The sequence below is a fragment of the Roseixanthobacter liquoris genome, assembly GCF_043195135.2.
Lineage (GTDB): Bacteria > Pseudomonadota > Alphaproteobacteria > Rhizobiales > Xanthobacteraceae > NCEH01.
Genome location: NZ_CM195537.1, coordinates 2,927,025 through 2,982,355 on the forward strand (window position 1 = coordinate 2,927,025; position 55,331 = coordinate 2,982,355).

The following is a 55,331-nucleotide window of genomic DNA, read 5'->3' on the forward strand; positions in this document are numbered from 1 at the left end:
AGCCTCGCCATCGCGGGCCGACTGGATATCGACCTCGACCGAGAACCCGCCGGCGATCGCGGCTTCAATCGCGCTCGGCGAATTCTCGATCACCCCGCGGGACGCATCGTGCAGCCCGCGATGGGCGACGGGTCGTTGGATCAGCCAGGACAGATCACCCATCTTGATCGGATCAGGCCACTTCGACCACGGCCTCGACCTCGACCGCCGCATCGAACGGCAGCGCGGCGATGCCGACCGCGGAGCGGGCATGGCGACCCTTGTCGCCCAGCACGTCCACCAGAAGATCGGAACAGCCGTTCATCACTTTGGGTTGATCCACGAAATCGGGCGTGGAGTTCACGAAGCCCACCAGCTTCACGACGCGCACGACCTTTTCCAGATCGCCGACGGCGGCCTTGACCTGGGCGAGGATGTTGATGGCGCACTGGCGCGCAGCCGCGCGTCCGGTCTCGATCTCAACGCCGCCGCCGAGCTTTCCGGTGGTGATCTTGCCGGCGCCGTCGATGGAGACCTGGCCGGAGACGAACAGGAGGTTGCCGGTGCGCACGACCGGCACATAATTGGCGAGCGGGGCGGTGGGGGTGGGAAGCGTGATTCCCAGATCCGCCAGTTTCTGCTCGATGGTTTGCGACATTCTCGTCTCCTGCCACACCTTACGCGTAAATGTGCGCCTTCTTCGCCGAAGCCGGGGCGGGGCGCAAGCCGTCCGGACGACTATGAGGAGACAGGAATGGTGGATCGCTCGCGGATGCTCGCAAAGCTCGCCCTGACCGTGGGGCTGGCGGCCGCGCCTCTCGGCCTTGCGCATGCCGATCCGCTGCTCGCGCACCGCACGAGCTACGCCCTCTCGCTCGACGGCGCCCGCGCCTCGCAGAAGCTGGAGGGGGCCGACGGGCGGATCGACTACGAGATGCGCGGCGATGCCTGCGAGGGCTATACGGTGAAATTGCGCCAGACCAACCGGCTCGATACCGGCGAGGGGGCGCCCGTCAACAGCGAGATGCTCTCCACCAGCTGGGAGGACGGCACGGCCGCCGCCTATCGCTTCAAGACCTTGAGCCGCCAGCAGGACGAGGTGAAATCGGATGTCGACGCCAGCGTCACCCGCACCGATACCGGGCTCAGCGTGAAGATCACCAAGCCCCGCAGCGCGACGGTCGAGCTGACCGGCAAGATTCTTTTGCCCACCGAGCATGTGCAGAAGCTGATCGCCGCCGCGAAAGCCGGGGAGACGGTGCTGGAGGCGCGGGTGTTCGACGGCTCCGACGACGGGGTGAAGGTGTTCGACACGCTCGCCGTGATCGGCCGTCCCTCCAAGGACGAGCCGGACCTTCCCGAAGCCGCCAAGGCGGCGCTCGCCGGCCACACCTATCATCAGACCAGCGTCAGCTATTTCGAGCCGGGCGGATCGGACCAGACCCCGGACTATGTCATGAGCTTCTCGCTCTACGACAATGGCGTCATCGGCGCGCTGAAGATCGATTATAACGACTTCGTCCTGCGCGGGCGCATGGAGCAGTTCGAGCCGCTGAAGGCCAGCGCGGCCTGCGACAAGTGATCCGCGGCCGCGCGCGCATCGCGGGGAGGGTACCGTGACAGTGGTGCATCTCATTGTGGAGGGGCGGGTTCAGGGCGTGGGATATCGCGCCTGGTGCGCCCATCACGCCGAGGCGCGCGGCCTTTCGGGATGGGTCCGCAATCGCGCCAATGGCAGCGTGGAAGCCGTGCTGGCGGGCGAGGACGAGGCCGCCGTGGAGCAGATGGTGCAAGCCTGCGGCACCGGTCCCGCGGGGGCGCGGGTCGATGCCCTGCGGCGCTACGAGGCCGCCGACACGGCGCTCGCCGCCAGCGGGGGCTGGGGCCGGTTCGCGGTGCTGCCCACCCTGTAACATTCCCGCTACAGCGGCGCGCGCAAATGCGCCGGGGTGGGTCGGCGCGATGGTCATGGGCGGGATCGACGCGTATAGAAAAGGTCCTGATCCGACTGCGGAGTGCCCCTGTGTCCGCGACAGTTTCGGCGGACCCGAGTGCCGGCCGCCCCGCCAACACGCCGTCCCGAATCGGCCCGTACGACCCGGTTGAGTCCGCGCCCTGGTGGGCCAAGCCCGGCGGCATCGCGCTGATCGTCGGCCTCTGGGCCATTCTGCATGCCCTGATCGCCGTGGTGTTCGAGAGCGCCATCAATGTGGATGACGCGATCGAGAGCTATCTCGTCCAGTCGTTCGAGATCAGCTATGTGGCGCGCAATCCGCCGGTGTTCGACTGGATTCTCTATGCCATCCAGAAGGTCACCGGGCCCGGCGCGATCAGCTTCGCGATCCTGCGCTATTCGCTTCTGTTCGCCTGCGCCATGCTGGTCTATCGCGTGGCGGTGAGGGCGATCGCCGACCCCCGCCTCCAGGCGCTCTCGGTGTTCTCGCTCTCGGCGCTGTGGGTGATCGGCTATCACAGCCACCGCATCCTGACCCATTCCAACGCCATGATCGTCGCCATCGCCGGCACGGTGGTGACGCTCATCGCCCTGCGCGCCGCGCCGTCGCGCTGGCTGTATGCGGGGCTCGGCGGCTGGATCGCACTCGGCGTGCTCAGCAAGTTCGGCTATGTCGCCTTCTTCGGCGCCATCCTCATCTCCTGCCTGCTGGAACCGAGCTTCCGCCGGGTGTGGCTGGACCGGCGCATCGCCATCACGCTCGGCGTCGCGGCGGTGCCGATCATCCTGTTTTCCATCGTCCTCGTGGTGATGAAGCAGGATGTGTTCTTCGCCACCGCCGACGTGGTCGCCGCGAACTCCGCATCCAAATGGACGGATGTCCTCGACGTTTTCGCCGGGGCCTGGATCGGCTATCTGCTGCCGCTGATCGGCATTGTCGCCCTGGTCTTCCTGCCGCTCAACCGGGGCGAGGGCGGACGGGCGAGCACGCAGGAACGCGCGGCCATTCGCCATCTGCTGCGCTCCATGATGATCATCGGCACGGTGGTGACGCTGGTGGGCGTGCTGGCGGCGGGCTCGACCAGCCTGCGCGACCGCTATTTCCATGTCTTCTTCCTGCTGGCGCCGGTCTATGTGTTCGCCGAGCTGGAGCGGCTGGGCGGCTGGCAGCGGCGCGTGAAGCTCTATCTCGGCCTGCTCGCGGCCATCGCCATCGGCGTGATGGCGGTGCGCATCGCGGTCACGGTCTATCCCGACACCCGCCTGTGCGGTCGCTGCGTCTCGGCGGAGCCGCTGGCCAAGCTGCGGCCGGTGGTGCTGGCGCAATTGGGATCCGCGCCGACCCTGATCGCCGCCGACCGCATGTCCGCCGGCCGCATCCGCGCGGCGGTGCCGGAGGCGCGGGTGGTGATCGTGCGGGAATATGGCTATCGCCCGCCGGCGCGGCCGTCCACGGGTTGCGGGCAGGTGACGGGCGTCGCCAACGGCTTCGGCGTCTATGCTCCGGCGCGCATGGAAGGCACGGCCATCGATATTTTTGCCAAATGGTGGTCGCCCTGGCTGAAGCCGCGGCGCGAAAGCTTCTGGCAAATCACGCCGCTTCCGGCGGACAGCGAGATGTGCCGCTGAGCCGTCCAGGCCCTGCGGCACCGAAAATGTTTCACGTGAAACAATAAGTTAGCGCAGACGAACAGCGGTTTCGTGACGCTTCTCCGCGTTTCTCCGCGCTTCTGCTGTGGACCAATCCGCGATTTCGGCCGGACGTTCGCCGCGCATGAATCCGGACGCCTTCCGCGCGTCTCGGTCGAGGGGAAGCGCCGCCCTAAAGCGCCAGCGGCTCGCCCCTCTGAAGCCGGGCGAGCCGGTCGCCGAGGCCGAGCGCCGTGAAGGCGTGGGCCAGCTCGTCCTCCGCCTCGCTGAAATGCCCCCACCCCTCATTATGCACGGCGACGATGCGCGCGCCGGAGAAGGCATGCGCCGCTTCCAGCGCGTCATTGGCGTCCATGGTCAGATGGAACGCGCCGCGCGGCTTGGCGGCGCCGGTGAACAGTACGGCGATGCGCGGGGAGAAGCGCTTCGCGATTTCCGCGACGCCCTCGTACCAGACCGTATCGCCGGAAATATAGAGCGCATCCCCCGGCGCCTCGATGCCCAGGGCAAAGCCGATCACCTCGCCGGCGATGGGCTCGATGCCGGGAGGGCCGTGGCGTGCGGGGACCGCGGTCACGAACAGGCGCCCGCCGTCCGGCGTCTTCAATTCGCGCGTGTCCCAGGGCGCCAGCCCCTCGCCGAGGCCGAGCCGCTCGGCGCCGATGCGGGTGGTGAAGGTGGTGCCCGCCTTGGGCAGGAAGGCGCGGCCCGCGCGGTCTAGATTGTCCGCATGCTGGTCGTGGCTCAGCAGCACCGCGTCGATGGCGCCGATCTCCTCCACCGCGATGGCCGGTCCGGTAAGCTTGTGCAGCGTGATGGTGCCCGAGGCATAATCGCCGGGCACGTCGAAAGTGGGATCGGTGAGCAGGCGCAGGCCGGCGATCTCGATCAGCAGGGTCGGGCCGCCGATGAGCGTGAGGCGGATGGGTGCGGGTGACGGCATGGGATCGGCTCTCCGATGGGGCGCCGCCGGGCGCCGGGTTCACCGCCAGCATTAGGCGCTGGCCATCTGCGCGAAAATTCCCGAAAACTGCGCAATGGCCGCTCATTCTCGCACAGATCTCGATTGGGACCAGCTTCGGGTCTTCGCAGCGCTCGCGCGGCACGGCAGCCTTTCCGCGGCAGCGCGCGCGCTGGGCGTCAATCACAGCACCGTGTCGCGCAATGTGGCGGCGCTGGAGGCGGCCATCGGCGCGCCGCTCCTGGCGCGCAATGCCGCCGGCTATGATTTGACCGAGGCGGGCCGGCGCGCGCTCGACATCGCAATGGCGATGGAGCGCGCCGCCAAGGCCCTGCTGGAGGAGACCCCGCGCGACGCCTATGCCGGGCGGGTGCGCGTGACTGCGACCGCGAGCCTCGCGGAGGTGTTCCTGCTGCCGCACCTGGCGGCGCTCCAGGCGCGGCATCCCGCGCTTGATCTCGAACTGATCGCCGACCGGCGCGCGGTGAGCCTGCAACGCCACGAGGCGGACATTGCGCTTCGCCTCGCCCGGCCGCAGGACGGCGACCTGCTGGCACGGCGGGCTTGCGGCGTGGGGCTCGCCTTCTATGCGACGCCGGACTGGCATGCCCGCATGAGCCAAGGGGAGGCGCCCCATTTCGTCGGCTTCGACGAGGCGGCGGCCCATCTGCCGGAAGCGCTCTGGCTGGCGCGCCAGTTTCCCCGCGCGCGATTTTCCTTCCGCACCAACAGCCAGGCCGGGCAGGCGCAGGCGGCGGCCGCGGGCTGCGGCATCGCCTTGCTGCCGCATTTCCTCGCCGCCGGCCATCCGGCCCTGTCCGTCCTGGAGATGCCGCATCGCCCGCCGGCCCGCGAATTGTGGCTGCTGACGCGCCCCGATGCCCGCGCGGATGCCCGCTTCCGCCTGGTGGCCGACGCGCTGCTCGATCTGTTCCGGCGCGAGCGGGCCCTGTTCGAGGGGCAGGGTTAGGGCGCAGCTTCGCCAACACGCGGACGCCCGATCCACGTGGCGGCTCGACGTGGCGGCTCGACGCGGCGGCGCCGAATGCCTATGTGAGGGGCCTGTTCTGAAGGCCCTCATTCATGCTCGTCGATAGCCACTGCCACCTTGATTTCCCCGATTTCGCCGAGGAGCTGCCCGCAATCGTCGCGCGGGCCCGGGACGTCGGCGTCTCCCATCTCGTGACCATCTCCACCCGCGTGAAGCGCTTCGACCAGATCCGCGCCATCGCCGAGCGGTTCGAGAATGTGTTCTGCTCGGTGGGCACCCATCCGCACCAGGCGGCGGAAGAGCCGGACGTGACGACGGCGGACCTCGTGGCGCTCTCGGCCCATCCCAAGGTGGTGGCGATCGGCGAAGTGGGGCTCGATTACCATTATGACAAGAGCCCCCGCGACGCGCAGGCCCACGGCTTCCACACCCATATCGCCGCCGCCCGCGAAACCGGCCTGCCGCTGGTGATCCATGCGCGCGAGGCGGACGACGATGTGGCCGCCATCCTGGAGGCGGAGAGCGCGAAGGGCGCGTTTCCCTTCCTGCTGCATTGCTACACCGGCGGGGCGGACCTCGCGCACCGGGCGGTGGCGCTCGGCGGATATGTCTCCTTCTCCGGTGTCATCACGTTCAAGAACAGCGCCGCGCTGCGCGAGCTGGCCGCCGCGCTCCCGGCCGAGCGGCTGCTGGTGGAGACCGACGCGCCGTTCCTCGCGCCCACGCCCCATCGCGGCAAGCGCAACGAACCCTCTTTCGTGCGCGAAACCGCTACCGTGCTCGCCGCCGCGCGCGGCACCACGCTGGAGGAGATCGCCGACCGCACCACGCAGAATTTCTTCACCTTGTTCTCGAAGGCGCGGCGCGCCTGAGCCATTCTGCCGTTAAGCAGGGCGCGCGGGACGCAGGGACTTTCCTCATGAATCACGATCGCTATGACGACGCCTATATCCGCGACATCCTGAGCCGCTGCCGCACCATCGCCGTCGTCGGCGCGAGCCCCAATCCGGCGCGCCCGTCCTTCTTCGTGACGAAATATCTCTCCGAACGCGGCTTCGAGGTCTATCCCATCAATCCCGGCCAGGTCGGGAAGGAGCTCGCGGGCCGTGCTTTCTATGGCCGGCTCGCCGACGTGCCGGTGCCCATCGACATGGTGGACGTGTTCCGCGCCCCGGCCTTCGTGCCCTCGGTTCTGGACGAGGCGCTCGCGCTGTCTCCGCTGCCCAAGGTGCTCTGGCTCCAGCTCGGCGTGCGCCATGACGAAGCGGCGGCGCGCGCCGAGGCGGCCGGCCTCCAGGTGGTGATGGACCGCTGTCCGAAGATCGAATACGGCCGGCTGTCCGGCGAGATCGGCTGGACCGGCGTCAACAGCCGCACCATTTCCTCCAAGCGCCCGCAGCGCCTGGGCAGCGGGGTGCAGCGCCTGTCGCTCTCCCGTACGCCGAAGCCGCCGGGCGATGCGCAATAGCTTATTGCCGCGAACTCCACGTGCGACGTTCTAAACAACATTTTTTCAGTGGATGAACTAGAATATAACATGAAGGCCACGGCATAATGCCGGGGACTCGGAGGAGACCAGCCATGACCGATCGCGAACCCGGCTTCGCCACCCTCGCCATCCATGCGGGCGCCCAGCCCGACCCGACCACGGGCGCGCGGGCGACGCCGATCTACCAGACCACTTCGTTCGTGTTCGATGACGTGGACCACGCGGCGGCGCTGTTCGGCCTCCAGACCTTCGGCAACATCTATACCCGCATCGGCAATCCCACGAACGCGGTGCTGGAAGAGCGCGTCGCGGCGCTGGAAGGCGGCACGGCCGCGCTCGCGGTGGCGTCCGGCCATGCGGCGCAGTTGCTGGTGTTCCAGACCATGCTGTCGCCGGGGGACGAATTTGTCGCCTCACGTAAGCTGTACGGCGGCTCCATCAACCAATTCACGCATGCCTTCAAGAGCTTCGGCTGGAACGTTGCGTGGGCGGATCCGGACGATATCTCCTCGTTCGAGCGCGCCATTACGCCCAAGACCAAGGCCATCTTTACCGAATCCATCGCCAATCCGGGCGGCGTGGTGACCGACATCGCGGCCATTTCCCAGATCGCCAAGGCCGCCGGCCTGCCGCTGATCGTCGACAACACGCTGGCCACGCCCTATCTGTGGCGCCCGATCGAGCATGGCGCGGACATCGTCATCCATTCCGCCACCAAGTTCCTGGGCGGACACGGCAATTCCATCGGCGGCGTGATCGTGGACGCGGGCACTTTCAACTGGTCCGCGACCGATCGCTATCCCTTCCTCTCGCAGCCGCGGCCGGAATATCAGGGCATCGTGCTGCACGAGACCTTCGGCAATTTCGCCTTCGCCATCGCCGCGCGCGTGCTCGGGCTGCGCGATCTCGGCCCGGCGCTCTCGCCGTTCAACGCCTTCCTCATCCTCACCGGCATCGAGACGCTCACCCTGCGCATGAAGCAGCACAGCGAGAACGCTCTTGCCGTGGCGAAATTCCTGGCCGCTCATCCGGCGGTGGAATGGGTGAGCTATCCCGGCCTGCCGGACGACAAATATCACGCGCTCGCCCGCAAATATTTGCCCAAGGGCGCCGGCGCCGTGTTCACCTTCGGCCTCAAGGGTGGCTATGAGGCCGGCGTGAAGCTCGTCTCCCACGTCGAGCTGTTCTCGCACCTCGCGAACATCGGCGACACGCGCTCGCTGATCATCCATCCCGCGTCCACCACCCATCGCCAGCTGTCCGACGAGGCCAAGGTCGCGGCCGGGGCCGGGCCCGAGGTGGTGCGGCTTTCCGTGGGCATCGAGGACGTGGCCGACATCATCGCCGATCTTCAGCAGGCGCTGGCGATCGCGTGACGCCCGTCTCGTCACCCGCGCCATAATATTCCCGCGCCAGGGCAAGCCAGGCGCGGGCGGCGTGGGAAAGATAGGCCCGGCGGCGCCAGATCAGCGCCATGTGCCAGTCGGTGCTGGGCTCGTCCAGGGGCACCAGCGCCACCGAGGGATGGTGGCGCTGCTCGGCGATGGCGCGGGGCAGGAAGCCGATGCCGAGCCCCGCGCCCACCAGCGCCACGATGAAGTCGATCTGCCCCGAGCGGGCGATGATGGTGGGCGAGACGCCCGCCCGCTCGCACGCATCGAGAATCACCTGGTTGAGCGCGAACCCGCTCTCGAACAGGATGAAGGGCAGGGCCGAAAGCTCCGGAAACGTGAGGCGCGGCGCTTGCGCCAGGGGATGGCTCTCGGGCATCAGCACCACCAGCGGCTCCAGATGTACCGGCTGGGCCGCGAATGCCTCCGCCACCGGCAGCAGCGAGCCCGCCAGCTCGACTTCGCCCGCCAGCAGAATCTCTTCCAGCCGTTTGCTGCCCTGTTCCACGAGGCGGATCTCGATGCCCGGGTAGCGGCTGCGATATTGCGCGAACAAAGGCGCGAACAGCGTTGAACTGCCGAGCGGCGGCAGGCCGAGCCGCAGGATGCCGATCTTCAGCCCGCGCAATTCGTCGAGTTCAGTGGTGAGGTCCTCGCGCTCCGCCAGCATGGTGAGCGCCCGGCGATAGACGATCTCGCCGGCGGCGGTCAGCTCGCTGCGATGGCCGAGGCGATCCAGCAGAACCACGCCCAGCTCGTCCTCCAGATGCTTCACCGCCTTGCTGACGGTGGACTGGGTCGCGAACACGGTCTTGGCGGCCTGGGAGAAGCCGCCCTGGCGGACCACTTCGACGAAGGCGCGCAGGGTGCGCAGCTCCATGGTGTGTCATTCCAATTTGGACTGAACAGAATTCATTCAATTCATTTTACGAATATCGCACCGCACCCTAAGCTTCAAATCACTTCCTGCCGCTTCTGTTCGTGGACCGCTCCCATGTCCGGGATTCTCACCCGCCTCCGTCTTATGCTGCGCCGCACGCGCGTGCTCCAGATCCTGGTTCTGCTCGGCTTCTGGCTGGCGGGCGATACGCTGGTGCGCTGGCTGCATCTGCCGCTGCCGGGCGGGGTGGTGGGCATGGGCCTGCTGCTGGTGCTGCTCGCCACCGGCGTGCTGCGGGCGGCGAGCGTGCGGCTCGGCGCCTATTGGCTGCTCGCGGAAATGCTGCTGTTCTTCGTGCCGGCGGTCATGGCGGTGATGGAGCATGGCGAATTCGTCGGCACACTCGGGCTCAAGATCGGAGCCGTCATCCTCATCGGCACCGTGGCCGTCATGGGCACCACGGCGCTGATCGTGGATTTCGCCTATCGCTTCAGCCTGCGTCATAGCCTGCGCCACGCCGGGGAGGCGGGCAATGCCTGAGCCCGGGCCCTTGTTCTGGCTGATCTTCTGGCCGGTGGCGACCATCGGCCTCTATGCCCTGGCGCGGGTGCTGAACCGCAGGTTCGCCCGCTGGTTCACCGCGCCTCTGCTGCTGACGCCGGTGCTGATCCTCGGCCTCACAGCGCTGCTGCATACGGATTATGCCGATTATCTGCGCGGCACCCATTGGCTGGTGCTGATGCTCGGGCCGGCGACGGTGGCGTTCGCGATCCCCATCCACGAGCAGCGCGCCACCATCCGCCGGCACTGGCCGGTGCTGCTGGTGGGCGTGCTCGCGGGCAGCACGATCGCCTTGGGCACGGCCTGGGGCCTCGCCCATCTGCTCGGATTGCCGGACGTGCTCGGCCGCAGCCTGATGCCGCGCTCCACCACGACCCCGTTCGCCATGAGCATGTCGGGGGAGATCGGCGGCATTCCCGATCTCACCGCCATGTTCGTGGTGGTCACGGGCATCTGCGGGGCGACGCTGGGCGAGGTCATGCTGAAATGGCTGCCGCTGCGCTCCACATTGGCGCGCGGCGCGCTGTTCGGCATGGGCGCCCATGGGGCGGGCGTCGCCAAGGCGCACCAGATCGGCCGCGAGGAAGGCTCCATCGCCGGCCTGGTGATGATCCTTGCCGGCTTTGTGAACCTGCTGCTCGGGCCGCTGGTGGCGATCGCCCTGCGCTGAGCCTCAGGCCCGGGCCGGGCGCGCGGGCAATGCGGCGGGCGCGATGACACGGCCGCTGCGTGCCACGTCGCTGGCGTGCAGGCTCACGGCGATCAACACCACGGCCGCGCCGAACTGATGGGTGAGCGCGAGATCCATCGGCACCAAGAACACCAGGGTGAGGATGCCCAGGAGCGCCTGGCAGCACACGAGCGCGAACACGCCCCAGGCCTCGCGCGCCACCCAGCCGCCGAACCGCCGGGCGTTGAGCGCGTGCAGCAGCGCCGCCGCAAGCAGCGTATAGGCGATCATGCGGTGGACGAACTGCACCGTCAGCACATTCTCGAACAGGTTGCGCCACGCGGGATCGAGCGCGCCGAGCTGCGCGGCGGCGGGAATGAAATGCCCGTCGATCAGCGGCCAGGTGTTGAAGGTGAAGCCCGCGTCCAGTCCCGCCACCAGTCCGCCGGCGAAGATCTGCAGCAGCACCAGGCCCACCAGAAGGAGCGATCCGGCCCGCAGGGGCGCCGGCACCTTGTCCTTGCCCGCGGCGGTCAGGCTGCGCGCCACCGCGACGATGGCGGCAAGGATGAAGCAGGCGAGCGTCAGATGCACCGCCAGCCGGTACTGGCTCACCGAGGTGCGGGCGGAAAGGCCGGAGGCCACCATCCACCAGCCCACCGCGCCCTGGAGCCCGCCGAGCACGAACAGGCCGAGGCATTTGACCAGCAGCGGGCCGCGCAGCACGCCGCGCACGGCGAAATAGAGGAACGGCAGCAGGAAGGCGAAGCCGATCAGCCGGCCCAGCAGGCGATGGCCCCATTCCCACCAGAAAATGCGCTTGAAGCCTTCCAGCCCCATGCCCTTGTTGAGGATCTCATATTGGGGAATGGTCTGGTACTTCTCGAACTCCGCCTGCCAGTCGGCCTGCGAGAGCGGGGGCAGGGCGCCCGTGACCGGCTTCCATTCGGTGATCGAAAGGCCGGATTCGGTGAGGCGCGTGGCGCCGCCGACCACGATCATCAGGACGATCAGCGCGGCGACCGCGTAAAGCCACAGGCGAACCGCCCGGGTGCCCTGCACGGGCGCGGCATCGGCGGACGTGATCGCGCGGCGATCCTGCGGCATCGGAACCTGCTCCAGAATATGGCCCTCCCCACGGATCCGATATACAGCGGCTTCCACGGGTGCAAGACGGCGCGGCGTCGCTGCCGGTAGGGAGCGTGCGCCGCCCGGGCGAGGCGCACCGCAGGACAACAAAGGAGGGCGCGATGCCCATGCGTTTGCGCAAGTTCATCGGCACCGTGCTGATGCTGATCCTGGTGGTGGTGTGGGCGCTGGGCGCGATGGCGATCGCGCAAGGCCGCGTCACCGAACTGCCCTGGGCGTGGCAAACCGTGTCCTACGTGCTGCTGGGATCGCTCTGGATCGTGCCCGCCGCCTTTCTCATCCGCTGGATGGAACGGCCGGACAAGAAGGTATGACGCCGGCTGATGTTGAGCGATTCGCGTGACAATTCACCTTTGAATATCGCGACAGGCCTTTGATTTTTTGTAATTTATTCTGACCTTCCACCTCTGCTGGAACTTCAGGCGGCCGGGGCGAGGCGGCGTGGGGCGACATCGCGCCTCGGCCGCGGCGGCTCCGCCTCCAGAACCGGGAGGTCGGGCGCAATGGCCGGAGCGCCGGCGTCCGCGAGGCGCAGCATCACCACATCGTTGAAGCCGGTGGAGGCAAGGGCGGCATAGGCTTCCACGCCCGAGCCCACGGGCGCGCCCATGTCCTCGATGCAGACCAGAAGCGGCTGGAGGGCGGCAAGCCCGACCGCATGCGCCAGATGGGGCGCGGCGGGGGCGGCGACGATCACGCAATCATAGGTCTGCCGCAGCGCCCGCAGGATGAGGACGAGGCGATCGGCGGTCGCGACGCCGGCGCCGCCCCGCGCCCCGCGTCCCGGCGGGATGATATGGGCCCGCGACACCGGATCGCGGTGGATGGTTTCGCCGAAGCCGGCGACGCCGAACAGCATCTCGTCCACCCCGGCGGCCCAGGGATCGGCAACAAGGCCGTTCAGGTCCGGCGCGTCGCCGTCGAGGGCCACCAGCGCCACCCGCGCGTCGCCCAGGGAGAGAGCCCGCGCCACCGCCACCGCGCATGCTGCGGACCGGGCGAACGGCGTATCGGCGGTCACCACCACCAGGTGCCCGGCCTCCGCCGGCCGCGCGCACAGCTCCTCCAGCACCTGCAGCAGCCGCGCGAGCGCCTCGTCCCGGGTCATGCCCCGGCCGGCGCCGGCGTCCATCCAGGCGACGCTGCGCCCATCGGTGAGCTGGATAGGCAGGTGCGCGCTCTCCCGGCCATCCAGCGCCGGCGGCGCCGCCCGGCCGAACCGCAGCACGATGAAGCCGAGCGCGAACGCCGCGAACGCCAGCAACACCAGGCGCAGCGGGGAGGGCAGGTCCGGCATGGCCGGCGCCATGGCGGCGGCGGCGATTCGCATCTGCGGCGCGCTCATGTGCGCCGATGCCGGGCTGTCCCGCTCGGCGCGCACTTCGGCATCGAGCGAGAGGAAAGCGTCCGCATAGGCCTGCACGACCCGCGCGGCGCGCTCCGGCCGGCCGGCGGTGAAGGAAAGCTCCAGCACCCGGCCGCCGAAGCGCGGGGTGACGGAAAGGCCGGCGACCAGCGCCGCGCCCCCGATATCGGCGGGCGCGCGCGGCGCATCGGCGGCGAGCCAGCGCGCCAGCGAGAAGGTGCGGCCGCCGTCCGCCAGGGCGCCTCGATCCGCCGGATCGAGGCGCGCGAACACGTCCTGCGCCATCTCGCGGGCGCCGAGCACCTGCGCCACGCCGCGCACGCTGGCGGCGGGCGGCTGGGAGGCGACATCGAACGAGAGGGAAGCGGTGGCGGTATAGCGCAGCGGCAGCAGCAGGAGCGCCGCCGCCAGGAGCAAGGCCAGCGCGGCGCACACCCGCACGCGACGCCGTTGAGCGCCCAGCGGTCGAGCGTCAACCGGTTGAGCGCAACCCACGCGGACCCGCAGCCGTTCGGCGTGCGGATCGGGGAGTGTTTCGCGGCCCAGGCTCTCGGTCATCGCGCCTTCCTTCGCCGCCGGCATCATGCCGGCCAGGACAACAGGAAAGCCCTTTATGGTTTAGGGAACGTAAAGGACGCGATCACTTCGCCCTCAGCGGTCCTCCCAATGGGGCGGGCGCTTGTCGAGCACGGCCGAAATGCCCTCGTCCGCATCGCGCGCGAGCATGTTCGTGGTCATCACCTGCGAGGCGAAGGCATAGGCATTGTCCAGCGTCATCTCCGCCTGGGCATAGAAGGCGGCCTTGCCCAGCTTCACCGGCACCTGCGATTTCGCGGCGATGCGCAGGGCAAGCTCGCGCGCGGCGGGCACCGCCTCGCCGTCGGCCACCACCCGGTTCACGAGGCCCATGCGATGGGCCTCCTGCGCCTCCACCCATTCGCCGAGCAGCAGCATTTCCAGCGCGTGCTTGCGCGAGACGGCGCGCGACAGGGCGACCATGGGGGTGTGGCAGAACAGGCCGATATTGACGCCCGGCGTGCAGAATCGCGCCTTCGCGCCGGCCACCGCGAGATCGCAGCTCGCCGCCAATTGGCATCCGGCCGCCGTGGCCATGCCGTCCACCGCCGCGATCACCGGCTGGGGCAGGCGGACGATGGCGGTCATCAGCGCGGCGCAGCGGCGCAGCACCTGGTCGTAATAATGCCGCCCGCGATCCTCGTCCCCGCGATGGGCCTGGATCTCCTTCAGGTCATGACCGGCGGAGAACACCGGGCCGTTCGCCGCCAGCACCACGGCGCGCACCGCCGGGTCGACCGAAATGTCCGTCAGCGTCTCGGAGAGCGCCGTCATCATGGCTTCCGAAAGGCTGTTGCGGCTGGCGGGGCGGTTGAGCGTGACCAGCGCGACGCCGTCGGCATCGCTGCGCAGCACCGCCGGCTCGGCGGGAGCCTCCACGGCGGCGGCAACTGGGGATGCGGCAGAAGACATGTCATCTCCCTCGCGCTTCGCGCGCTTTGATCTTTTGCAAGCCTACTCTATGCAAATCGCGGGCGTGAAGCGAGATGCAGGGAGGATGCAATGGGGGACGGGCACGTGCGGATGTCGCCGGAGGCTCTGGAGGCGTTTCTGCATGAGGAATTCCCCCAGGCGTTCGGCCCGGGCAAGGCGCACAAGGTCATTTCCACCGGCATCATGACGGCGACGGTGCGGCTGGAGGCGGGCGAGGATCACCTGCGTCCCGGCGGCACGGTGTCCGGCCCGTCCCTGATGGCGCTGTCCGATGTCGCGGTCTATGCCGCGCTGCTGGCGCAGATCGGACCGGTGGCGCTTGCCGTGACGACCAACCTCTCCATCAATTTCCTGCGCAAGCCGGCGCCGGGGCCGATCCTGGCGGACGCGCGCATCATCAAGCTTGGCAAGCGCCTGGCGGTGGGCGACGTGGCGCTGCACAGCCCGGACAGCGACGAACTGGTAGCGCATTGCGTGGCCACCTATTCCATTCCCGCAAAATAAGGCTCCCGCACGATAAGGCGCCCGCCGCGGAGACCGCTTCCGCAAGGTCGCGCCCTGATCCGGATCAATGCGTCCTTCGCCGCCGCGCCCCATGGTGCGCCTGGGGAAGACGCCATGGGACAATCCATTCTCATCATTCAGGGACATCCGGACCCGCACGGGGGGCACCTGTGCCATGCGCTTGCGGACGCCTATGCGCGCGGCGCCCAAGCCGGCGGCCACAGCGTCGCGCGGGTGGAGGTGGCGGCGCTCGATTTCTCGCTGATGCGCACGCAGGCGGATTTCGAGACCGGGACCATGCCGCACGACCTGCTGCCCGCCCGCGACGCCCTGCTCGCGGCGAACCATGTGGTGCTGCTGTTTCCGTTGTGGCTCGGGACCATGCCGGCCCTGCTGAAGGCGTTCCTGGAGCAATTGATGCGTCCCGGCTTCGCCTTCATCCAGGCCGGGCCCGGGTTTCCCCACAAGCTGCTCGGCGGGCGCTCGGCGCGGGTGATCGTCACCATGGGCATGCCGGCGCTGATCTATCGCTGGTATTTCTTCGCCCACGGCGTGCTCGGGCTGGAGCGCAACATCCTGGATTTCGTCGGCATCTCCCCGGTGCGCCACAGCCTGTTCGGCCTGGTGGATGCCGCACCGCCGGACCAGCGCGCCCGCTGGCTGCGACAGGTCGAGGCGCTCGGCCGGGACGCGCGCTGAGCGGGACGGGCGGGTTTATTGCGACGGAAAAGCGCCTTGAAATGTGGTGCTATGACACCATTTTAATAAGCATTTGAAAACCAAGGATAATTTGGCCCGATGTTGCGTTGACGCTGCGCCGGCTCTGGGTTACAAGCCCCGTCCATTGCCGGAGGCCTTGCGATCTTTCGTGGGGACCGGCTTTCTCATTCGGAAACCGATCCATGAAGACGTATTCGGCCAAGCCTGCCGAAATCGAAAAGAAATGGGTGGTGATCGACGCGACCGGGCTCGTCGTGGGCCGTCTCGCCACCATCATCGCCATGCGCCTGAAGGGCAAGCACCTTCCGCTCTACACCCCGCACGTGGATTGCGGCGACAATGTCGTCGTGGTGAACGCCGAGAAGGCGGTGCTGACCGGTCGCAAGCGCGACCAGAAGGTCTATTACCACCACACCGGCTTCCCGGGTGGCATCAAGGAGCGCACCGCCAAGTTCCTGCTGGAAGGCCGCTTCCCCGAGCGCGTCATCGAGAAGGCCGTGGAGCGCATGCTCGCCCGTGGCCCGCTCGGCCGCAAGATCATGGGCAACCTGCGCGTCTACAAGGGCGGCACCCATCCCCATGAGGCACAGCAGCCGGTGGTCCTCGACGTGGCCGCGCTCAACCGCAAGAATGTGAGGAACTGATCATGGCTGAGGTTCTTCAGTCCCTCGACGCGCTCGATTCCCGCCAGGGCGGCATCGAAGAGGCGCCGGTCCATGTCCAGAAGCTGGACAAGTTCGGCCGCGCCTATGCCACCGGCAAGCGCAAGGACGCAGTCGCCCGCGTGTGGATCCGCCCCGGCACCGGCAAGATCACGGTCAACGACCGCGACGTGGTGACCTATTTCGCCCGTCCCGTGCTGCGCCTGATGATCAACCAGCCCTTCCAGGCCGCGGCCCGCGAAGAGCAGTATGACGTGGTCTGCACCGTCTCCGGCGGCGGCCTCTCCGGCCAGGCCGGCGCGCTGCGCCACGGCATTTCCCGCGCGCTCACCTATTACGAGCCCGAGCTGCGCGGCCCGCTCAAGAAGGGCGGCTTCCTGACCCGCGACAGCCGCGTGGTCGAGCGCAAGAAGTACGGCCGCGCCAAGGCTCGCCGCAGCTTCCAGTTCTCGAAGCGCTGATTTTTCCCTTTGGGGATCGCACGAAAAAAGGCGGCAGGGTTTTTCCCTGCCGCCTTTTTCATGTCTCGTGCCCGAAGCCGCGCGAGCCGGAGCGACGCCCGCAAAACCGGGCGCCGGCACGCGAAAACTGCCTCAGAAGCTCGGCGTATCGCCGGGGAGGGGGCTCCACTGGCCGTTGTCGGTCGGATCGCCCGGAGGCGAGGAGCCCATGTAGCCGTCGAGATTCGGCGGGAAGGCATAATCCTCGTTGCGATCGTCGCCGAGCCCCACGTCCGGCTTGATCGCCGAACCGGGGCCGGGGTCCAGATAGCTGCCCTGCGGGATCACCGGCAGGTGGATCACATTGGGATTGTGCGGCTGGATGGTGATGTGCGGCGGGTTCGCGGAGCTTTGTGCCGCGGCGGGATCGGCCACCGCCGCAACCATCGCCACGCCCAGCGTGCAGATGGCGACGCCTCCGACCCAAGACCAGACCTTCTGCATGGAACCCCCCGACAATGGCGTCGCTTCGCATAGGCGAGGGCGGGGACATTGGCAAGCTGCGGCAGGAGCATGGCGGATGCCGCGACTTTTGGTAAGGTCCGGCGGGACCGTTGCCGGGGGATGTTTCATGGCCGCGTTTTGCTTCTCGCGCCTCGCTTTTCGCAGCCTGCTCGCGATCGCGCTCGCGGGCGGGGGATTTTTCGCCGCCCTCCCGGCCAGCGCGGCCCCCGCGCGCATCATCATCCTGCGCCACGGCGAGAAACAGGATGCCTATCGGCTCTGCCCGGTGGGCAATGCGCGCGCCCAGGCGCTTGCCGCGCAGTATCTCGGCGAGGGCGCCAAGGACAGCCTGTTCCCGGATGGCACGGCGCCGGCCGCCATCCTCGCCGTGACCCTGCACACCATGGAGCTGGCCGCCCCCGCCGCCGCCACATGGGCGCAACCCGTGGTGATGTACACCGCCCTGCCCAGCGCCCCGACCAGCCCGCGCAAGAAGCGGGAGAAGGCGGCGTCCGCCGCCGCCCCATCGGCGCCCGCGCCCGCCGCCGCTGCCGATGTCGCGGCGGAGGACAAGCCGAAGAAGGCCGCGCGCGATCCCGCGAAGCTCGCCCGCAAGACGGATTTCACCCAGCTCGTCACCACCCGCACCCAGCAGGCGGTGCATGATGTGCTGAGCGATCCGCGCTTCACGGGCCGCACGGTGGTGATGGTCTGGGAGCACGATCACATCGCCGACGCCGCCCTGGAAGCCGCCAATCCCGGCCAGGCGGTGACGCTGCGCCAATTGCTGAACCTCGGCGGTTTGCCCGATGTCCCGGCGAGCTGGCCCTGGGCGACCTATGATTATTTCTGGATCGTGGATCTCGGGCCCGACGGCAAGCCGGTGCGCTTCACCATGCAGCGGCAGGTCTTCGACGGCGCCTTCTCCACCCTGCCGTCCAACGAATGGGGCGCGCCCAACGGCCTGACGGCGCAGACCCGCTGCGTGCTCTAGGACGGATCGACATTCAGCCGCGGGGTCGATCTCCGAGGCGCCCGCCGGCGCGGACCCCGAAGCGTCGAGGCTGGCTCCGTGGATGCACGGCACCGGCCCGTGCATGACGATGCTCTGCTGCACCGGCGCCAACCCATGACTGTCGATTGGCCCTGGCGGCGTGCCCGGCCCCGCGGAAAAATTGAGCGAGATCAATAAAATCGGACCGGCGCGGGCGTCGGCGCGCCTTTGCGCCCGCCAACCGCGGGTTTTGCGCGGAATCCGCGCCAAGGTCAGCCCGACACAAGCTTTCAAAGAGACTTTGCGGCTGCGTCGTCTCGTCGTCGCCCAGCATGGCACAATGGTCATGGCCTGAGCTTGAGGGGACCAAGGCCGAAGGAAATCGAATGTCCAAAGCTCAAGTTATCGCCATGCCCCGCACGACAGGCTCCATCAGCTTTGCGGGCATGGAATATCTCGACCATCTGCCCTTCGCCATCATGCTGTGCGACCCGACCAGCTGCATCATCCAATATGCGAACGATAAGTCCCGCGAATTGCTGCGGGAAATCGAGCATGTGCTGCATGTGTCGCCCGATTCCGTGGTCGGATCCTCGCTGGACGTCTTCCACCAGCACCCCGCGCACGCCCGCCGGATCATCCAGGACCCCGCCAAATTGCCGTACCAGACGGTCATCCGCGCCGGCAACGAGACGCTGGATCTCAACATCAACGCGATCGTGGACGGGCGCGGGCGGTATCGCTACGCGCAGCTCACCTGGAACCGGGTGACGCAGATTCTGGAACAGAAGCAGAAGAGCGAGCACCTGCTGCGCATGATCGACGAATTGCCGATCAACGTGATGACCTGCGAAAAAGAAGACCTGAAGATCAATTACGCCAACAAGGCCAGCCTCGAGACGCTGCGGCGCATCGAAGCCCATCTGCCGATCAAGGCGGACAATCTGGTCGGCACCTCGATCGATATTTTCCACAAGCATCCGGAGCATCAGCGGGCGATGCTCGCGGACCCGAAGAACCTGCCGCATTCGGCCAAGATCCGCGTCGGACCCGAAACGCTGCAACTGCGGGTATCGGCGGCGCATGATTCGAGCGGTGAGTATCTCGGCCCCATCCTGACCTGGTCGGTCATCACCAAGAGCATCGCGGTCGCGGCAGGGGTGACCGAGGTGGTCGACGGCCTGCGTCACACCTCCGCCAGCATGAGCCGGGAAAGCGACACGCTGCTGGACCTGAGCGAGGGCTCCGAGAGCGCGGCCTCCTCGGTGAGCGCCGCGGCGGTGGAGATGGCGGCCTCGTTCGACGAAATCTCGAAGCAGATCCAGCGCGCCGCGACCATGTCGCAGGATGCGGCCGACCGCACGACATCGGCCGACAATCTGGTGCGCGGGCTCGCGGACAGCGTCGGGCGCATCGGCGCCGTGACCGCCCTCATCGAGAAGATCGCCGCCCAGACCAACCTGCTGGCCCTGAATGCGACCATCGAGGCGGCGCGCGTCGGGGAAGCGGGTCGGGGTTTTGCCATCGTGGCGCAGGAGGTCAAGGCGCTTGCCGTGCAGACCGCCAATGCCACCAAGGAGATTCGCATGCAGGTGGAAGCGGTCCAGGCTACCAGCACGGAAGCGGCGACCGCCGTCAGCGATATTTCCAGCAATGTCGGGCAGGTCAGCCATGTGTTCGTCGCCCTGGCCGCCGGCGTTCAGGAACAGGTTGCCACCACCCATTCCGTCAGCGAAATGATCACCGAGGTCTCGGGCAAGACGAAGGAGATCCGGTCGGGCGCCATGCAGGCGCGCACCGTTGCCACCGAGGTTTCCCGCTTCGCCGAACGGCTGAACGGAGAAATGGCAGCGTTGCTCGACGATTCCTCAAACACAATGTGACGAAATCCGGCGCGCATCACGCGAAATATCGGATAGTTCGATGGAAAAACATCCGATAATTCGAGTGATGCAGCGATGGTCTTCCTTTTGTTTGAATTTTGCCGAGGCTCCAACCTATTGGCCGGCCATCTCTCGATCCTAAAACCTTCCGAAGCGCGTGCCAAGATTACTTAATTACCACCCACAAAGAACCGCTTGTTACCGCCGCACGGAATGACCTAATATTGAATTTATCGAGGATTGTCAGAGCAGATCCGTGTCTGAAAAAGATAGTTATTTCTTCATATCAACGCTATTGGACACTATAGATATAGCGGTTTGTCTCTTTGATTCAGAAGACCGAACTATTTTCTGGAATCCTGCGTTTACTCGGTTTTTTCCCGAACATGAGGGGCACGTCTATTCTGGCGAGCCCTATAGGGAAAACTTGCGTCGTTTCTATGCCGGCAGATTACCGCCAGACGAAATGCCAAACATAGAACGCTATATTGACGAGGGCGTGGACCGGCATCGCAATCAATCACGCCCCTTTGTCTTCACGCACAACGGCCGCCGCCTGCGCGTCGCCTCTCTCCAGACCCCCGACGGCAGCCGGATTCGGATCTGGCACGAGTTGTCCGACGACAACAGCCGCGCACCGGAGCCGGCCGCCTGGAACGAGTTTCCCATCGACCTGCTGGATTATATCGCCGACGGGGCAATGGTGCTGGACCAGAGCGATCGGATTATCGCCGTCAACAACGAGTTCCGGGCTCTTTACGACATCGCCATGGGCGAATCCGTCATCGGGCTGACCCTGATCGACATCGTGAAGCGGGCCTGGACAAAGGCGGGGTCGGTGGGCCGGGCGATCGACGTCTCGGTGCTCGACAATCTTCGCTTCGCCGGCGCGCCGTTCGAGGTGGAGCTTCCGGGCGGACGCTGGCGCCGCGTGATCGCGCGGCGCACCGCGAGCGGCATCGGCTATTTCACCCATTCCGATATCACGGTCCTCAAGCGCGCCCTGGCCGATCTCTCCGCCATGGCCGCCACCGACGGGCTGACCGGCCTTCCCAACCGCCGGCGCTTCGACGCCGCGCTACAGGAAGCCTGGCAGCGCTGCTGCCGCGAGGGGTCCGCGATCGCGCTGCTGCTCGTGGACATCGATCATTTCAAGTCGGTCAATGATCGGTTCGGCCATGTGGTGGGTGACAATTGCCTGCGGCGCACCGCCCTGATCGTGCAGGAGGCGGTGCGCCAGTCGATCGATCTCGCCGCGCGCTTCGGCGGCGAGGAATTTGCCGTGCTCCTGCCGGAGACATCGGAGGAAGGCGCGGTCATGGTCGGCCGCCGCATCCGCACGTCCATGGCCTGCGAGCCCTGGAACGAAATCCATCCCTATCTGAAGTCGGTCACCGCGAGCATCGGCATCTGCTCCGCCGCGAACGCGAGCGATCTGAGCGTCTCGGATTTCATGCGCCATGCCGACGAGGCGCTGTACCGGGCGAAGAACAGCGGCCGCGACCGGCTCGAGCTCCACGTCATCTAGCCGCGCGCCACGGCTGCGCGCCGGGGGGCAGGCGAGGCACGACCACGCGCGCCCGAAGCGTTACGGGGGTACAATGTCGCTGGTGTGAATGGTGAGCCCGTCGGGATTCGAACCCGAGACCCCATGATTAAAAGTCACGTGCTCTACCGGCTGAGCTACGGGCTCACTGGGCATGGGTGTTAGGCTGCGCGGGCCGCAGGGTCAAGGTGGCTAAGGGAAACTGCCTGTGCGCAGCCGGCCCGATGCGCCCTAATACCGCCCCGCGCGGTATTGACCGCATCCGGCGCCCGCGCGCACCATCCGGCGGAGAAGGAGGCCCTTCATGCCCGTCATCAACCGTCTCGCCGATGCGGCGGACGAACTCTCCGCCTGGCGCCAGAAGCTCCACGAAACCCCGGAGCTGCAATATGATCTGCCTGTCACCTCGGCATTCGTCGCCGAGCAATTGCGCGCATTCGGCTGCGACGAGGTGGTCACGGGGATCGGGCGCACCGGCGTCGTGGGCGTGATCCGCGGCAATGGCGGGGCGGGGCGCACCATCGCGCTGCGGGCGGACATGGACGCCCTGCCGATTTTCGAGTCCACCGGGGCCGCCTATGCCTCCAAGACGCCCGGCAAGATGCACGCCTGCGGCCATGACGGGCACACCACCATGCTGCTGGGCGCCGCCCGGCACCTGGCCGAGACACGCAATTTCGCCGGCACGGCCATCATGGTGTTCCAGCCGGCCGAGGAAGGCGGCGCCGGCGGCCGCGCCATGGTGCAGGACGGGCTGATGGAGCGATTCGGCATCGACGAAGTCTACGGCATGCACAATCTGCCGGGCCTTCCGGTGGGCTGCTTCGGCATCCGCGAGGGCGCCATCATGGCGTCCGCCGACCATGTCGAAATCACCGTCGCGGGCAAGGGCTCCCACGCCGCCAAGCCCCATGAAGGCGTGGACGTCGTGCTGACCGGCGCGCACATCGTCACCGCCTTGCAGCAGGTGGTGGCGCGCAATGTGGACCCGCTGGAAGGGGGCGTGGTTTCCATCGCCATGTTCCACGCCGGCGAGGCGGACAATGTCCTGCCGCCGAGCGCGAAACTCACCGGCACCCTGCGCAGCCTCTCGCCCGCCGTGCGCCTGCAATTGCGCGAACGGGTCAAGCAGATCGCGGAAGGGGTGGCCGGTGCATTCGGCGCGCAAGCCGAGGTGCGATTTGTCGAGGGCTATCCCGTGACCATGAACCACCCGGCCCAGACCGCCTTCGCGCAGCGCGTGGCCGAGGATGTGGTCGGCGCGCCGCAGGTGAACGGCGATGCGCCGCCTCTCATGGCGGCCGAGGATTTCGCCTATATGCTGGAAGCGCGGCCGGGCGCCTATATTTTCGTCGGCAACGGGCCGAGCGCCGGCCTGCATCATCCGGCCTATGATTTCGCGGATGCGGCGATCCCGTTCGGCGCCTCCTATTGGGTGCGCCTGGTGGAAACCGCGCTCCGCACGGCCTGAGCTTAGGCGGCGGATCTCCGCGTCCAGCGGTGTTCGCGCCTCTTCCGTGTGGGCCAGCCGAGGTTCGCGATCACTTCGCCTTGCGCAGGCGGAATTCGAGCACGCCGGCGTCCACCGTGCGCCCCTCGAAGGCATCGCCCGTCTGCTGGGCGATGTGGGGGATGTCGATGACCGACATGGGATCGGTGCAGCTCACGATCAGCAGCGTTCCCGGCGCGAGGGTCGCCAACGCCTTGCGGGTGCGCAAGGCGGGCAGGGGACATTTCAGCCCCTTGAGGTCGAGATGCACCTCGCACGGGCCGGCCGGCAGGGCATCCGACGATGCCCGGCGCGGAAATGGGCCGATCACGCCGCCTGCTCCTTGAGGCGGGCGAGGCTCTCCTCGCGCCCCAGCACCGACAGCACGTCGAAGATCGGCGGCGAGGTGGTGCGCCCGGTGAGGGCGGCGCGCAGGGGCTGGGCGACCGCGCCGAGCTTGATGCCCGCCGTCTCCGCATAGGCGCGGACCACCGCTTCCGTCGCCGGCACGCTCCATTCGGCGGCGGCGAGCGCGGGCAGGAGGGCGCCGAGATGGGCGCGCGCCTCCTGGGTAAGCAGCGCGCTCGCCTTTTCCTCCAGGGGCAGGGGCCGCTCGGCGAAGATGAAGCCGGCATTGTCCAGCAATTCCACCAGCGTCTTCGCCCGTTCCTTCAGCCCCGGCATGGCGGCGCGCAGTTGAGCCTTGTGCTCCGGCGTCATCTTGGCGAGCCGCGCGGCGCCGTCGGGCAGATAGGGAATGAGCGCCATGACCGCGTCGAACAAGTCATCGTCGGTGCTGGCGCGGATATAGTGCCCGTTGATGTTTTCCAGCTTCTGGAAATCGAACCGCGCGGCCGAGCGGCCCACATGGTCGAGATCGAACAAGGCGATCATTTCCTCGGTCGAGAACATTTCCTGGTCGCCGTGGCTCCAGCCGAGGCGCACCAGATAATTGCGCAATGCCGCCGGCAGATACCCCATGGCGCGATAGGCATCGACGCCCAGCGCGCCGTGCCGCTTGGAGAGCTTGGCGCCGTCCGGCCCGTGGATGAGCGGGATATGGGCCATCTCGGGCACCGGCCAGTCGAGCGCACGATAGATCTGGGTCTGGCGCGCCGCATTGGTGAGATGGTCGTCACCGCGGATGATGTGGGTGACGCCCATGTCATGGTCGTCCACCACCACGGCCAGCATATAGGTGGGCGTGCCGTCGGAGCGCAGCAGGACGAGATCGTCCAGATCCTTGTTGGGGAAGGTGACCGTGCCCTGCACCAGGTCGTGAATGACGGTCTCGCCCTCCTGCGGTGCGCGCAGGCGGATCACGGGCTTGCGGTCCTTCGGCGCCTCGGCGGGATCGCGATCGCGCCAGCGGCCGTCATAGCGCGGCGGGCGGCCCTCCTTGCGCGCGGTCTCGCGCATCTCCTCCAGCTCTTCCGCCGTGGCATAGCAGGGATAGGCATTGCCCAGCGCCAGCATCTGCGCCACCGCCTCCTGATGCCGCGCGACGCGGGCGAACTGATAGACCGTGTCGCCGTCCCATTCGATGCCGAGCCAGGTGAGGCCGTCGAGGATCGCGTCGATGGCTTCCTTCGTCGAGCGCTGGCGGTCCGTGTCCTCGATGCGCAGCAGCATCTTGCCGCCCTTCGCCCTGGCATAGAGCCAGTTGAACAGGGCGGTGCGGGCGCCGCCGATGTGCAGGAAGCCCGTGGGAGAAGGGGCAAAGCGCGTAACGATCTCTGACATGAAGGTCCGCCGAAAAGAGGTCTGGAGCGGGGCGGGCGTGCCGCCGGGATGCTTCGTGCATCGCCGGCATGTGGCGCGCGGGCGGCGCCCGTGTAGCATAGGCGCGCGCGTTGGGGAACGCGGGGGCATGGCAGGCACATCAAACACCGGCGAGGACGCCCCGCGGCGCACAAGAGGGCGCGGCGCGCGCGTGGCCGTCTGGGATGCGGGGCGAACGACGTCGCGCCCCTTCGACGCCCTGGACGCCCTGCGCGCGCGCCTGTTCGCAGGGCTCGCGGCGGAAATCCGCGTCGAGGCGGAGGCGGGGCGGCTGGTGCTCTGGCTGCCGGTGCTGTTCGCAGCCGGCATCCTGCTCTATTTCGGTGCCGAGCAGGAGCCCTCGCTGGTCGCCTGCCTCATTCTCACGGCGGCGCTGCTTGCCGCGACGCTCGCCGTGCGGGCGCGCGCCTTTTCCTTCGCCGTGCTTGCAGGCGTGACCGCGCTTGCCTGCGGCTTCACACTGGCCTGCCTCCAGACCGCGCGCATCGCGCGCCCGGTCCTGATCCCGCCGCCGGGCAGCGTGCGGCTGACCGGGTTCGTGGAGCATCTGGAGAAGCGTGCGGCCGCCGACCGCATCCTGCTGCGGGTCGAGCGCGCCCAGGCCAAGGGGCTGGATTTCAAGCCCGAGCGGGTGCGCCTCTCCCTGCCGCGCGGCTCGGCGCCCACCGTCGGCACAGGCCTCAGCGTCTCGGCGCGCCTGCTGCCGCCCCTTGGCCCGGCCATGGCGGGCGCGCATGATTTCGGCCGGGCACCGTGGTTCGCCGGGATCGATGCGGTGGGCTTCGCCCTCAGCCCGCCGAAGCCGGCGGATCTCGCCGGGGCGCCGCCGCTCGCCGTGCGCGTCGCCGCGCTGGTCCATGGCGTGCGGGTGGCGCTCGCCGCCCGCATCCGCCTGGTGCTGAGCGGCGCGGCCGCCGATATCGCGGTGGCACTTGTCACCGGGGATCGCTCGTCCATCGCGCCGGCGGTGGAAGAGAGCATGCGCCTGTCCGGCCTCACCCATGTGCTGTCGATTTCCGGCCTTCACATGGCGCTGGTGGCGGGCACGCTGTTCGCATTGGTGCGCGGGCTGCTGGCGCTGTTCCCGCCGCTGGCGCTCGGGGCGCCGGTCAAATCGCTCGCGGCGCTCTGCGCGCTGATCGGCAGCGCCCTTTATCTCATCCTGTCGGGCAATGACGTGGCCGCGCAGCGCTCGTTCCTGATGCTCGGCCTGGTGCTGCTCGGCGTGATCGTCGGACGCGCCGCGCTGACCTTGCGCAGCGTCGCGGTGGCGGCAGTACTCGTGCTCGCGGCGGCGCCGGTTTCGGTGCTCGATCCCGGCATGCAGATGTCCTTTGCCGCAACGCTCGCGCTGGTCGCGGCGTTCGAGCGGCTGCGCCCGCTGCGCCTTGGATGGACGGCCGATGGGCGAATGGCGCGCATCGCCCTGAAGGTCCTGCTGTTCGTGGGCGGGCTTGCGCTGACCTCGCTGGTCGCGGGCCTCGCGACGGCGCCCTACGGAGCCCTGCATTTCCAGCGCATCGGCGCCTATGGCCTGCTCTCGAATCTCGCCGCCATGCCGGCGGTGAGCTTCCTGGTGATGCCGTTCGGCCTGCTCGGCGTGCTGCTGCTGCCGTTCGGCCTGGATTCGCTGGCCTGGCCGATCATGGGGCTCGGCATCGACATCATGGTGGGCGTGTCGGACAAGGTCGCCGCGCTGCCGGGCGCTGGCCTGCGGACCGATTGGTTCAATCCGCCCGCGGTCCTGGCCGCGAGCCTCGCCTTGCTGTGCCTTTGCCTGTTGCGGGGACGGCTCGCGGCGATCGCGCTCGTTCCCGCGCTCGCGGCCCTCGCCCTCGGCGGCGCGCCCCCGCGTGCCGACATCCTGGTCGCGCCGAACGGACGGACCGTGGCGGTGCGCGCGGCGGACGGGCGGCTCTCCATCCTCGGGGCGACCTCGAACCGGATGGTGGCGGACCAATGGCTGAGCCGCGAGAGCGACACGCGCACCTCGCAGGCCGAGGGATTGGCCGATGCCTTTCGCTGCGACCGGCTGGGATGCACGGCCGCCACCGCAGGCGGCGTTCTCGCCGTCTCCCGCCGCCCCGAGGGGCTGGAGGCGGACTGCCTGAACGCGGCGCTCATCGTGAGCCCCCATCCGGCGCCGAAGAAATGCCCGGCCAGGGTCATAACGCCCGCGGATATGGCCCACACGGGGACCTTGTCCCTGTTCCGTGCGGCGGAGGGGAATTCCAATGCCCGGGACTGGCGGATCGTTCCGGCGCGCTCCCCGCGTCAGCAGCGCCCGTGGATGCCACTTCTCCCTCCCGTCGCAGAAGGGGAGCAGGGCGCGGGGTCCGCCCAGCAGGTCGAGGAGGATGCGGCCCGTTGATCCCTGGCGCAGGGCGCGGCGATCAAACGGAACACGGGAATCTCAATAGCGGCGCATCAGTCCGACGAGGCGACCCTGAACGCGAATGCGGTCCGGCCCGAAGATTCGGGTCTCATAGGCCGGATTGGCGGCTTCCAGGGCGATGGAGGCCCCCTTCTTGCGCAGGCGCTTCAGGGTGGCTTCCTCGTCGTCCACGAGGGCGACGATGATATCGCCGGTCTCGGCACTGTCGCATTTGCGGATCAGCACCGTATCGCCGTCCAGGATGCCGGCCTCGATCATGCTGTCGCCGCGCACTTCGAGCGCGAAATGCTCCCCGGTGCCCAGCATTTCCGGCGGGACGTTCAAGGTGTGGCTGCGGGTCTGAATCGCCGAGATGGGGGATCCGGCCGCAATGCGGCCCATGACCGGCACGGTCACGGTCGGCGCGGTTTCCTCATCCTCAGCCGGCGGGCGGACCCGGCCGAGGCTGCCCTCGATCACGCTGGGGGAGAAGCCGCGCCCGCTGGAGGAGGCCGCGCGGCTCGCGGCGAGGCCGGGGGCGGCGCTGTCCGGCAGGCGGACCACTTCCAGCGCCCGGGCGCGATTGGGCAGGCGGCGGATGAAGCCGCGCTCTTCCAGGGCGGTGATCAGGCGATGAATGCCGGACTTGGACCGCAGGTCCAGGGCTTCCTTCATCTCGTCGAAGGAGGGCGGGACGCCGGTTTCCTTCAGGCGTTCATGGATGAAACGCAACAGATCATATTGCTTGCGCGTCAGCATGGTCTCACCCGTCCCCATCCCGCTTCCGGTTCGGCAGCGATGTCCGTCAGGAGATCATTCAAACCGAAACAAATCATGAACAAGCATTAGCTGTTCCTTTTGTGTTCCGCAAGGGTGAACATCGCGTTAACGGTATTTCAGGAGGGGAGCGGAAGCACCGAAACGGCCTCGCCGGGCTCTGCGGCGGGTGCGAAAGCCGGCCGGATCAGCAGGCAATCCGCCATGGCGAGGGTCGTCAACATGGACGAATCCTGAATCGGCAGCGGCGTCGCCACCAAGGCCCCGTCGGGGGCGAACGACAGCGTCGCGCGCATATAGTCCACGCGGGAATCATTGGCCTTCACCGCGCAGCCGAGGCGCGCCGCGCGCACCTGCTGGCCACCCGCGGTGCTGCCCTGGAGCGCGTTCAGCAGCGGAATGAGGAACAGCACGGCGCCCACATAGGCCGATACCGGATTTCCCGGCAGGCCCAGCACGCGCATGGGGCCGCGTGCACCGAACATCAGCGGCTTTCCCGGCCGCAGGGCGATCTTGTGCACGGTCAGCTCCACCCCCTCGCTGCGCAGGGCCGGCACGATCAGATCGTGCTCGCCCACCGAGGCGCCACCGGAGGTGATCAGCACGTCTATTCCCGATTCGGCCGCCGCGCGGATGGCGGCGCGGGTCGCATCGAGGGAATCGCCGACGAGGCCGAGATCCACCGCCTCCGCGCCATGGGCCCGGGCCAGCGCCGCAAGGCCGTACACATTGGACACCACCACGTCGGACAGCGCGCCGGTGCCGGCCCCAGGGCGCACCAGTTCGTCGCCGGTTTGCAGGATGCCCACTTTCGGCCGCGCGACGACGCTGAGCAGGGAATGGTCGGCCGCGGCCGCCAGCATCACATCGCGATCGGTGAGGCGGCGGCCGGCGGGAAGGATCAGGCTGCCGGCGGGAAAATCGAACCCCGCCTTGCGCACGTTCCGCAGCGGCGCGGTGGCGGCGGTGGTGGTGATGAGATCGCCCTCGCGCGCGATATTCTCCTGGATCACCACCGTGTCCGCCCCCGGGGGCAGAAGCGCGCCGGTGAAGATGCGAACCGCTTCCCCCGTGGCGATGGCACCCGAGAAGGGGCGGCCGGCGGCGGATTCGCCGATCACGCGCAAGGTCGCGGGAACCTGCGCGATATCGGCGGCGGCCACCGCATATCCATCCATGGCCGACATGTCGGCGGCGGGCTGGCTACGGCGCGCCCACAGGTCGGCGGCGAGCACACGGCCCGTGGCCTCGGCCACCGGCACGGATTGCACGGGCAAGGGCGCGACGCCGGCCACCACGCGCGCGAGGGCCTCTTCCACCGGCATCAATGCCATGTCGCCTGCTCCAGATTTGGTTTTTAGCTCAGGCGCCTTAGGCGTCGTCGGCGCGCCACTCGCCGGAGCGACCGCCGGCTTTCTCCAGCAGGCGAATCCCCTCGATGCGCATGCCGCGATCTGCGGCCTTGGCCATGTCATAGATGGTCAGGCAGGCGAGGGAAACCGCCGTCAGCGCCTCCATCTCAACCCCGGTCTGGCCGCTCACCTTCACCCGCGCGCGCACGACGAGGCCGGGGAGGCCGGCGTCGGGCTCGATCTCCACTTCCACCTTGGAAATCATCAGCGGGTGGCAGAGGGGAATGAGCTCATGGGTGCGCTTGGAGGCCATGATCCCGGCGATGCGGGCGACGCCGAGCACGTCGCCCTTCTTCGCATTGCCCGACAGGATCAGATCCAGCGTCGGCGCCGCCATCACGACCCGCCCTTCCGCCAGGGCCTCGCGCTCCGTCACCGCCTTCTGCGAGACATCGACCATGCGCGCGGCGCCCTGGGCGTCCAGATGGGTCAGTTCGGACATGGCGTCAGCGGCTCCTCGTCCAGGTCTGGGTCTGGCACAGCGGCACGATCACGCAACCGCGTACCTTGAGGGTGTTGTCGCCGTCCAGGGTCAATGTGGCGCTATAGGTCTTGCCGTCCTCGGCATTGTAGATCTCGCCGCCGGTCCAGGCGGTCGGCCCGCCCGAGAAGCCCTGGAGAATCTGCAGGCCCTTCAGCGGGCGGCTCCGCAGCGCCGGGTTGGAATTGTTCACATCCTTCAACGCCGGATCGGCCTTGATGCCGTCGGAGGACACCAGCCGGCCGCAGACGGATGCGCCGCATTTGGTGATTTCGACAATGCCGTTCTTCGTGGGCGTCGCCCAGCTGCCGGTCACGTCGGCGGCAAGGGCGGGCAGGGCGGCGATCGACAGCGCAGCCGCCAGAAGCAGCGTCCTCATGAGCATTCTCCCTGATTGTTTCCTCGCATCCGTCTCGTTCGCGGACGGCTGCGGAACCATTAGACCCTAGGGTGACGTATACGGCAAGCTCACGCCGCAAGAAGCGTTCGTGTCGCGGATGCGACATCGCTCTGTCGCATCAGGCTTTCGCCGACGAGAATCGTGCCGATGCCGATGCCGGCCAGGCGCGCCACATCCGCGGGGGTGAAGATGCCGCTTTCGCCGATGCAGATGCGGTCCTTCGGAACGCGCGGGGCGAGGCGCGCGCTGGTGTCCAGCGTGGTCTCGAAGGTGCGCAGGTTGCGGTTGTTGATGCCGACCAGCGTGCAGGGCAGGGCGAGGGCGCGGTCCAGCTCCGCCCCGTCATGGACCTCCACGATGGCGTCCATGCCATAGGCGGTGGCGGCGTCCAGCAGGTCGCGGGCCAGCGCATCGTCGACGCCGGCCATGATGATGAGGATGCAATCGGCGCCCCAGGCGCGCGCTTCCGCCACCTGATAAGTATCGTACATGAAATCCTTCCGCAGCACGGGCAGGGAAACCGCCGCGCGCGCTTGCATCAGGAATTCCGGCGCGCCCTGGAACGAGGGTGTGTCGGTGAGCACGGAGAGGCAGGACGCGCCGCCCGCCTCATAGGCGCGGGCCAGCGCGGGAGGATCGAAATCGGCCCGGATCAGGCCCTTGGAGGGGCTGGCCTTCTTGATCTCGGCGATCAAGGCGGTGCGCCCGGCATCCAGGGCCGCGCGCAGGGCGCCGGCGAACGGGCGCACCGGGCTCGCGGCACGGGCGGCCGCTTCCACCTCGGCGAGCGGACGGGCGGCCTTGGCGGCGGCGATCTCCTCGCGCTTATAGGCTTCGATGCGGGTGAGGATATCGCTCATGACTTCACCGGAGGCGCGACTTTTTCGGAAACCACGACCAGCTGCTCCAGCCGCGCGCGCGCCGAGCCGGTGTCGAGGGAGGTCTGGGCCATGGCCACGCCCTCGGTGAGGTCGGCCGCGCGGCCGGCGATCAGCAGCGCCGCCGCCGCATTCATCACGGCCACGTCGCGATAGGCGCCGGGTTCGCCATCCAGCACCGCGCGCAGGGCGATGGCATTGTGCGCGGCATCGCCGCCCTTCAAGGCCTCGGGCGATGCACAGCGCAGGCCCACATCCTCGGGGGAGATCTCGAAGGTGTGGATGCGGTCGTCTTCCAGCGAGGCGACATGGGTGACGCCGCACAGGGTGATCTCATCCAGCCCGTCGGAGCCGTTCACCACCCAGGCGCGCTGGGACCCGAGCGTGCGCAGCACCTCGGCGAGGGGAACGATCCAGGATTTGGCGTAAACGCCCACCATCTGGCGCTTCACACCGGCCGGATTGGAGAGCGGGCCGAGCAGGTTGAAGATGGTACGCGTGCCCATTTCCACCCGCGTCGGCCCCACATGCTTCATGGCCGGATGGTGGGACGGCGCGAACATGAAGCCGATGCCCGCTTCCGCAATGCAGCGCGAGATGCCTTCGGGCATGAGGTCCAGCCGCACGCCCAGTGCCGCCAGCACATCGGCCGCGCCGGACTTGGAGGAGAGCGCGCGATTGCCGTGCTTCGCCACCGGCACGCCCGCCCCGGCGACGATAAAAGCGGCGCAGGTGGAGATATTGTAGGAGCCGGAGGCATCGCCCCCGGTACCCACCACGTCCACCGCTGCGTCCGGCGCTTCCACGGGCAGCATCTTGGCACGCATGACGCTGACCGCGCCGGCGATTTCCTCCACGGTTTCGCCGCGCACCCGCAGGCCCATGAGCAGCGCGCCCATCTGCGAAGGCGTCGCGTCTCCCGACATCATCTTGTCGAAGACATAGGCGGATTCCTCGCGCGTCAGCGCCGCGCCGGTCGCGACCTTGCCGAGCAGGGGGCGGAACTGTTCCATCGCGTCAGCTCCGCGCCTGCCGGCCTTCGTGGAAGGCGCGGGCGATCTCGAGGAAATTGCGCAGCAGCGCGTGGCCGTTCTCCGAGGCGATGCTCTCGGGATGGAACTGCACGCCGTGCACGGGCAGCGTGCGGTGGGCAAGGCCCATGATGAGGCCGTCGTCGGTGCGCGCGGTCACTTCCAGCGCGTCGGGCAAGGTGTTCTGCGCGACGATCAGCGAATGATAGCGCGTGGCGAGGAAGGAATGGTTGAGGCCGCGGAACACCGAACGGCCCTCGTGGTGGATCTGCGACATCTTCCCGTGCATGGGGATGGGCGCGCGCACCACGTCGCCGCCGAACACCTGGCCGATCGCCTGATGGCCGAGGCAAACGCCGAACAGCGGCACTTCGGTGCTGGCGCGGGCGATAAGGTCGCAGCAGATGCCGGCTTCCGTGGGCGTGCACGGGCCGGGGGAAATGACGATGGCGTCGGGCTTCTCGGCCAGCACGTCCTCGACGCTCAGCGCATCGTTGCGGTGAACGGTGACGTTTGCGCCCAGCTCGCCGAGATAATGGACGAGGTTGTAGGTGAAGCTGTCGTAATTATCGATCAGCGTAACGGCGGTCATCGTGGCTCCAGGCCCGGCGGATCCGGGCAGGCGCGCTCCTCGCGGAAGGTTTGGGAGCTGCCCCTGAGTTAAAGCGCGGGGGTGACGGAAGGGTCAAGCCTCACGCCATCGCTCATGGATGCACGGGAGGAGCGCCATGGTCACTGGCCCCTCTTGGCATGGGCGGCGAAGCGCACCGCTTCCTCGCCGGCGCGAAACAGCGCCTTGGCCTTGTTGATACATTCCTGATGCTCGCTCAGCGGCACGGAATCATACACCAGCCCGGCGCCGGCCTGCACATACATGCGCCCGTCCTTCACCACGGCGGTGCGCAGCACGATGCAGGTGTCCATCTCGCCATTGGCGCTGAAATAGCCGATGGCGCCGGCATAGATGCCGCGCTTGTCCTTCTCCAGCTCGTCGATGATCTCCATGGCCCGCACCTTGGGCGCGCCGGAGACCGTGCCGGCGGGAAAGCCCGCCGCCAGCGCGTCGAGCGCGTCGAAACGCGGATCCACCTTGCCCTCGACGTTGGAAACGATGTGCATCACCTGGCTGTAGCGCTCGATGAAGAAGCTGTCGGTGACCTCCACCGTGCCGATCTGCGAGACCCGGCCCGCATCGTTGCGGCCGAGGTCCAGCAGCATGAGATGCTCGGCGCGCTCCTTCGGATCGGCCAGGAGTTCCTGCGCGAGCGCCTCGTCCTCGACATGGGTGGCGCCGCGCTTGCGGGTGCCGGCGATGGGGCGGATGGTGACCTTGCCGTCGCGCAGCCGCACCAGGATTTCCGGGCTGGAGCAAACGACGGAAAAGCCCTCGAAGTTCAGATACACCAGGAACGGGGCCGGATTGACCCGCCGCAACGCCCGGTAGAGTGCGAACGGGGGCAGGGCGAAGGGGCTCTCGAAACGCTGGGAGAGCACCACCTGGAAGATGTCCCCGGCGCGGATATAGTCCTTCGCCTTTTCCACCATGGCGCAGAATTCCGCCTCGGTGGTGTTGGAGACGGGCTCCACATGGGCGTGGAACGGCTCCGGCGCAGGGTGGGCCATGGGCCGGTCGAGCCCCGCGACGACGCCGTCGAGCCGGGCCAGCGCCGCCTCGAACGCCGCGCGGGCGGACACGCCCTCCTGCGGGCGCACGGGGGTGACGGCGGTGAGTTCGTCCTTCACGGCGTCGAACACCACCATCAGCGTCGGGCGGATCAGCAGGGCTTCGGGCACGCCGATGGGGTCGGGCTTCGCCGGCGCGAGGCGTTCCATCTGGCGCACCATGTCGTAGCCGAGATAGCCGAACACGCCGGCCGCCATGGGCGGGGCGCCGGGCGGGAGATCGATGGCCGATTCGGCGAGCAGGCTCCGCAGGGCCGCGAGCGGCGGCTCGGCGCAGGGCTCGAAGGCCCGGGTGTCGGTGAGCGCCGACCGGTTGATTTCCGCCCTCTCGCCATTGGCCCGCCAGATCACGTCGGGGTCGAGGCCGATCATGGAATAGCGGCCGCGCGTCTGGCCGCCCTCCACCGATTCCAGCAGGAACGCATTGGGCTTCTCGCCCGCGATCTTGAGGAAGGCGGAGACCGGCGTCTCAAGGTCCGCGATCAGGGTGGTGGTCACCACCTGCGCCTCGCCGCGCGCATAGCGCTGGGCGAACGCATCGAAATCCGTGGGAGCGTTCATCATCTTCGGGTTCAGTTCGTACCGGCGCCGATCGCCTGCTGAAGCAGACGTTCGTTCACCGAGACGCCAATCTGGCTGCGCAACTGGGCGAGATATTGCAGCAGCAGGTCGGTTTCGATCTGCTGGCCGATGCGCGCGGCGGCCTGCTGTTCCGCCGGGGTCACCTCCGGCACCGTGATGCCGGTGACCTGGAACACGATACGCTCGGCGGGCACCGTGCCCGCCGCGAGGCCGTAGCCGTTCAGCGGCACGTCGAAGATCTTGGCCACGGCGTCGGCCGAAAATTCCGAGGCGGCGCGGCCCCTTTGCAGGTTCTGTGCGGTCTTCACTTCAAGTCCGGCGGCGGTGGCGACTTGCACCAGCGGCTGGCCGCCCTGAAGCTCGCCCAGCAATTGCTTGGCCTTCGCGTCCACCGCTTTCACGGTTTCATCCTCGGTCCAGCGGTCGAGCACCTGATCGCGCACCTCGTCGAACGGGCGCTCGCGGGCCGGCGTCACCTCATTGAGGTCGTACCAGACATAGCCGCCGTTCTGCGGCAGTTGCACCGGCTCGGTCTCGACGCCGGGCCGGGAGGCGAAGGCGCCGGCCACCACCTCGGCGCTGCCCGGCAGGTCGCGGATTTCCGCGCCGGTGGGGTCGCGGCCGGAGCGGTCCACCGCATCGATGGTCTCGGTATGGAGGCCGAGCTTCTGCGCGATTTCCGCAAGCGTGGCGCCCGAGCCGCGCTCATCCTCGATGGAATCATGCTTGTCGAGCAATTCGCGCCGCGCGCGATCGAGCGCCAGTTCCTTGCGCAGCACATCCTGCACCTGCTCGAAGGGCTGGGTCTGGCCGGGCTCGATCTTGGTGACGTGCACCAAGGCCGAACCGAACGCGCCGGGAATGGGCGCGCTGGTGCCATCGAGCGGCAGGGAGAAGGCGGCCTCCGCGATCTTGGGATCGATGAGATCGGCGCGGACGACGGTGCCGAGATCGATGTCCTTCGGGGACAAGCCGCGCGCGGCGGCGATCTGCTCGAAGGTCTCGCCGGCCTTGATCTTGTCCGCCGCCTGCTGCGCCTCGTCGGCATTCGAGAACACGATCTGCTGGACCGCACGGCGCTCGGGGGTGCCGAAGCGGCCGGAATTGCGATCATAGGCCGCCTTCACGTCCGCGTCCGCCACCTGCACCCAGGGCGCAAGGGCGGCGGGGGTGAGGGCCAGCACGGTGATCTTGCGATATTCGGGCGCCCGGAACGTGATCTTGTGGGTGTTGAAGAAGGCCTGGAGCTGCTCGTCGGTCGGCGCCGGCACGGGGCCGGCTGCGGTCGGGCCGACGGCCATATAGGCAACGGCCCGCTGCTCGCTTTCATAGCGATGCGCGGCATCCAGCAGCACCGCCGGGGGGGCAAGGTCGCCGCCGAGCGCGGAGGCGATCTGCTGGCGCAGCATGCGCTGCTTCTCGGCCGCGAGGAAGCGCGGCTCGGTGAGATTGTTGGCGCGCAGGAGCTGCTGGAAATAAGCGGGATCGAATTCGGTCGCGCCGGGCCGGCGCAGGGCCGGGTTGGCACGCACGGCGCGGGCCACCTCTTCGTCCGAGATCGCAAGGCCGAGGGCCTTGGCGGTATCGTCGAGGGTCGCCTCGGCCACCATCTGGTTCAGGATCTGCCGGTCGAGGCCGAACGCGCGCGCCTGCTCGGGCGTGAACGGGCGCCCGGTGCGGCGGCCGATCTGCTGCACCTGATCCAGATATTGCTGGCGGAACGCATCGGCCGAAATCTCGGTGTCGCCGACCTTCGCGACAGCGCGGGCGCTTTGGCCGCGAAACACGTCTGCGATGCCCCAAACGAGAAAGCTGACGGTGAGCAGGAGAAGGAAAGCCTTGGCGATGAAGCCGGAGGCGCCTTTACGGAGAGTCTGAAGTACCATTGCTCAGTCTGGTTTGAGGAGGGGCGCGGCCCCGACGCAGAAGGCGCGCATCATAGGGAGGGGCACCCCGCGCCGCAACGGCGCAGGCGGTGCTGTTTGCCGTGTTGCGCGCCCTCTGATAACCGGTCGGAAACTTCCCTGTCCATCCGCGTCTGTCCTGGAGGATTTCATGCCCGTTGCCCGCCGCCCGCTCGTTGCCGGAAACTGGAAAATGAACGGGCTGCGGCACTCGGGGGCGGAACTGCTGGCCATGGTCGACGGCTATGACGCCGCCTTGCAGGCGCGTGTCGACCTTCTGATCTGCCCGCCGGCCACCTTGATCGCGACACTCGCGGGCGAGATTGCCGGGGCCGCCATCGCGATCGGCGGGCAGGATTGTCATGCCAAGCCCTGCGGCGCCCACACCGGAGACATCGCCGCCGAGATGATTGCCGATGCGGGGGGGACCTTCGTGATCGTCGGACACAGCGAGCGGCGCACCGATCACGGCGAGAGCGACGAGATGGTCCGCGCCAAGGCCGCGGCCGCGCTGCGGGCCGGCCTCGTCCCGGTGATCTGTGTCGGCGAGACGCAGGCGGAACGCGACGCGGATGCCTGCCTGCATGTGGTGGCCCGGCAGGTGCGCGGCTCGCTGCCGCAGGAAACGCCGGCGGATCGGCTGGTGATCGCCTATGAGCCGGTCTGGGCGATCGGATCGGGCCGCGTTCCCACGGTCGAAGAGGTCGAGGAAGTCCATGCGGAGATTCGCGCCGTGCTGAAGGAGCACTTCGGCGCGGAGGCAGAAACGGTGCGGATCCTGTACGGCGGCTCCGTGAAGCCGGAAAATGCGGTGGTGCTGCTGCACGCCGCGAACGTGGACGGTGCCCTGGTGGGCGGGGCGAGCCTCAAGTCCGCCGATTTCCTGGCGATCGCCCGCGCCTATCTCTAGGGCCCGCCGCGCGCGATGGCGGCGCGGGGCGGGGCGGGCGGGGGCGGATTCAAGCGGCAGGTTCGAGAGGCAGCACGCCGCTCGAACCCGCGTCCCACTTAAAGCGAGAAGTTCGTTGCGCTCAACAACTGCTTGATGACGCTCAGCTCCTCGCCGCTCGTCGGGGTCTTCTGCGTGACGAAGTCGAACACCTTGCCGTCTTGCAGGCCGTAATTCGCGATGCGGGTGACGCGGCGATTCTTGTCGAAATAGATCGCAAGCACCTTCTGCTCGGTAATTTCCGGCTTGAGGAAGGCGACCCGCTTTTCCACCTGGGAAATGTAATAGAACACGTCACCCTGCACGGTGGAGACGGTGGAGGGTGTGCCGAGCACCAGCAGGACCTGCTCCTGGCTCGATCCCACCGGCACCTGTTCCAGGGCGCCTTCGCTCAGAACATAGCCGCGCTGGTAGGTCCGCACCATGCCGCTGATGGACGTGCCGGTGCCTCCCACGAAATTCGAGCAGCCGGACAATGCGCCGGCAATCACCACCAGTCCGAGCGCTGCGCAGGCTGGCCTGCGGGCGCGGCCACGCGAAACGGAACTTTTCACTTGCGATGACGCCACGCCGATTCCCTCGATTTCAGCCCGCGCGGCACATGCCGCCTGATCCCTGAGCGATGCCCCTGCAAATGCCACTGCCCTTGCCACGACGCCTCCAGCGCGCTACGCCCCATGCTCATCCGCGTCTTGCCAACGAGCGACGCACAGACCCGCAAAAAGTGATGCTGAATCTGTTTCGTCGACCCGAGCGCCGAGCGACCATCCAGCGCCTCTATGGCGTGATCGTGGCGCAGGCGCGGCAGCCCGCCTTCTATACCGACTTTGCCGTGCCCGATACCATAGAGGGACGGTTTGAATTGGTATTGCTGCATACATTTCTGGTTTGCCATCGTCTCAAGGGCGGGGACGAGGCCAGCCGTGACATGTCGCAGATGGTGTTTGACGCGTTTCTCGACGACATGGACCGGACCTTGCGCGAAATGGGCGTCGGAGACCTTTCCGTCCCCAAGCGCATGAAAAAGATCGGCCAGGCTTTCTACGGGCGCGCCGGCGTGTTCGATGCCGCCTTGCAGGCGGATGCCGCACCCGGGGCATTGGACGAGGCGATCGCCCGCAACGTGTATGAGGTCGAGCCGGAAGCGCTCGGCGCACTGGGCAAGGCGCTTGCCGCTTATGTGCACCGGGCCGTGGCGGCGCTGGCAGCGACGCCGGCCGAGGTGTTCGCGCGCGGCGAGGTTCATTTTCCCGCCCCGAATGCAGGCGAGGGTGCTGTTCATGACTGATCTGCCTTACATCCATCGCGTGTCCCTGGCCGACGTGCCGGCCCACGGCCTCGCCGAAACGCTCGTGCCCGACGCGGCGCAGCGGGCGGCGCTGGCCCGCTTCCTCGACATTCCCGCCGTCCACGGCCTGACCGCCGAGCTGCGGATCACCCCGGAGGGCGCGGGCGCCCATGTGGCCGGGCGGCTGAAGGCGCAGGTGCGCCAGATTTCCGTGGTCTCGCTGGAGCCGTTCGACACCGACCTCGAAGAGGAGATCGATGTCCATTTCGCGCCCGAGGAAGCCATCGCCGCCCACGTGGTCGATACGGAGGACCCGGAAGCCGAGCTGGATCAGCCCGACGCCATCGTCGACGGCGGCATCGACCTCGGGCATCTCGTAACGGAATTCCTCTCGCTCGCGCTGGACCCGTATCCGCGCATGCCCGGGGAGGAATTCGAACCCATCGTCGAGGCGCCGGAAGCGCTCTCTCCCTTCGCGGAACTCGCCCGCCTGAAAGACAAATCTTGATTGCCTGCGTCAAATATTGCGGTGTGCGCCCGAGTGGTTATTGTCCGGCCGCTCTGAAGCGGGTGCCTCGTCCGCGGAACAAGCTGGAACGTTTGCCTCGATGACCGTGCCCGTTCGCATCGCCGTTGACGCCATGGGCGGAGACCATGGTCCCGAGACCGTTCTCGCTGGCGCCGCGATTGCGCTTGAGCGCCACCCCGACACGCAATTCATCCTGTTCGGGAATGAAGAGCGCGTGCGTGCGGTGCTGGCGGCGCATCCGAACCTCGCCGCCGCCTCGCGCGTCGTCCACACCGAGATCGTCGTCGGCATGGACGACAAGCCCAGCCAGGCGCTCCGCAACGGTCGCTACAAATCCTCCATGTGGCGTGCCATCGATGCGGTGAAGACGCACGATGCCGATGCCGCGGTCTCCGCCGGCAACACCGGCGCGCTGATGGCCATGGCCAAGTTCAATCTGCGCACGATGCCCGGCATCGGCCGGCCGGCAATCGCCGCCATCTGGCCGACCCTGCGCGGGGAAAGCATCGTGCTCGATGTGGGCGCCTCCATCGGCGCCACGGCGCAGAGCCTCGTCGAGATGGCCATCATGGGCTCCGCCATGGCGCGGTCCGTGCTGGCCATCGAACGTCCGACCATCGGCCTGCTGAACGTGGGCGTGGAAGAGATCAAGGGCGTCGAGGAGGTCAAGGAAGCCGGCCGCCTGCTGCGCGAGGACACCGCGACCGACCTGCTCTATCACGGCTTCGTAGAAGGCAACGACATCGGCGCGGGAACGGTCGATGTGGTTGTGACGGAAGGGTTTTCCGGCAATATCGCGCTTAAGACCGCCGAAGGCACGGCCAAGCAGCTGGCGAGCTATCTGCGCTCAGCCATGGGGCGCACCTGGCGCACCCGGCTCGGCTATCTCCTGGCCCGCGACGCGTTCCGCGTCCTGCGGGAGAAGATGGACCCGCGGCGCTCGAACGGCGGGGTCTTCCTCGGCCTCAACGGCGTGGTGATCAAGAGCCACGGCGGCGCCGACGCGGAGGGTTTCGCCGCGGCCGTGGATCTCGGCTACGACATGGTGCGGCATCAGCTGCTGTCGCGCATCAAAACCAGCCTCCTCGCGCGCGTGCCTTCGTCCGACGGGACGGGCGCGACGTCGCCGGCAGAAGCGGAAGGTCAATCGTGAGCTTAATCAAGTCCGTGGTCCGGGGTGTGGGTTCTTATCTGCCGGAACGAGTCCTCACCAACAGCGAACTTGCCCGCTCGGTTGACACCTCGGACGAATGGATCGTGCAGCGGACCGGCATTCGCGAGCGGCATATCGCCGCGACCGGCGAGCTGACGTCGGATCTTGCGCGCCAGGCGGCGACCCGCGCGCTGGCCGATGCCGGGCTCTCGGCCGGGGATATCGACCTCATCATCCTCGCCACATCCACGCCCGACCAGACCTTTCCCGCGACCGCCGCAACCGTGCAAGCGGAACTCGGCATTACCCACGGGGCGGCGTTCGACCTCCAGGCGGTGTGCTCCGGCTTCGTGTTCGCCCTGGCCACGGCGGATGCCCATCTGCGCACCGGAAGCTTCAAGCGGGCGCTGGTGATCGGCGCCGAGACCTTCTCCCGCATCCTCGATTGGGAAGATCGCGGCACCTGCGTTCTGTTCGGCGACGGCGCCGGCGCCGTCGTGCTCGAAGCGCATGATTCCCTTGAGGCCGGCGAACGGGGCATTCTGACCACCCATCTGCGCTCGGATGGGCGCCACCGCAGCAAATTGTTTGTGGATGGCGGCCCGTCCTCCACCCAGACCGTCGGGCATCTGCGCATGGAAGGCCGCGAGGTTTTCAAGCATGCGGTGGGCATGATCACCGATGTGATCGAGGATGCCTTTGCGGCAACCGGAGCCTCGGCGGAGACCATCGACTGGTTCGTCCCCCATCAGGCCAACCGCCGAATCATCGATGCGAGCGCGCAGAAGCTTGGAATTGCACCCTCCAAGGTTGTGACCACCGTGGATCTCCATGGGAATACCTCTGCCGCGTCCATCCCCCTGGCGCTCGACACGGCGCACAAGGACGGCCGCATCAAAACCGGCGACTTGGTTTTGCTGGAGGCGATGGGCGGCGGCTTCACCTGGGGCTCCGCGCTAATCCGATGGTAAGTAGATCATTAATGACGTTGACCAGCCTCGCCCTGAGTGGATAGGGTCGCAGCGGCTGTCCCTCTCTCTTGGGGCCGGGGAGACATATGGCTGGTAAGACCATAACGCGTGCCGATCTCTGTGAGGCGGTCTACCAACAGGTGGGCCTGTCGCGGACGGAATCCGCAGCGCTTGTAGAACTCGTTCTGAGCGAGATCGCCGACTGCCTCGCCAAGGGCGAGACGGTGAAGCTTTCGTCTTTCGGTTCGTTCGTCGTGCGGTCCAAGGGACAGCGCATCGGCCGCAATCCGAAGACCGGGGAAGAGGTGCCCATCGAGCCTCGCCGGGTCATGGTCTTCAAACCATCCAGCATCTTGAAGAATCGCATAAACGGGCGCACAGAAAACGGCCTGGATCGCGACTGATCCGCGGGTGCGGGAAGAATCGCCCGCAGTGCATGGAGGCGAGCGCACGTGTCCGGAGCGAGGCAAACGGACAAATCACCGGACGCCTTTCGCACCATCAGCGAGGTGGCCGAGGATCTCGAACTGCCCCAGCACGTCCTGCGCTTCTGGGAAACCCGCTTCACGCAGATTAAGCCCATTAAGCGGGCCGGCGGCCGCAGATTCTACCGGCCCGAGGATGTGGACCTCCTGCGGGGCGTGCGCCACCTGCTCTACGGCGAAGGCTACACCATCAAGGGTGTGCAGCGGATCCTGAAAGAGCAGGGAATTCACTACGTCCAGGATCTCGCCATAGAGGAAGAGCCGGCGGGCTTCCAGCCGGTGCCGCAGCCCGCCCCGGCACGTGCCGAAGCGCCGCGCCGGCGGCCGCCCGCGCCGGATCCCTATGACGAAGCGCCATACGCAAGCGATATCGAACCCGAGCCGCGCCGGCGGTCCGCCGATGCGCGCGGGCAGGGCGACGCGGTTCAGGGGGGCTTCGGTGGCTTCCTCGGCCTGTTGCCACGCCGCGGCAAAACCCGCGCGGAACCGCCCGTCGAGGAACCTCCGGTCATCGCGGAACTGCCGTTTCCCGAATTCTCGCAGCACACCCGCCGCCACGAGGCGCCCGTCGAGCCGCGCCTGGAGCCTCCGGTAATGCCGCGCGCGCCGGCCGCGCCCGTGGAGCGGGCTTCAGCCCCGCGCCGTGCCGGCGCGCCTGCCGCGCCGATCGAGCCGAGGCTCGACCGGGACGACGAGAGCTTCTACCGCCGGATGCCCGAGCCGGCCTATCGCGACGCGGAGGACATGGAGGAAGACGAGGCGGAGCCCTATGCGCCACCGCCGCGCGCCGCGCCCTCGTTCGCGCCCGAACCCCGGCGCGAGCCCGAGCGGGTGAGCCGGCCCGTTGTTCCCCAGCGTCGCCCGACGCGCGGACCGGCCTCACGGCTCCCCGAGCCGCCGCCGGTGCCGGAACTGGAAGACCCTCTGCTGCCGTTCTTCGACGATGATGCCTTCGGCCCCGACAGCACCCAGATTTCCGAACCCCTGGACGCCCGTATCCGGCGGCTGAAGGAGCATGTGCCCGGCCCGCCGGAAGACTATATCCCGCCGCGCGCGCGGCGGGCGGACGCCCCACGCGGTGAAGCGCCACGCGAGGACGACCGGGAGGTGACGTTCCGGGCGGACATGCGCGAGGGCGAGCGCCGCCCGCCACCCGGTCCGGCCCGGGGAACCGCGCCGGCGGCGGACGACTGGCCGCGCGAGTGGCGCGAGGAGGAGCCGCGATTCGCGGCGGACCTCGGGGCGGAACCCCGCAATCCGCATCCCGGTGCCTCGCCTCTGCGGGCCGATGATCGCCGCGACGGCCGTCGCCCCGAGGCCTACGCGCCGGCACGGCCGCATGGGGTTGCGGCAGCCGAGGCGCCCGGCAAACTGCGGCTTGGGCCCTTGACCGGCCCGGTGGAGGAATTCGAGTTGGAGGATCCGGAGCCGTTGCGGTGGGACCATCATCAGGGCTTCCGGCCGGAGGGTCCGCCGCGCGAGCCTCATCGGCCGGGTCCGCCCGAGCAGTATCTGCCGCCGCACCTGCGCTCCGAGCCGCGCGTGGTGGGCACGCCGCCGGTTCCGACGCCCGTTCTGTCGCGCGACGACGTGCATCGCCTTCAGGCGACGCTCTATGAACTGGGGGAATGCCGCCGTCTGCTGGGCGCGGCGGTGGAGCGCCCGGACGAACCTTCGCAATAAGCCGCGCGGTCCCTCGATGCGGCGCGGTCCCGGCTCGCTGAACCGGAGGCATGCGTCGCGCCCCGCTTTCTCGCGGGGTTTCGGGCGGAAGGCCGAAGGCGGGTGCCGTGCGAACGGCGAACGGCACCCGGTCTCGTCAGTTGGCGGGCTCTTCCACCTGAGGCTGCTGGAGCCACGCGAACAGATTGACCGGCGCGGCAGGTGTCGCGGCCCGATCCTGGTCCGGAGCGGCTTCCGCCACCTGCTCACGGCCCAGCACGGCGACGGAAACGCGCGTCACGCCGTGGCCGGTGAATCCCAGTTCTGACGCCGCGGCTCGCGAGACGTCGATAATGCGACCCCGGACGAACGGTCCACGGTCGTTGATGCGGACCACCACTGTGCGGCCATTGCGCAGGTTGGTCACGCGAACCTTCGTTCCGAAGGGGAGCGAGCGATGGGCCGCAGTCAGGGCATTGGGATTGAAACGTTCGCCGCTTGCGGTGCCCCGTCCCTGCCAATAGTAGGAAGCAACACCGGTCTGTCCGGCATCGGCTTTGGCTGGTGTACAGAACGCGCCGAGCGTCAGCGCAAACGTTCCGATCAGAAACCCCTTCTGGATCTCCATTCCCTCGACCTCCATGTTGTTGATGGGAGGTCGGCGAATGACGTTCTATTCAGGCGAGAATGTCACTGTTCCGCGGCGAAATCATGATATCTCACGGCTAAGCTTAAAAATTGCACCAGAATGGATCAGTATAGATCAAAGTTAACGTCAAGTTTCTATCAAGGTAACAACGATATTCGATCGCACTTGTTGTTTGAGGCAATCTTTTACTGATAAATAAAAATGTCACGTGCCAAAGTCGCGCGACCGTGTTCGGCGCCTCGCCCGATTCCGGCCCCATAGTGCTCAAATACCGTCCTGGCCATTTTGGGGATGTCGGACGCGCATCGGAGGTTTTCGCCCAGGGGGCGCGAAGGGCGGTGGATAGCCCCGCATTTCACTCTTGTAGCCGCCAACGCGATGGTCTAAGCCTCCCCTCCACGTCGGAGCGTAGCGCAGCCCGGTTAGCGCACTAGTCTGGGGGACTAGGGGTCGGAGGTTCAAATCCTCTCGCTCCGACCATTCAAATCCCTGAAAATCTGATCCAAGCCACAGCCCGCCCCCACCGGTGGCGATGGCGGCCATCGGGCGGAAAGGCACCGGGTCCCACTGCCTCGCGCCCGATGACGTTCCGCGATTTGAACGCCCGGCGCTTCGTCGCCCTGTCACGCTAAAGCCCTAGAGCATGCCGGACTGCCCAGGGGCTCCGAGCATGCTGAATTCCGTTCTTTTGACCTTGATCCCCGCCGCCGCCGTTGTGGTCGGCGCCCTGCTGGGCTTTGTCTGGCATCCCGGCGCGACGATCCGCAGCGCCGTGCAGCATTTCACCGCCGGCGTGGTGATGGCCGCCGTGGGCGCGGAACTGCTGCCGGAACTCGGCGAATCCCATCCGCTCGGAATCGCCATCGGCTTTTGCCTCGGCGGTGCGCTGATGCTCGCGATCAAGCGCTGGCTCGGCGAGGGGGCAGAGAAGGACGACGACGCGCCCGACGAAAAGGGGGGCGGAAGCAGCACTGGCCTGCTGGTCACCGTCGGGCTGGACCTGTTCGTCGACGGCCTGCTCTGCGCGGTCGCGATTGCCGCCGCGCCGGAAAGCGGGCTGGTGATCGTCGCGGCCCTGACGCTGGAAGTCTTCTTCCTCGGCCTCGCCACGAGCGTGTCGCTGAGCCGCCCGGGCGCCGGAGGCAGGGGGGTGATGAAGGCGGCTTCCCTCGCCATCCTGGTGCCGATCGGCGGCGCGGTGGGAGCGCTCGCCTTCCTCTCCTTGCCGGAAATCTGGCAGGTGGGCATCCTCGCCTTCGCGACCGCCGCCCTGCTTTATCTGGTGACCGAGGAATTGCTGGCGGAAGCCCACGAGGATGGAGAGGACACGACTTTCGTTGCCGCGACCTTCTTCCTCGGCTTTCTCGCGGTGCTGATGCTCAAGGCGCTTGGCGGCTAAGCGCTGGCCGCTGCCGTCCGGGGATTGGCGGCCGGGCGGCCCTCCGGGATGGGGTGCGGCACGTCGACGGCGGTGGGGTCGCAAGACGCCACCGCATCCCCCGCCGCGATCAGGCACGCCGCCAGCGCCTCTTCGAGCGTGGTGGCCACCACAGTGCTGGCGGATTGGCTTTCGAGCGCCGCGCGCATGGCACCGTCCTCATGGGCTCCAAAGGCCGCGAGCAGAATGGCGCTGTCCGGCAAGCGCCGGCGCAGCCGCCGGCTCGAATAGCGCATGTGCGCCGTGCCCAGGCTCTCAAGCGAAGACAGGATCGTCAGCGCCAGATCGGACCCGCTGAGATTGGCGAGATTGGCGATCGTCAGCGTCTCCGGGCCATAGACCCGCGCCGCGAGCCCGTGCCGCCTCAGCAGATGCGCCAGCAGGTCCGCTGCCGCAAGATCAAGGCCCGACCGCGCCGCGATGCACAGGATGGGAGCATCGCCACGCCACCGCGGCGGGAGCGCACCGGGGTCGACCACCGGATAGGCTCGGCCCGCCGGGCTGAGGGCGACGGCCGCCTCGGCTTCCGCTTCGTCGGTCTCGCCCTTGGGAATGCCGTCCGGGATATCGGACAGATTCTCCAGCAATTCCCCGAGACTGAGGCGCAGGCGCGCGATGCGCGCATCGTCCAGGGTGCCGCGGGCGAGGTCCTGCTGGGCGAGCCGCAGGCCGGGCAGGGCGACATTGTCGAGATAGGACAGGAAGCTGCGCTCCTTCAGGAATTCCTCGGCCTTGCTGGTCGCCTCGGTGGGATCGCCGGCGAGCATGCGCTGGTAGAACAGCTCCGGCGCGCTGAGCGGCGGCCGGTCGCCGAGCATCACGTCGAGAAATTCCAGCTGGTCCACATGACGGCCGAGCACCACGGCGCAGAGCGTGAGGGGGGTCGCGAGGACGAGGCCGATCGGCCCCCACAGCCAGGTCCAGAAGGTGGCCGATGCCACCACCGCCACCGGCGACAAGCCGGTGCTGCGCCCATAGACCAGCGGCTCGATGATGTGGCCGACCAGAGGCTCCACGAGCGCGAACAGGGCGATGGTGGAGAGCACGATGCTCCAGCCGGGATCCACCGCGAGCGCGAGCGCGATCGGCAGAAGGGCGGCGATGATCGCGCCGATATAAGGCACGAAGCGAAGCACCGCCGCCATCAAGCCCCACAGGAGCGGGCTCGGGACGCCGATCATCCACAGGCCGAGGCCGATCACCGTGCCAAAGCCGGCGTTCAGCATCACCTGCATGAGGAAGAAGCGGGACAGGCGGCGCGCGGCATCGTCGAGCGCGGCGGTGGTGCGCTGAATGTCGCTGGCCCCCGCAAGGCGGATGAAGCGATTGCGCAGGTCCTCGCGCTGCAACAGGATGAAGATGAGGAAGATGAAGATGATGCCGGTGGTCGCGAGTGGGTGGATGAGCGGCGTCATCACCGCGCCGAGCATGCCCAAGGTGCCCGGATTGGGCTGACGGATCTCCACGGGCAGGGGCGGTTGCTCGGCGGCGTCGGCATTCGGGCTTCCCGTCCGACTTTGCGGCCGGGGCCGGTCGAGTTCATTGCCGAGGTCCTGGAGCATCTGCGCCGCGCGCTCCAGCGTTCCGGACCCCTCGGTCGCGCCCCGCAGGGAGCGGATCTTGTCGCGGATATTGACCTGGTATTGCGGTAGATCCCCCGCCAGTTCGGCCACCTGGCTGGCCACCACCGCGCCCAGCGAAATGAGGCCGAGGAAGGTGAGCACCACCACGCTGGTGACCGACAGCGTCCGGGGTATCTTCAACCGCCGCAGCACCACGATGACGGGGGCGAGCACGAAGCTCAGCAGCATGGCGAGCGCCACCGGCACCAGCACTTCGCGCGCGAAATACAGCATCGCAATGATGGCGCTGGTCGCCAGGAGCGTGCCGACGGCGCCCGAACCGACCGGAATGACGGCGGTGCGGGGCGGCACCACCGGCTGCTGGAGGATAGGGCGGGCCGCGCGCTCCGGCCCGCTGCTCTCCGGCTCGCTCATGATGCCACTTCGAGCAGCAGGAGCGAGCGGCCGGTCACTTCATACACATGGGCGAAAGGAAAGGTGGGATGGGCCGCAGGCTCGGGTGCGTTGGTGTCGACGATCAGGCGCCAGCCCGCGCCGCCGACGACTTCGGGAAGGGTGAAATTCACCACGTCGAAATGCGCGTTCACGATCAGCAGCAAGGTAGTGTCCGTCCCCTTGCGGCGAATGCCGGTGGGCTGCGCGCGCCCATCCATCAACACGCCCATGCAGCGGCTGAGCCCGTCCTGCCATTGCTCCTCGCCCATTTCGCTGCCGTCCGGGGCGAGCCAGCACACGTCCTTGACATCCAGCTCCTTATTATAGGCCCCGCTCAAGAAACGGCTTCTGCGCAGCAGGGGGTGGGACTGGCGCACCGCGATCAGGGTGCGCGCGAAGGCGTGCAGGTCGCGCCCGGCCGGCGAGAAATCCCAGTCGATCCAGCCGATTTCGTTGTCCTGGCAATAGGCATTGTTATTGCCGCCCTGGGTGCGGGCGAATTCGTCGCCGCCGAGGATCATCGGCGTCCCCTGGGAAAACAGCAGCGTGGCCAGCATGTTGCGCATCTGCCGCGCCCGCAGGGCGCAGATCTCAGGATCCTCGCTCGGGCCCTCGACGCCGTGATTCCACGACAGATTGTGGGAATGGCCGTCGCGGTTGTCCTCGCCGTTCGCCTCATTGTGCTTGTCGTTGTAGGAGACCAGATCCGCGAGGGTGAAGCCGTCATGAGCGGAGATGAAGTTCACCGACGACCACGGCTTGCGGCCGCGCCGGTTGAAGAAGTCGCCGGAGGCCGTGAGGCGGGTGGCGAGTTCCGCGATCTGGCCGTCATCGCCCTTCCAATAGGCACGGATCGTGTCGCGATAGCGGTCGTTCCATTCCGCCCAGCCCGGCGAGAAGCCGCCGACCTGATATCCGCCCGGGCCGCAATCCCAAGGCTCGGCGATCAGCTTCACTTGCGAGAGCACGGGGTCCTGGCGGCAGGAATCGAGAAACCCGCCGCCCTCGTCGAAGCCATGGGCCTCGCGGCCGAGGATGGTGGCGAGATCGAACCGGAAACCGTCGACCTGCATCTCGGTGGCCCAATAGCGCAGGCTGTCCGTGACCATTTGCAGGACGCGGGGATGCGAGAGGTTCACCGTGTTTCCGGTGCCGGTATCGTTGATATAAAAGCGCTTGTCCGCAGGCAGGCGATAATATGAGGCGTTGTCGATGCCCTTGAACGAGAGCGTCGGGCCAAGCTCGTTGCCCTCCGCCGTGTGATTATAGACGACGTCCAGGATCAGCTCGATGCCCGCGGCGTGGTAGCGCGCGACCATCTCCTTGAATTCGTTGACGTTCGGGCTCGCGAGATAGAGCGGATGCGGGGCGAAGAAGGAAATCGTGTTGTAGCCCCAATAGTTCCGCAGGCCCTTTTCCACGAGATAGCTGTCGTCCACGAAACCGTGCACCGGCAGCAGCTCCAGAGCGGTGATCCCGAGGTCCCTCAAATAGTCGATCACCTCCGGCGCCATGAGGCCGGCGAAGGTGCCGCGCAGATCCTCCCGCACCTGGGGATGGCGCATGGTGTAGCCGCGAGCGTGGGCCTCATAGAGAATGGTGCGATCCCACGGGACCATGGGCCGGCGCGTCATGCCCCAGGTGAAAGCCGGGTCGATCACCCGGCACTTCGGCATGAAGGCGGCGCTATCGCGGGTGTCGAAGGTGAGATCCTTGTTCTTTTCCTTGCTCTCGATCTGATAGCCGAACAAGGCGGGGTTCCAGCTGAGCGCGCCCACCAATTGCTTGCCGTAGGGATCCAGCAGCAGCTTGTTGGCATTGAACCGATGGCCGGCCTGGGGTTCATAGGGGCCATGGACGCGATAGGCGTAGACGAGGCCGGGGCGGGCGTCGGGCAGATAGCCGTGCCACACCTCATCGGTATATTCGGGCAGTTCAATGCGCTCCACCTCGCGCTCGCCATCGGCATCGAAGAGGCACAGTTCCACCTTGGTGGCATTGGCGGAGAACAGCGCGAAATTGACCCCGAGCCCGTCCCAGGTCGCGCCAAGGGGAAACGGATTTCCCTCCCGGACCCGCGACGCCTTCATCACCTGAGGAGCCGCGTCCGTTACCAGCATGTCCATGTCCGTTGCCCCGCATTGATGTACCCGGCCGCCGGCCGTCGGCCGATCCGTCTAGGCTCAACGCAGCAACGCAGCGTTGGTTGCGTCGCACGAAGACGGTGCGGAAACTGCGGTCGTGCCTGGGGAGAATCGGGCGTGCCCGGCGCGAGAGCCTTGGTGATCCGCGCCGGCGGCGGTAAGGCTCCTGGGTGACAGCGCGCGGAAGCTTCCCATGGGCCTGACCTTCACCATACTCGGCTGCGGTTCCTCGGGCGGCGTGCCCCGCGTGGCGCAGGGATGGGGCGCGTGCGATCCCACCAATCCGCGCAACCGCCGGCGGCGCTGCTCGCTGCTGGTGCGCCGGCACGGACCGGACGGCGTGACGACGGTGCTGGTGGACACGTCCCCGGACCTGCGCGAGCAATTGCTGGATGCGCAGGTCGATCGGGTGGACGGCGTGCTCTTCACCCACGCCCACGCCGACCACACCCACGGGATCGACGACATTCGCCCGCTGGCCATCCAGCAGCGCCAGCGCATCGACGCCTATATCGATGCGGACACGTCGGAGGCCCTGCATCAAAGGTTCGGCTATTGCTTCCGCACACCGCCGGGCGGCGTTTATCCGCCGATCCTGACCGAGCACAGGTTCCATGAGGGCCGGGCGGTGCAGATCGACGGGCCGGGCGGGCCGGTTGTCGCGCTGCCGATTCGCCAGCACCATGGGGAGATCGACTCGTTCGGCTTCCGCTTCGAGGGCGTCGCCTATTCAAGCGATGTCAGTGCATTTCCGGATAACTCACTTCAATATCTCGAAAATCTGGATATCTGGATTCTTGATGCATTACGTGAGGCGCCGCATCCTTCCCATTTCAGCCTGAGCGAGGCGCTCGCCCACATCGCGCGACTGAAGCCGCGCCGGAGCATTTTGACCAATCTCCATACCGACCTGGATTACGGACGCCTGGAGACCATCCTTCCGGCGGGCATTATCCCCGCCTTCGACGGCATGACCTTCGAGGGGTGACACTCGCAATCTGAATCATCAGGTCGGAATGCGCAATCAAGCCTCTGTTTTCGTGGTGTTAATTTGTGAATTAAAGGCAATTCTCGCCGCCGTCCTGGGGCGCCGAGGATCCGCTGTTGTGATCCGGGGCGCGGCGGGCTTAGCATGACGGCTCTTTTGTCGATCCCGGTTTCCCTGTCCATGCCCGCATCCGGTAGCAAAGGCCGTGCGCTCGATCCCGCCGCCGGCGGGCTTGGGATCGATGCCGCCGCTGCGCTCAACGCCGATGCGGAACAGGCCTGGATCGCCGTCATCCGCAAGATGGACGAGACCTACGCCGAGCTGGTGACCCAGCAGGTGGAGCTTGAGAACAAGAACGCCGCGCTGGAGGAAGCCCAGGCCTTCATCGCGGGCGTAATGGCGTCCATGACCGACGCCTTGATCGCCTGCGACCTCACCGGCCGCATCGAGCAGGTGAACGTCGCCGCCGAGCGGCTGCTCGGCCGTTCGGGGTCCGACCTGCTGGACCTCAGGCTCGCAGATCTGCTGGCGCCGGAAACGCCGACCGGATTTGCCGACGTATTGGCCATCGTCGCCAAGCGGCAGCGCATCGTGGACCGTGATTTCGCCTTCTCCACGCCGGAGGGTCCCTTGCCGGTTTCGGTCAACGGCGCGATCCGGTTCGATTCCCGGGGCCGTGCGGTGGGCATCGTCCTCATGGGCCGGCCGATCGGCGAGCTGCGCAAAGCCTATAGCGATCTCGCCGCCGCCCACGAGCGGCTGAAGCAGGCCCAGCAGCAGCTGGTGCATGCCGAGAAGATGGCCTCGCTCGGCCGCCTGGTCGCAGGCGTCGCCCACGAGCTGAACAATCCCATCTCCTTCGTCTATGGCAACGCCCACGCCCTGAAGCGCTATGGCGAGCGGCTCGTGAGCTATGTGGATGCGCTGCACGGCCAAGCGCCGGTGGCAAGCGAGCTGCGGGCGGACCTGAAGATCGACCGCACCTTGAAGGAGATGGCCCCCACCATTGCCGGCATGCTGGAAGGGGCCGAGCGGGTCCGCGACATCGTCGCCGACCTGCGGCGCTTCTCCTCGGACCGGCGGCAGGCGTCCGAACCGGTGGACATGGCGGCGCTGGTGCGCTCGTCCCTGGATTGGGTGGCCAAGGCCCAGAGCCCGGCCGTGGAGACCACCTTTCAGCTGGTGGGGCCGCTCGACGTGATCGGCCATCCCGGCCAGTTGCACCAGATGATGATGAACCTCATTCAAAACGCGGTGGACGCCATGGAGGGCGGCGGCCGCCGCCGGCTGCTGATCGCCGGCGAGCGGCGCGGCGACCGCGTCGTCATCAGCGTCCAGGACAGCGGGCCCGGCATCGCCCCGGAGATCGCTTCGCGGATCTTCGATCCCTTCTTCACCACGAAGCCCGTGGGCAAGGGGACCGGCCTTGGCCTGTCCATCAGCTATCGCATCGTGCAGGAGCACGACGGCCTGCTGGAGGCGGGCAATCATCCCGGTGGCGGCGCGGTGATGCGGGTGACCTTGCCGGCCGCGCCGGCGGAGGGGCCAGCTTGAGCACGCCGTTCAACATTCTCTGGCTGCAATCCGGCGGCTGCGGCGGCTGCACCATGTCGCTGCTCTGCGCCGAGGGGCCGGACCTGCTCACCACGCTCGACAGCGCCGGCATCCGCATGCTCTGGCACCCGGGCCTATCCGAGGAGACCGGGAGCGAGGCCTTGGCGGTGTTCGAGCGCGTGCGGTCCGGCGCGGTGCGCCTCGACGCCCTGTGTGTCGAGGGTTCGCTGTTGCGCGGGCCGAACGGCACCGGCCGCTTCCATGTGCTCGCCGGCACGGGCCGTCCGACGATCGAATGGGTGCGGGAGCTTGCAGCCCTCGCCGAGCATGTGATCGCGGTCGGCACCTGCGCCGCCTATGGGGGCGTGACCGCCGCCGGCATCAATCCCGCCGATGCCTGCGGCCTGCAATATGACGGGCGGCGCGAGGGCGGGGCGCTGGGCGCCATGTTCCGCTCCCGCTCGGGCCTGCCGGTGATCAATGTCGCCGGATGCCCCACACACCCCAATTGGGTGACCGAGACCTTGATGCTGCTGGCCTCCGGCCTGCTTGGCGCGCAGGATCTCGATGCCTATCGCCGGCCGCGCTTCTATGCCGACCATCTCGTGCACCATGGCTGCCCGCGCAACGAATATTACGAGTTCAAGGCGAGCGCGGAGAAGCTCTCCGACCTCGGCTGCATGATGGAGCACCTGGGCTGCCTCGGCACCCAGGCCCATGCGGATTGCAACACGCGCTCCTGGAACGGCGAGGGCTCCTGCACCCGCGGCGGCTATGCCTGCATCAATTGCACGGCGCCTGAATTCGAGGAGCCGGGCCACGCCTTCCTGGAAACCCCGAAGGTCGCCGGCATTCCCGTCGGCCTGCCCACCGACATGCCGAAGGCCTGGTTTATCGCCCTGTCCTCCCTCGCGAAAGCGGCGACGCCCGAACGGCTGCGGCGCAATGCGGTGAGCGACCATCTGGTGGTGCCGCCCACGGTGCGGGACATCAAGCGGCGATGAGCGAAGCGCAAGGTTCAGCGGGCGATGGCGTCACGCGGCTCATCGTCGGGCCGTTCAATCGCGTGGAGGGCGATCTGGAGGTGCGGCTGGACATCGCCAATGGCGCGGTGGCGCAGGCCCATGTCTCGTCGCCGCTGTTTCGCGGCTTCGAGCGTATTCTGGAGGGGCGCGACCCGCTGGATGCGCTGGTGATCGCGCCGCGCATCTGCGGCATCTGCTCGGTTTCCCAGTCCCAGGCCGCAGCCCTGGCGTTGGCCGGATTGCAAGGGCTGGAACCGACGCGGAACGGGCGGATCGCCACCAATCTCATCGTCGCCACCGAGAATGTGGCGGACCATCTCACCCATTTCCATCTCTTCTTCATGCCGGATTTCGCGCGCGCCGCCTATGCGGGGCGGGCGTGGTTCCCTACGGCGGAAGCCCGCTTCAAGGCGGGGCGCGGCACCAGCGCGCGGCGCCTGCTGGAGGCACGGGCGACCCTGCTCCATGTTCTCGGCCTGCTCGCCGGCCGGTGGCCCCACACCCTGGCGATCCAGCCCGGGGGCGTGACCAAGCGCGCGGAATCCCGCGACAAGGTCCGCCTCCTGGCCACGCTGGGCGCGGTGCGGGCGGTGCTGGAGACTCAATTGTTCGGCGCGAAGCTGGAACAGGTGGCGAGCCTGGCCGATGGCGCCGAGCTGGAGGCCTGGCGTGCCAGGGGCCCGGACGGCGATTTCCGCCTGTTCCTGGAGATCGCCGCCGATCTGGATCTGGCGCATCAAGGCCGCGCCTATGATCGGTTTCTCTCCTATGGCGCCTATCCCGCGCAGGAGGGCCCGCTCTATCCCGCCGGCGTCCTTGTCGCGGGGGAGGTGAGCGGCTTCGATCCGGCGGATATCGCGGAGGATCACACCTTCTCCCGCATGGAGGAGGGCGCGCATCCGCATCATCCGTTCCAAGGCTCGACCGTGCCCGACGGGACGGACGAGACCGGGTACACATGGTGCAAGGCGCCGCGGCTGAACGGCCTGCCGTTCGAAACGGGCGCCGTGGCGCGGCAGGTCATCGACGGCCAGCCCCTGATCCGCGATCTCGTGTCAGCGGGCGGGGGCACTGTGTTCTCCCGCGTCATTGCCCGGCTGGTGGAAACCGCGCGCACGCTCATCGCCATGGAAACCTGGGTCCGGGCCCTGGAACCGGAGGGCGCCTGGTGCGCCCAGGGGCACATGCCCGCCCGAGGCCGGTCCGCGGGGCTGACCGAGGCCGCGCGGGGCGCGCTCGGCCATTGGGTGGAAGTGGAGGGTGGCCGCATCTCGCGCTACCAGATCATTGCCCCGACCACCTGGAATTTCTCGCCGCGCGACGCGGCCGGCGTGCCCGGTCCGCTCGAAGCCGCCCTGGTGGGCGCGCTCGTGCATCGCGACGAGACAACCCCGCTGAGCGTGCAGCATATCGTGCGCTCGTTCGATCCCTGCATGGTGTGCACGGTGCACTGAGGCGCCCATGTCCGACATCCGGGGGGTCGAAATCACCGTGCGCGGGATCGTGCAGGGGGTGGGATTTAGGCCCTTCGTGTGGCGCCTCGCCCGGCGGCTCGGACTTTCCGGGGAAGTGCGCAACACCGGCGACGCGGTCTTCATCCATGCCGGCGGTGCGCCGAAGGCCTTAGCGGCCCTGGCAGTCGCTTTGCGCGAGGAGGCGCCCGTCCTGTCCCGCGTGGAGGCGATCTCCTCGCGTCCCGCGCCGCCGCCGGATGGTGCCGGATTCCGCATCGTCGAGAGCGGGGCAGGGGCGGTTTCGGTCGGCATCGTGCCCGATATCGCCACTTGCCCGGCCTGCCGGGCGGAAATCGCCGACCCCGCCGCGCGCCGCTTCGGCTATGCCTTCACCAATTGCACGGACTGCGGGCCGCGCTTCTCCATCG

54 protein-coding genes, 2 tRNA genes and 3 pseudogenes (2 of these 59 cut by a window edge) are annotated in these 55,331 nt (G+C 67.8%); 35 read left to right on the plus strand and 24 right to left on the minus strand.

Annotated features, from left to right (window positions below):
- Together V5F84_RS13055 and V5F84_RS13060 are read right to left on the minus strand one after the other, a co-directional pair.
- Window positions 1–162 carry the 5' portion of a glycerophosphodiester phosphodiesterase family protein gene (locus V5F84_RS13055; protein WP_394043455.1) on the minus strand. Its footprint begins 582 nt before the window's first position, so 162 of the gene's 744 nt are visible here — the first part of the coding sequence; its start codon is at window positions 160–162; the stop codon falls past the left edge of the window.
- A gap of 10 nt (window positions 163–172) precedes the next feature.
- Window positions 173–637: a RidA family protein gene (locus tag V5F84_RS13060; RefSeq protein ID WP_394043454.1), complete on the minus strand. Its 465-nt coding sequence runs from the start codon at window positions 635–637 to the stop codon at window positions 173–175.
- Window positions 638–733: 96 nt separating this feature from the next.
- Between V5F84_RS13060 and V5F84_RS13065 the strand changes: the two genes are divergently transcribed.
- The 3 genes from V5F84_RS13065 to V5F84_RS13075 all read left to right on the plus strand — a co-directional run bounded on the left by V5F84_RS13065 (window position 734) and on the right by V5F84_RS13075 (window position 3,562).
- Window positions 734–1,561 (plus strand): cell envelope integrity EipB family protein, encoded by an 828-nt coding sequence (locus tag V5F84_RS13065; protein WP_394043453.1) that lies wholly within the window; start codon window positions 734–736, stop codon window positions 1,559–1,561.
- Window positions 1,562–1,595: 34 nt separating this feature from the next.
- Window positions 1,596–1,892, plus strand: a complete 297-nt coding sequence (locus V5F84_RS13070; RefSeq protein ID WP_394043452.1) for an acylphosphatase — start codon at window positions 1,596–1,598, stop codon at window positions 1,890–1,892.
- Between the two features lie 110 nt (window positions 1,893–2,002).
- Window positions 2,003–3,562, plus strand: coding sequence for an ArnT family glycosyltransferase (locus V5F84_RS13075; protein ID WP_394043451.1), 1,560 nt, complete (start codon window positions 2,003–2,005; stop codon window positions 3,560–3,562).
- A 193-nt stretch (window positions 3,563–3,755) separates the two neighbouring features.
- Here the strand turns inward: V5F84_RS13075 and V5F84_RS13080 are convergent, their stop codons facing one another.
- Window positions 3,756–4,526 carry an MBL fold metallo-hydrolase gene (locus V5F84_RS13080; RefSeq protein WP_394043450.1) on the minus strand — a complete coding sequence of 257 codons (771 nt, stop codon included), beginning with the start codon at window positions 4,524–4,526 and terminating at the stop codon, window positions 3,756–3,758.
- Window positions 4,527–4,620: 94 nt separating this feature from the next.
- Between V5F84_RS13080 and V5F84_RS13085 the strand changes: the two genes are divergently transcribed.
- From V5F84_RS13085 to V5F84_RS13100, 4 genes are all read left to right on the plus strand, one after another.
- On the plus strand, window positions 4,621–5,514 hold the full coding sequence (locus tag V5F84_RS13085; protein ID WP_394043449.1) for a LysR family transcriptional regulator: 894 nt from the start codon (window positions 4,621–4,623) through the stop codon (window positions 5,512–5,514).
- 113 nt (window positions 5,515–5,627) lie between these two features.
- Window positions 5,628–6,407, plus strand: a complete 780-nt coding sequence (locus V5F84_RS13090; RefSeq protein ID WP_394043448.1) for a TatD family hydrolase — start codon at window positions 5,628–5,630, stop codon at window positions 6,405–6,407.
- A 47-nt stretch (window positions 6,408–6,454) separates the two neighbouring features.
- The gene (locus V5F84_RS13095) at window positions 6,455–7,003 is read left to right on the plus strand and encodes a CoA-binding protein (protein ID WP_394043447.1); all 549 of its coding nucleotides are present in this window, start codon (window positions 6,455–6,457) and stop codon (window positions 7,001–7,003) included.
- A 113-nt stretch (window positions 7,004–7,116) separates the two neighbouring features.
- Complete coding sequence (locus V5F84_RS13100) at window positions 7,117–8,400, plus strand: O-acetylhomoserine aminocarboxypropyltransferase (RefSeq protein ID WP_394043446.1); 1,284 nt, start codon at window positions 7,117–7,119, stop codon at window positions 8,398–8,400.
- On the opposite strand, the gene V5F84_RS13105 is transcribed toward V5F84_RS13100, so the two are convergent.
- Window positions 8,363–9,295, minus strand: coding sequence for a LysR family transcriptional regulator (locus tag V5F84_RS13105; protein ID WP_394043445.1), 933 nt, complete (start codon window positions 9,293–9,295; stop codon window positions 8,363–8,365). The genes V5F84_RS13100 and V5F84_RS13105 overlap by 38 nt on opposite strands.
- 114 nt (window positions 9,296–9,409) lie before the next feature.
- On the opposite strand from V5F84_RS13105, the gene V5F84_RS13110 reads away from it, so the two are divergent.
- Together V5F84_RS13110 and V5F84_RS13115 are read left to right on the plus strand one after the other, a co-directional pair.
- On the plus strand, window positions 9,410–9,835 hold the full coding sequence (locus V5F84_RS13110; RefSeq protein ID WP_394043444.1) for a CidA/LrgA family protein: 426 nt from the start codon (window positions 9,410–9,412) through the stop codon (window positions 9,833–9,835).
- Window positions 9,828–10,526, plus strand: a complete 699-nt coding sequence (locus V5F84_RS13115; protein WP_394043443.1) for an LrgB family protein — start codon at window positions 9,828–9,830, stop codon at window positions 10,524–10,526. Before V5F84_RS13110 ends, V5F84_RS13115 begins: the two co-directional genes overlap by 8 nt.
- Window positions 10,527–10,529: 3 nt before the next feature.
- On the opposite strand, the gene V5F84_RS13120 is transcribed toward V5F84_RS13115, so the two are convergent.
- The gene (locus V5F84_RS13120; protein ID WP_394043442.1) at window positions 10,530–11,633 is read right to left on the minus strand and encodes a COX15/CtaA family protein; all 1,104 of its coding nucleotides are present in this window, start codon (window positions 11,631–11,633) and stop codon (window positions 10,530–10,532) included.
- A 143-nt stretch (window positions 11,634–11,776) separates the two neighbouring features.
- On the opposite strand from V5F84_RS13120, the gene V5F84_RS13125 reads away from it, so the two are divergent.
- Window positions 11,777–11,989 carry a DUF2842 domain-containing protein gene (locus V5F84_RS13125; RefSeq protein WP_348845205.1) on the plus strand — a complete coding sequence of 71 codons (213 nt, stop codon included), beginning with the start codon at window positions 11,777–11,779 and terminating at the stop codon, window positions 11,987–11,989.
- Window positions 11,990–12,093: 104 nt separating this feature from the next.
- Here the strand turns inward: V5F84_RS13125 and V5F84_RS13130 are convergent, their stop codons facing one another.
- Window positions 12,094–13,599 (minus strand): hypothetical protein, encoded by a 1,506-nt coding sequence (locus V5F84_RS13130; RefSeq protein WP_509277110.1) that lies wholly within the window; start codon window positions 13,597–13,599, stop codon window positions 12,094–12,096.
- A gap of 93 nt (window positions 13,600–13,692) precedes the next feature.
- Complete coding sequence (locus tag V5F84_RS13135) at window positions 13,693–14,529, minus strand: enoyl-CoA hydratase (RefSeq protein WP_394043440.1); 837 nt, start codon at window positions 14,527–14,529, stop codon at window positions 13,693–13,695.
- Window positions 14,530–14,619: 90 nt separating this feature from the next.
- Here V5F84_RS13135 and V5F84_RS13140 point away from each other — a divergent pair, with 90 nt between their 5' ends.
- The 4 genes from V5F84_RS13140 to rpsI all read left to right on the plus strand — a co-directional run bounded on the left by V5F84_RS13140 (window position 14,620) and on the right by rpsI (window position 16,897).
- Entirely contained in the window at window positions 14,620–15,054 is a 435-nt protein-coding gene (locus tag V5F84_RS13140; protein WP_394043439.1) for a PaaI family thioesterase, read from the plus strand.
- Between the two features lie 114 nt (window positions 15,055–15,168).
- Window positions 15,169–15,753 carry an NAD(P)H-dependent oxidoreductase gene (locus V5F84_RS13145; RefSeq protein WP_394043438.1) on the plus strand — a complete coding sequence of 195 codons (585 nt, stop codon included), beginning with the start codon at window positions 15,169–15,171 and terminating at the stop codon, window positions 15,751–15,753.
- A gap of 203 nt (window positions 15,754–15,956) precedes the next feature.
- Window positions 15,957–16,418, plus strand: coding sequence for a 50S ribosomal protein L13 (gene rplM / locus V5F84_RS13150; RefSeq protein ID WP_394043437.1), 462 nt, complete (start codon window positions 15,957–15,959; stop codon window positions 16,416–16,418).
- Between the two features lie 2 nt (window positions 16,419–16,420).
- On the plus strand, window positions 16,421–16,897 hold the full coding sequence (gene rpsI, locus V5F84_RS13155) for a 30S ribosomal protein S9 (protein ID WP_394043436.1): 477 nt from the start codon (window positions 16,421–16,423) through the stop codon (window positions 16,895–16,897).
- A gap of 132 nt (window positions 16,898–17,029) precedes the next feature.
- Here rpsI and V5F84_RS13160 read toward each other — a convergent pair whose 3' ends face one another.
- Window positions 17,030–17,380, minus strand: coding sequence for a hypothetical protein (locus V5F84_RS13160; RefSeq protein WP_394043435.1), 351 nt, complete (start codon window positions 17,378–17,380; stop codon window positions 17,030–17,032).
- A gap of 127 nt (window positions 17,381–17,507) precedes the next feature.
- Between V5F84_RS13160 and V5F84_RS13165 the strand changes: the two genes are divergently transcribed.
- From V5F84_RS13165 to V5F84_RS13185, 5 genes and pseudogenes are all read left to right on the plus strand, one after another.
- Window positions 17,508–18,374, plus strand: coding sequence for a hypothetical protein (locus tag V5F84_RS13165; protein ID WP_394043434.1), 867 nt, complete (start codon window positions 17,508–17,510; stop codon window positions 18,372–18,374).
- 181 nt (window positions 18,375–18,555) lie between these two features.
- Entirely contained in the window at window positions 18,556–18,729 is a 174-nt protein-coding gene (locus V5F84_RS13170) for a hypothetical protein (RefSeq protein WP_394043433.1), read from the plus strand.
- 31 nt (window positions 18,730–18,760) lie between these two features.
- Entirely contained in the window at window positions 18,761–20,257 is a 1,497-nt protein-coding gene (locus V5F84_RS13175) for a methyl-accepting chemotaxis protein (protein WP_394043432.1), read from the plus strand.
- A gap of 256 nt (window positions 20,258–20,513) precedes the next feature.
- Window positions 20,514–20,816: pseudogene (locus V5F84_RS13180) on the plus strand (PAS domain-containing protein); the annotation flags it as partial.
- A 54-nt stretch (window positions 20,817–20,870) separates the two neighbouring features.
- Window positions 20,871–21,785 carry a GGDEF domain-containing protein gene (locus tag V5F84_RS13185; protein WP_394043546.1) on the plus strand — a complete coding sequence of 305 codons (915 nt, stop codon included), beginning with the start codon at window positions 20,871–20,873 and terminating at the stop codon, window positions 21,783–21,785.
- Between the two features lie 89 nt (window positions 21,786–21,874).
- Here the strand turns inward: V5F84_RS13185 and V5F84_RS13190 are convergent.
- Window positions 21,875–21,950: transfer RNA gene (locus V5F84_RS13190), tRNA-Lys, on the minus strand.
- Between the two features lie 157 nt (window positions 21,951–22,107).
- On the opposite strand from V5F84_RS13190, the gene V5F84_RS13195 reads away from it, so the two are divergent.
- Entirely contained in the window at window positions 22,108–23,274 is a 1,167-nt protein-coding gene (locus V5F84_RS13195) for a M20 aminoacylase family protein (RefSeq protein ID WP_394043431.1), read from the plus strand.
- A gap of 70 nt (window positions 23,275–23,344) precedes the next feature.
- Here the strand turns inward: V5F84_RS13195 and V5F84_RS13200 are convergent, their stop codons facing one another.
- Both V5F84_RS13200 and gltX read right to left on the minus strand, forming a co-directional pair.
- Entirely contained in the window at window positions 23,345–23,623 is a 279-nt protein-coding gene (locus V5F84_RS13200; protein WP_394043430.1) for a sulfurtransferase TusA family protein, read from the minus strand.
- The gene (gltX, locus tag V5F84_RS13205; RefSeq protein ID WP_394043429.1) at window positions 23,620–25,035 is read right to left on the minus strand and encodes a glutamate--tRNA ligase; all 1,416 of its coding nucleotides are present in this window, start codon (window positions 25,033–25,035) and stop codon (window positions 23,620–23,622) included. The genes V5F84_RS13200 and gltX overlap by 4 nt, the downstream gene beginning before the upstream one ends.
- Window positions 25,036–25,162: 127 nt before the next feature.
- Between gltX and V5F84_RS13210 the strand changes: the two genes are divergently transcribed.
- A complete protein-coding gene (locus tag V5F84_RS13210) occupies window positions 25,163–27,445 on the plus strand; it encodes a ComEC/Rec2 family competence protein (protein ID WP_394043428.1) in 2,283 nt (760 codons plus the stop codon).
- Between the two features lie 42 nt (window positions 27,446–27,487).
- Here V5F84_RS13210 and lexA read toward each other — a convergent pair whose 3' ends face one another.
- The 9 genes from lexA to V5F84_RS13255 all read right to left on the minus strand — a co-directional run bounded on the left by lexA (window position 27,488) and on the right by V5F84_RS13255 (window position 36,578).
- A complete protein-coding gene (lexA, locus tag V5F84_RS13215; protein ID WP_394043427.1) occupies window positions 27,488–28,207 on the minus strand; it encodes a transcriptional repressor LexA in 720 nt (239 codons plus the stop codon).
- A 137-nt stretch (window positions 28,208–28,344) separates the two neighbouring features.
- Window positions 28,345–29,559, minus strand: a complete 1,215-nt coding sequence (locus V5F84_RS13220) for a molybdopterin molybdotransferase MoeA (protein ID WP_394043426.1) — start codon at window positions 29,557–29,559, stop codon at window positions 28,345–28,347.
- Between the two features lie 37 nt (window positions 29,560–29,596).
- A complete protein-coding gene (gene moaC, locus V5F84_RS13225; RefSeq protein ID WP_394043425.1) occupies window positions 29,597–30,079 on the minus strand; it encodes a cyclic pyranopterin monophosphate synthase MoaC in 483 nt (160 codons plus the stop codon).
- Between the two features lie 4 nt (window positions 30,080–30,083).
- Window positions 30,084–30,497, minus strand: a complete 414-nt coding sequence (locus tag V5F84_RS13230; RefSeq protein WP_394043424.1) for a DUF2147 domain-containing protein — start codon at window positions 30,495–30,497, stop codon at window positions 30,084–30,086.
- An 89-nt stretch (window positions 30,498–30,586) separates the two neighbouring features.
- On the minus strand, window positions 30,587–31,378 hold the full coding sequence (gene trpC / locus V5F84_RS13235; protein ID WP_394043423.1) for an indole-3-glycerol phosphate synthase TrpC: 792 nt from the start codon (window positions 31,376–31,378) through the stop codon (window positions 30,587–30,589).
- Complete coding sequence (gene trpD, locus V5F84_RS13240; protein ID WP_394043422.1) at window positions 31,375–32,409, minus strand: anthranilate phosphoribosyltransferase; 1,035 nt, start codon at window positions 32,407–32,409, stop codon at window positions 31,375–31,377. Before trpD ends, trpC begins: the two co-directional genes overlap by 4 nt.
- A 4-nt stretch (window positions 32,410–32,413) precedes the next feature.
- Window positions 32,414–33,019: an anthranilate synthase component II gene (locus V5F84_RS13245; protein WP_394043421.1), complete on the minus strand. Its 606-nt coding sequence runs from the start codon at window positions 33,017–33,019 to the stop codon at window positions 32,414–32,416.
- A 140-nt stretch (window positions 33,020–33,159) separates the two neighbouring features.
- Entirely contained in the window at window positions 33,160–34,671 is a 1,512-nt protein-coding gene (gene trpE, locus V5F84_RS13250; RefSeq protein ID WP_394043545.1) for an anthranilate synthase component I, read from the minus strand.
- Window positions 34,672–34,682: 11 nt separating this feature from the next.
- Window positions 34,683–36,578, minus strand: a complete 1,896-nt coding sequence (locus V5F84_RS13255; RefSeq protein ID WP_394043420.1) for a peptidylprolyl isomerase — start codon at window positions 36,576–36,578, stop codon at window positions 34,683–34,685.
- A gap of 169 nt (window positions 36,579–36,747) precedes the next feature.
- Here V5F84_RS13255 and tpiA point away from each other — a divergent pair, with 169 nt between their 5' ends.
- Window positions 36,748–37,506: a triose-phosphate isomerase gene (tpiA, locus tag V5F84_RS13260; protein WP_394043419.1), complete on the plus strand. Its 759-nt coding sequence runs from the start codon at window positions 36,748–36,750 to the stop codon at window positions 37,504–37,506.
- Between the two features lie 98 nt (window positions 37,507–37,604).
- Here tpiA and V5F84_RS13265 read toward each other — a convergent pair whose 3' ends face one another.
- Window positions 37,605–38,099: an outer membrane protein assembly factor BamE gene (locus tag V5F84_RS13265; protein ID WP_394043418.1), complete on the minus strand. Its 495-nt coding sequence runs from the start codon at window positions 38,097–38,099 to the stop codon at window positions 37,605–37,607.
- A 173-nt stretch (window positions 38,100–38,272) separates the two neighbouring features.
- Here V5F84_RS13265 and V5F84_RS13270 point away from each other — a divergent pair, with 173 nt between their 5' ends.
- The 6 genes and pseudogenes from V5F84_RS13270 to V5F84_RS13295 form a co-directional block, all read left to right on the plus strand.
- Complete coding sequence (locus V5F84_RS13270; protein ID WP_394043417.1) at window positions 38,273–38,833, plus strand: ubiquinol-cytochrome C chaperone family protein; 561 nt, start codon at window positions 38,273–38,275, stop codon at window positions 38,831–38,833.
- A complete protein-coding gene (locus V5F84_RS13275) occupies window positions 38,826–39,341 on the plus strand; it encodes a YceD family protein (RefSeq protein WP_394043416.1) in 516 nt (171 codons plus the stop codon). Before V5F84_RS13270 ends, V5F84_RS13275 begins: the two co-directional genes overlap by 8 nt.
- 100 nt (window positions 39,342–39,441) lie before the next feature.
- Window positions 39,442–40,515 (plus strand): phosphate acyltransferase PlsX, encoded by a 1,074-nt coding sequence (plsX, locus tag V5F84_RS13280; RefSeq protein WP_394043415.1) that lies wholly within the window; start codon window positions 39,442–39,444, stop codon window positions 40,513–40,515.
- Window positions 40,512–41,486, plus strand: coding sequence for a beta-ketoacyl-ACP synthase III (locus tag V5F84_RS13285; RefSeq protein WP_394043414.1), 975 nt, complete (start codon window positions 40,512–40,514; stop codon window positions 41,484–41,486). Before plsX ends, V5F84_RS13285 begins: the two co-directional genes overlap by 4 nt.
- A gap of 86 nt (window positions 41,487–41,572) precedes the next feature.
- Window positions 41,573–41,890 carry an integration host factor subunit alpha gene (locus V5F84_RS13290; RefSeq protein WP_348845236.1) on the plus strand — a complete coding sequence of 106 codons (318 nt, stop codon included), beginning with the start codon at window positions 41,573–41,575 and terminating at the stop codon, window positions 41,888–41,890.
- 48 nt (window positions 41,891–41,938) lie between these two features.
- Window positions 41,939–42,221, plus strand: a pseudogene (locus V5F84_RS13295) (MerR family transcriptional regulator); the annotation flags it as partial.
- Window positions 42,222–43,913: 1,692 nt separating this feature from the next.
- Here the strand turns inward: V5F84_RS13295 and V5F84_RS13300 are convergent.
- Window positions 43,914–44,261, minus strand: a pseudogene (locus tag V5F84_RS13300) (septal ring lytic transglycosylase RlpA family protein); the annotation flags it as partial.
- 423 nt (window positions 44,262–44,684) lie between these two features.
- Here V5F84_RS13300 and V5F84_RS13305 point away from each other — a divergent pair.
- A tRNA-Pro gene (locus V5F84_RS13305) sits at window positions 44,685–44,762 on the plus strand.
- 190 nt (window positions 44,763–44,952) lie between these two features.
- Window positions 44,953–45,681: a ZIP family metal transporter gene (locus V5F84_RS13310; RefSeq protein ID WP_394043413.1), complete on the plus strand. Its 729-nt coding sequence runs from the start codon at window positions 44,953–44,955 to the stop codon at window positions 45,679–45,681.
- On the opposite strand, the gene V5F84_RS13315 is transcribed toward V5F84_RS13310, so the two are convergent.
- The gene (locus tag V5F84_RS13315; protein WP_394043412.1) at window positions 45,678–47,717 is read right to left on the minus strand and encodes an AI-2E family transporter; all 2,040 of its coding nucleotides are present in this window, start codon (window positions 47,715–47,717) and stop codon (window positions 45,678–45,680) included. The two genes, V5F84_RS13310 and V5F84_RS13315, sit on opposite strands and share 4 nt — an antisense overlap.
- The gene (gene glgX, locus V5F84_RS13320) at window positions 47,714–49,858 is read right to left on the minus strand and encodes a glycogen debranching protein GlgX (RefSeq protein WP_394043411.1); all 2,145 of its coding nucleotides are present in this window, start codon (window positions 49,856–49,858) and stop codon (window positions 47,714–47,716) included. Before glgX ends, V5F84_RS13315 begins: the two co-directional genes overlap by 4 nt.
- Window positions 49,859–50,075: 217 nt before the next feature.
- Here glgX and V5F84_RS13325 point away from each other — a divergent pair, with 217 nt between their 5' ends.
- From V5F84_RS13325 to hypF, 5 genes are all read left to right on the plus strand, one after another.
- Window positions 50,076–50,870 (plus strand): MBL fold metallo-hydrolase, encoded by a 795-nt coding sequence (locus tag V5F84_RS13325; RefSeq protein WP_394043410.1) that lies wholly within the window; start codon window positions 50,076–50,078, stop codon window positions 50,868–50,870.
- Window positions 50,871–51,014: 144 nt separating this feature from the next.
- Window positions 51,015–52,424 carry a sensor histidine kinase gene (locus V5F84_RS13330; RefSeq protein ID WP_394043409.1) on the plus strand — a complete coding sequence of 470 codons (1,410 nt, stop codon included), beginning with the start codon at window positions 51,015–51,017 and terminating at the stop codon, window positions 52,422–52,424.
- 53 nt (window positions 52,425–52,477) lie between these two features.
- The gene (locus V5F84_RS13335) at window positions 52,478–53,428 is read left to right on the plus strand and encodes an NADH-quinone oxidoreductase subunit B family protein (RefSeq protein ID WP_509277210.1); all 951 of its coding nucleotides are present in this window, start codon (window positions 52,478–52,480) and stop codon (window positions 53,426–53,428) included.
- Window positions 53,425–54,903 (plus strand): nickel-dependent hydrogenase large subunit, encoded by a 1,479-nt coding sequence (locus V5F84_RS13340; RefSeq protein ID WP_394043407.1) that lies wholly within the window; start codon window positions 53,425–53,427, stop codon window positions 54,901–54,903. The genes V5F84_RS13335 and V5F84_RS13340 overlap by 4 nt, the downstream gene beginning before the upstream one ends.
- 7 nt (window positions 54,904–54,910) lie before the next feature.
- Window positions 54,911–55,331: the 5' portion of a carbamoyltransferase HypF gene (gene hypF / locus V5F84_RS13345; RefSeq protein ID WP_394043406.1), read on the plus strand. 1,895 nt of this gene lie beyond the right edge of the window; 421 of the gene's 2,316 nt are visible here — the first part of the coding sequence; the start codon lies at window positions 54,911–54,913; its stop codon lies off the right edge, out of view.

Coding starts and splice junctions, on each gene's coding strand:
- V5F84_RS13160 (WP_394043435.1), bottom strand. CDS start 17,380: ATGCAGAAGGTCTGGTCTTGGGTCGGAGGCGTCGCCATCTGCACGCTG.
- V5F84_RS13340 (WP_394043407.1), top strand. CDS start 53,425: ATGAGCGAAGCGCAAGGTTCAGCGGGCGATGGCGTCACGCGGCTCATC.
- V5F84_RS13090 (WP_394043448.1), top strand. CDS start 5,628: ATGCTCGTCGATAGCCACTGCCACCTTGATTTCCCCGATTTCGCCGAG.
- V5F84_RS13310 (WP_394043413.1), top strand. CDS start 44,953: ATGCTGAATTCCGTTCTTTTGACCTTGATCCCCGCCGCCGCCGTTGTG.
- V5F84_RS13080 (WP_394043450.1), bottom strand. CDS start 4,526: ATGCCGTCACCCGCACCCATCCGCCTCACGCTCATCGGCGGCCCGACC.
- glgX (WP_394043411.1), bottom strand. CDS start 49,858: ATGCTGGTAACGGACGCGGCTCCTCAGGTGATGAAGGCGTCGCGGGTC.
- V5F84_RS13125 (WP_348845205.1), top strand. CDS start 11,777: ATGCCCATGCGTTTGCGCAAGTTCATCGGCACCGTGCTGATGCTGATC.
- moaC (WP_394043425.1), bottom strand. CDS start 30,079: ATGTCCGAACTGACCCATCTGGACGCCCAGGGCGCCGCGCGCATGGTC.
- V5F84_RS13135 (WP_394043440.1), bottom strand. CDS start 14,529: ATGTCTTCTGCCGCATCCCCAGTTGCCGCCGCCGTGGAGGCTCCCGCC.
- V5F84_RS13140 (WP_394043439.1), top strand. CDS start 14,620: ATGGGGGACGGGCACGTGCGGATGTCGCCGGAGGCTCTGGAGGCGTTT.
- V5F84_RS13230 (WP_394043424.1), bottom strand. CDS start 30,497: ATGAGGACGCTGCTTCTGGCGGCTGCGCTGTCGATCGCCGCCCTGCCC.
- V5F84_RS13330 (WP_394043409.1), top strand. CDS start 51,015: ATGACGGCTCTTTTGTCGATCCCGGTTTCCCTGTCCATGCCCGCATCC.
- V5F84_RS13120 (WP_394043442.1), bottom strand. CDS start 11,633: ATGCCGCAGGATCGCCGCGCGATCACGTCCGCCGATGCCGCGCCCGTG.
- V5F84_RS13335 (WP_509277210.1), top strand. CDS start 52,478: ATGTCGCTGCTCTGCGCCGAGGGGCCGGACCTGCTCACCACGCTCGAC.
- V5F84_RS13275 (WP_394043416.1), top strand. CDS start 38,826: ATGACTGATCTGCCTTACATCCATCGCGTGTCCCTGGCCGACGTGCCG.
- V5F84_RS13210 (WP_394043428.1), top strand. CDS start 25,163: ATGGCAGGCACATCAAACACCGGCGAGGACGCCCCGCGGCGCACAAGA.
- V5F84_RS13065 (WP_394043453.1), top strand. CDS start 734: ATGGTGGATCGCTCGCGGATGCTCGCAAAGCTCGCCCTGACCGTGGGG.
- V5F84_RS13195 (WP_394043431.1), top strand. CDS start 22,108: ATGCCCGTCATCAACCGTCTCGCCGATGCGGCGGACGAACTCTCCGCC.
- V5F84_RS13145 (WP_394043438.1), top strand. CDS start 15,169: ATGGGACAATCCATTCTCATCATTCAGGGACATCCGGACCCGCACGGG.
- V5F84_RS13130 (WP_509277110.1), bottom strand. CDS start 13,599: ATGACCGAGAGCCTGGGCCGCGAAACACTCCCCGATCCGCACGCCGAA.
- plsX (WP_394043415.1), top strand. CDS start 39,442: ATGACCGTGCCCGTTCGCATCGCCGTTGACGCCATGGGCGGAGACCAT.
- V5F84_RS13085 (WP_394043449.1), top strand. CDS start 4,621: ATGGCCGCTCATTCTCGCACAGATCTCGATTGGGACCAGCTTCGGGTC.
- V5F84_RS13100 (WP_394043446.1), top strand. CDS start 7,117: ATGACCGATCGCGAACCCGGCTTCGCCACCCTCGCCATCCATGCGGGC.
- V5F84_RS13060 (WP_394043454.1), bottom strand. CDS start 637: ATGTCGCAAACCATCGAGCAGAAACTGGCGGATCTGGGAATCACGCTT.
- V5F84_RS13095 (WP_394043447.1), top strand. CDS start 6,455: ATGAATCACGATCGCTATGACGACGCCTATATCCGCGACATCCTGAGC.
- V5F84_RS13175 (WP_394043432.1), top strand. CDS start 18,761: ATGTCCAAAGCTCAAGTTATCGCCATGCCCCGCACGACAGGCTCCATC.
- V5F84_RS13255 (WP_394043420.1), bottom strand. CDS start 36,578: ATGGTACTTCAGACTCTCCGTAAAGGCGCCTCCGGCTTCATCGCCAAG.
- V5F84_RS13165 (WP_394043434.1), top strand. CDS start 17,508: ATGGCCGCGTTTTGCTTCTCGCGCCTCGCTTTTCGCAGCCTGCTCGCG.
- lexA (WP_394043427.1), bottom strand. CDS start 28,207: ATGCTGACGCGCAAGCAATATGATCTGTTGCGTTTCATCCATGAACGC.
- trpE (WP_394043545.1), bottom strand. CDS start 34,671: ATGAACGCTCCCACGGATTTCGATGCGTTCGCCCAGCGCTATGCGCGC.
- V5F84_RS13115 (WP_394043443.1), top strand. CDS start 9,828: ATGCCTGAGCCCGGGCCCTTGTTCTGGCTGATCTTCTGGCCGGTGGCG.
- V5F84_RS13245 (WP_394043421.1), bottom strand. CDS start 33,019: ATGACCGCCGTTACGCTGATCGATAATTACGACAGCTTCACCTACAAC.
- trpC (WP_394043423.1), bottom strand. CDS start 31,378: ATGAGCGATATCCTCACCCGCATCGAAGCCTATAAGCGCGAGGAGATC.
- V5F84_RS13220 (WP_394043426.1), bottom strand. CDS start 29,559: ATGGCATTGATGCCGGTGGAAGAGGCCCTCGCGCGCGTGGTGGCCGGC.
- rplM (WP_394043437.1), top strand. CDS start 15,957: ATGAAGACGTATTCGGCCAAGCCTGCCGAAATCGAAAAGAAATGGGTG.
- gltX (WP_394043429.1), bottom strand. CDS start 25,035: ATGTCAGAGATCGTTACGCGCTTTGCCCCTTCTCCCACGGGCTTCCTG.
- V5F84_RS13110 (WP_394043444.1), top strand. CDS start 9,410: ATGTCCGGGATTCTCACCCGCCTCCGTCTTATGCTGCGCCGCACGCGC.
- V5F84_RS13290 (WP_348845236.1), top strand. CDS start 41,573: ATGGCTGGTAAGACCATAACGCGTGCCGATCTCTGTGAGGCGGTCTAC.
- tpiA (WP_394043419.1), top strand. CDS start 36,748: ATGCCCGTTGCCCGCCGCCCGCTCGTTGCCGGAAACTGGAAAATGAAC.
- V5F84_RS13105 (WP_394043445.1), bottom strand. CDS start 9,295: ATGGAGCTGCGCACCCTGCGCGCCTTCGTCGAAGTGGTCCGCCAGGGC.
- V5F84_RS13270 (WP_394043417.1), top strand. CDS start 38,273: ATGCTGAATCTGTTTCGTCGACCCGAGCGCCGAGCGACCATCCAGCGC.
- rpsI (WP_394043436.1), top strand. CDS start 16,421: ATGGCTGAGGTTCTTCAGTCCCTCGACGCGCTCGATTCCCGCCAGGGC.
- V5F84_RS13315 (WP_394043412.1), bottom strand. CDS start 47,717: ATGAGCGAGCCGGAGAGCAGCGGGCCGGAGCGCGCGGCCCGCCCTATC.
- V5F84_RS13325 (WP_394043410.1), top strand. CDS start 50,076: ATGGGCCTGACCTTCACCATACTCGGCTGCGGTTCCTCGGGCGGCGTG.
- trpD (WP_394043422.1), bottom strand. CDS start 32,409: ATGGAACAGTTCCGCCCCCTGCTCGGCAAGGTCGCGACCGGCGCGGCG.